The sequence below is a fragment of the Methylocystis sp. Uni0008 genome (assembly GCF_056838045.1).
Genome location: NZ_JBXEJH010000003.1, coordinates 57,672 through 114,708, shown reverse-complemented (window position 1 = coordinate 114,708; position 57,037 = coordinate 57,672). Strand labels below are relative to the sequence as shown.

At 59.3% G+C, this 57,037-nt stretch carries 51 protein-coding genes, 7 pseudogenes and 1 riboswitch (1 of these 59 running past the window's edge); of the genes and pseudogenes, 27 read left to right on the top strand and 31 right to left on the bottom strand.

Going from position 1 to position 57,037, the window contains the following annotated elements; genetic code table 11:
• The 3 genes in view from tnpC (AC0X69_RS22350) to AC0X69_RS22340 are tightly spaced (at most 49 nt apart) and all read left to right on the top strand, a layout consistent with a single transcriptional unit that may run on beyond the window.
• Positions 1-524, top strand: the 3' portion of a protein-coding gene (gene tnpC / locus AC0X69_RS22350; protein WP_482613883.1) for an IS66 family transposase. It extends 1,087 nt beyond the left edge of the window; 524 of the gene's 1,611 nt are visible here — the last part of the coding sequence; the start codon falls outside the window, past its left edge; the stop codon is at positions 522-524.
• Between the two features lie 2 nt (positions 525-526).
• Positions 527-760: a hypothetical protein gene (locus AC0X69_RS22345; protein WP_292529016.1), complete on the top strand. Its 234-nt coding sequence runs from the start codon at positions 527-529 to the stop codon at positions 758-760.
• A gap of 49 nt (positions 761-809) precedes the next feature.
• Entirely contained in the window at positions 810-1,028 is a 219-nt protein-coding gene (locus tag AC0X69_RS22340) for a hypothetical protein (protein WP_482613881.1), read from the top strand.
• Positions 1,029-1,042: 14 nt separating this feature from the next.
• Here AC0X69_RS22340 and AC0X69_RS22335 read toward each other — a convergent pair whose 3' ends face one another.
• A complete protein-coding gene (locus tag AC0X69_RS22335) occupies positions 1,043-1,414 on the bottom strand; it encodes a CsbD family protein (protein WP_482613880.1) in 372 nt (123 codons plus the stop codon).
• 330 nt (positions 1,415-1,744) lie between these two features.
• Here AC0X69_RS22335 and AC0X69_RS22330 point away from each other — a divergent pair, with 330 nt between their 5' ends.
• A complete protein-coding gene (locus AC0X69_RS22330) occupies positions 1,745-2,131 on the top strand; it encodes a hypothetical protein (protein WP_482613879.1) in 387 nt (128 codons plus the stop codon).
• A 915-nt stretch (positions 2,132-3,046) separates the two neighbouring features.
• Positions 3,047-3,309, top strand: a pseudogene (locus AC0X69_RS22325) (transposase); the annotation flags it as partial.
• A 235-nt stretch (positions 3,310-3,544) separates the two neighbouring features.
• Here the strand turns inward: AC0X69_RS22325 and AC0X69_RS22320 are convergent.
• The gene (locus AC0X69_RS22320) at positions 3,545-4,597 is read right to left on the bottom strand and encodes an IS110 family RNA-guided transposase (RefSeq protein ID WP_482613878.1); all 1,053 of its coding nucleotides are present in this window, start codon (positions 4,595-4,597) and stop codon (positions 3,545-3,547) included.
• 65 nt (positions 4,598-4,662) lie between these two features.
• Here AC0X69_RS22320 and AC0X69_RS22315 point away from each other — a divergent pair.
• Both AC0X69_RS22315 and smbP read left to right on the top strand, forming a co-directional pair.
• Positions 4,663-5,556 (top strand): annotated as a pseudogene (locus AC0X69_RS22315) (IS3 family transposase); the annotation flags it as partial.
• Between the two features lie 1,059 nt (positions 5,557-6,615).
• Positions 6,616-6,954: a small metal-binding protein SmbP gene (gene smbP / locus AC0X69_RS22310; protein ID WP_482613877.1), complete on the top strand. Its 339-nt coding sequence runs from the start codon at positions 6,616-6,618 to the stop codon at positions 6,952-6,954.
• 315 nt (positions 6,955-7,269) lie between these two features.
• Here smbP and AC0X69_RS22305 read toward each other — a convergent pair whose 3' ends face one another.
• Positions 7,270-8,964 (bottom strand): ABC transporter ATP-binding protein/permease, encoded by a 1,695-nt coding sequence (locus tag AC0X69_RS22305; RefSeq protein WP_482613876.1) that lies wholly within the window; start codon positions 8,962-8,964, stop codon positions 7,270-7,272.
• 307 nt (positions 8,965-9,271) lie between these two features.
• Positions 9,272-9,405 (bottom strand): annotated as a pseudogene (locus tag AC0X69_RS22300) (response regulator); the annotation flags it as partial.
• Positions 9,406-10,415: 1,010 nt separating this feature from the next.
• Between AC0X69_RS22300 and AC0X69_RS22295 the strand changes: the two are divergent.
• From AC0X69_RS22295 to AC0X69_RS22270, 6 genes are all read left to right on the top strand, one after another.
• Complete coding sequence (locus tag AC0X69_RS22295) at positions 10,416-10,853, top strand: PA2169 family four-helix-bundle protein (RefSeq protein ID WP_482613875.1); 438 nt, start codon at positions 10,416-10,418, stop codon at positions 10,851-10,853.
• A gap of 78 nt (positions 10,854-10,931) precedes the next feature.
• Positions 10,932-11,285, top strand: a complete 354-nt coding sequence (locus tag AC0X69_RS22290; RefSeq protein ID WP_482613874.1) for a CsbD family protein — start codon at positions 10,932-10,934, stop codon at positions 11,283-11,285.
• Positions 11,286-11,715: 430 nt separating this feature from the next.
• Positions 11,716-13,212, top strand: coding sequence for a TnsB C-terminal domain-containing protein (locus AC0X69_RS22285; protein ID WP_482613873.1), 1,497 nt, complete (start codon positions 11,716-11,718; stop codon positions 13,210-13,212).
• Between the two features lie 12 nt (positions 13,213-13,224).
• Entirely contained in the window at positions 13,225-14,106 is an 882-nt protein-coding gene (locus tag AC0X69_RS22280) for a TniB family NTP-binding protein (RefSeq protein WP_482613872.1), read from the top strand.
• Positions 14,103-14,972 carry a TniQ family protein gene (locus AC0X69_RS22275; RefSeq protein WP_482613871.1) on the top strand — a complete coding sequence of 290 codons (870 nt, stop codon included), beginning with the start codon at positions 14,103-14,105 and terminating at the stop codon, positions 14,970-14,972. The genes AC0X69_RS22280 and AC0X69_RS22275 overlap by 4 nt, the downstream gene beginning before the upstream one ends.
• 1,698 nt (positions 14,973-16,670) lie before the next feature.
• Entirely contained in the window at positions 16,671-17,348 is a 678-nt protein-coding gene (locus AC0X69_RS22270) for a hypothetical protein (protein ID WP_482614046.1), read from the top strand.
• A 287-nt stretch (positions 17,349-17,635) separates the two neighbouring features.
• Here AC0X69_RS22270 and AC0X69_RS22265 read toward each other — a convergent pair whose 3' ends face one another.
• The 6 genes and pseudogenes from AC0X69_RS22265 to AC0X69_RS22240 all read right to left on the bottom strand — a co-directional run bounded on the left by AC0X69_RS22265 (position 17,636) and on the right by AC0X69_RS22240 (position 22,580).
• A complete protein-coding gene (locus AC0X69_RS22265) occupies positions 17,636-18,796 on the bottom strand; it encodes a cation:proton antiporter domain-containing protein (RefSeq protein WP_482614045.1) in 1,161 nt (386 codons plus the stop codon).
• 280 nt (positions 18,797-19,076) lie between these two features.
• A pseudogene (locus AC0X69_RS22260) lies at positions 19,077-19,253 on the bottom strand (transposase); the annotation flags it as partial.
• Between the two features lie 224 nt (positions 19,254-19,477).
• Positions 19,478-20,056 carry an NADH dehydrogenase ubiquinone Fe-S protein 4 gene (locus tag AC0X69_RS22255; RefSeq protein WP_482614062.1) on the bottom strand — a complete coding sequence of 193 codons (579 nt, stop codon included), beginning with the start codon at positions 20,054-20,056 and terminating at the stop codon, positions 19,478-19,480.
• 439 nt (positions 20,057-20,495) lie between these two features.
• Complete coding sequence (locus AC0X69_RS22250; RefSeq protein ID WP_482614044.1) at positions 20,496-20,642, bottom strand: hypothetical protein; 147 nt, start codon at positions 20,640-20,642, stop codon at positions 20,496-20,498.
• Positions 20,643-20,875: 233 nt separating this feature from the next.
• Positions 20,876-21,748, bottom strand: a complete 873-nt coding sequence (locus tag AC0X69_RS22245; RefSeq protein ID WP_482614043.1) for a YfdX family protein — start codon at positions 21,746-21,748, stop codon at positions 20,876-20,878.
• 76 nt (positions 21,749-21,824) lie between these two features.
• The gene (locus tag AC0X69_RS22240) at positions 21,825-22,580 is read right to left on the bottom strand and encodes a YfdX family protein (protein WP_482614041.1); all 756 of its coding nucleotides are present in this window, start codon (positions 22,578-22,580) and stop codon (positions 21,825-21,827) included.
• Positions 22,581-22,644: 64 nt separating this feature from the next.
• On the opposite strand from AC0X69_RS22240, the gene istA reads away from it, so the two are divergent.
• Positions 22,645-23,910 carry an IS21 family transposase gene (istA, locus tag AC0X69_RS22235; RefSeq protein ID WP_482609828.1) on the top strand — a complete coding sequence of 422 codons (1,266 nt, stop codon included), beginning with the start codon at positions 22,645-22,647 and terminating at the stop codon, positions 23,908-23,910.
• Positions 23,907-24,773, top strand: a complete 867-nt coding sequence (gene istB, locus AC0X69_RS22230; RefSeq protein ID WP_482607322.1) for an IS21-like element helper ATPase IstB — start codon at positions 23,907-23,909, stop codon at positions 24,771-24,773. The genes istA and istB overlap by 4 nt, the downstream gene beginning before the upstream one ends.
• 62 nt (positions 24,774-24,835) lie before the next feature.
• On the opposite strand, the gene AC0X69_RS22225 is transcribed toward istB, so the two are convergent.
• Both AC0X69_RS22225 and AC0X69_RS22220 read right to left on the bottom strand, forming a co-directional pair.
• On the bottom strand, positions 24,836-25,075 hold the full coding sequence (locus AC0X69_RS22225; protein ID WP_482614040.1) for a hypothetical protein: 240 nt from the start codon (positions 25,073-25,075) through the stop codon (positions 24,836-24,838).
• Positions 25,076-25,626: 551 nt separating this feature from the next.
• A complete protein-coding gene (locus AC0X69_RS22220) occupies positions 25,627-25,950 on the bottom strand; it encodes a hypothetical protein (RefSeq protein ID WP_482614039.1) in 324 nt (107 codons plus the stop codon).
• A gap of 221 nt (positions 25,951-26,171) precedes the next feature.
• Here AC0X69_RS22220 and AC0X69_RS22215 point away from each other — a divergent pair, with 221 nt between their 5' ends.
• Complete coding sequence (locus tag AC0X69_RS22215) at positions 26,172-27,260, top strand: LuxR C-terminal-related transcriptional regulator (RefSeq protein WP_482614038.1); 1,089 nt, start codon at positions 26,172-26,174, stop codon at positions 27,258-27,260.
• Between the two features lie 412 nt (positions 27,261-27,672).
• Positions 27,673-28,248 carry a helix-turn-helix domain-containing protein gene (locus AC0X69_RS22210; protein WP_482614036.1) on the top strand — a complete coding sequence of 192 codons (576 nt, stop codon included), beginning with the start codon at positions 27,673-27,675 and terminating at the stop codon, positions 28,246-28,248.
• Between the two features lie 46 nt (positions 28,249-28,294).
• On the opposite strand, the gene AC0X69_RS22205 is transcribed toward AC0X69_RS22210, so the two are convergent.
• From AC0X69_RS22205 to AC0X69_RS23475, 6 genes are all read right to left on the bottom strand, one after another.
• Complete coding sequence (locus AC0X69_RS22205; RefSeq protein ID WP_292529016.1) at positions 28,295-28,528, bottom strand: hypothetical protein; 234 nt, start codon at positions 28,526-28,528, stop codon at positions 28,295-28,297.
• A gap of 2 nt (positions 28,529-28,530) precedes the next feature.
• A complete protein-coding gene (gene tnpC / locus AC0X69_RS22200; protein ID WP_482613883.1) occupies positions 28,531-30,141 on the bottom strand; it encodes an IS66 family transposase in 1,611 nt (536 codons plus the stop codon).
• 95 nt (positions 30,142-30,236) lie between these two features.
• Positions 30,237-30,584, bottom strand: a complete 348-nt coding sequence (gene tnpB, locus AC0X69_RS22195; RefSeq protein ID WP_434500965.1) for an IS66 family insertion sequence element accessory protein TnpB — start codon at positions 30,582-30,584, stop codon at positions 30,237-30,239.
• The gene (tnpA, locus tag AC0X69_RS22190) at positions 30,581-30,958 is read right to left on the bottom strand and encodes an IS66-like element accessory protein TnpA (protein ID WP_482613884.1); all 378 of its coding nucleotides are present in this window, start codon (positions 30,956-30,958) and stop codon (positions 30,581-30,583) included. Before tnpA ends, tnpB begins: the two co-directional genes overlap by 4 nt.
• A 567-nt stretch (positions 30,959-31,525) precedes the next feature.
• Positions 31,526-32,179, bottom strand: coding sequence for a BON domain-containing protein (locus tag AC0X69_RS22185; RefSeq protein ID WP_482614034.1), 654 nt, complete (start codon positions 32,177-32,179; stop codon positions 31,526-31,528).
• Between the two features lie 596 nt (positions 32,180-32,775).
• Positions 32,776-33,162: a DUF5372 family protein gene (locus AC0X69_RS23475; RefSeq protein ID WP_510175251.1), complete on the bottom strand. Its 387-nt coding sequence runs from the start codon at positions 33,160-33,162 to the stop codon at positions 32,776-32,778.
• Here AC0X69_RS23475 and AC0X69_RS22180 point away from each other — a divergent pair.
• Positions 33,070-33,510 (top strand): annotated as a pseudogene (locus tag AC0X69_RS22180) (ATP-binding protein); the annotation flags it as partial. The gene AC0X69_RS23475 and the pseudogene AC0X69_RS22180 sit on opposite strands and share 93 nt — an antisense overlap.
• Positions 33,511-33,764: 254 nt before the next feature.
• On the opposite strand, the gene AC0X69_RS22175 reads toward AC0X69_RS22180, so the two are convergent.
• Complete coding sequence (locus tag AC0X69_RS22175; protein ID WP_482614033.1) at positions 33,765-34,208, bottom strand: MarR family winged helix-turn-helix transcriptional regulator; 444 nt, start codon at positions 34,206-34,208, stop codon at positions 33,765-33,767.
• 272 nt (positions 34,209-34,480) lie between these two features.
• On the opposite strand from AC0X69_RS22175, the gene AC0X69_RS22170 reads away from it, so the two are divergent.
• The 7 genes from AC0X69_RS22170 to AC0X69_RS22140 all read left to right on the top strand — a co-directional run bounded on the left by AC0X69_RS22170 (position 34,481) and on the right by AC0X69_RS22140 (position 40,255).
• The gene (locus AC0X69_RS22170; protein ID WP_482614031.1) at positions 34,481-34,909 is read left to right on the top strand and encodes an Hsp20/alpha crystallin family protein; all 429 of its coding nucleotides are present in this window, start codon (positions 34,481-34,483) and stop codon (positions 34,907-34,909) included.
• Between the two features lie 16 nt (positions 34,910-34,925).
• Positions 34,926-35,324, top strand: coding sequence for an Hsp20/alpha crystallin family protein (locus tag AC0X69_RS22165; protein ID WP_482614030.1), 399 nt, complete (start codon positions 34,926-34,928; stop codon positions 35,322-35,324).
• 17 nt (positions 35,325-35,341) lie between these two features.
• Positions 35,342-35,833: an Hsp20/alpha crystallin family protein gene (locus AC0X69_RS22160; protein WP_482614029.1), complete on the top strand. Its 492-nt coding sequence runs from the start codon at positions 35,342-35,344 to the stop codon at positions 35,831-35,833.
• 192 nt (positions 35,834-36,025) lie between these two features.
• Positions 36,026-36,469 (top strand): phosphate-starvation-inducible PsiE family protein, encoded by a 444-nt coding sequence (locus tag AC0X69_RS22155; protein WP_482614028.1) that lies wholly within the window; start codon positions 36,026-36,028, stop codon positions 36,467-36,469.
• 393 nt (positions 36,470-36,862) lie between these two features.
• Positions 36,863-38,521, top strand: coding sequence for a transposase (locus AC0X69_RS23470; protein ID WP_510175250.1), 1,659 nt, complete (start codon positions 36,863-36,865; stop codon positions 38,519-38,521).
• Complete coding sequence (locus AC0X69_RS22145; protein WP_482614026.1) at positions 38,490-39,371, top strand: TniB family NTP-binding protein; 882 nt, start codon at positions 38,490-38,492, stop codon at positions 39,369-39,371. The genes AC0X69_RS23470 and AC0X69_RS22145 overlap by 32 nt, the downstream gene beginning before the upstream one ends.
• Positions 39,368-40,255: a TniQ family protein gene (locus AC0X69_RS22140; RefSeq protein ID WP_482614025.1), complete on the top strand. Its 888-nt coding sequence runs from the start codon at positions 39,368-39,370 to the stop codon at positions 40,253-40,255. Before AC0X69_RS22145 ends, AC0X69_RS22140 begins: the two co-directional genes overlap by 4 nt.
• Before the next feature lie 87 nt (positions 40,256-40,342).
• Here AC0X69_RS22140 and AC0X69_RS22135 read toward each other — a convergent pair.
• From AC0X69_RS22135 to AC0X69_RS22110, 6 genes and pseudogenes are all read right to left on the bottom strand, one after another.
• Positions 40,343-40,432 (bottom strand): annotated as a pseudogene (locus AC0X69_RS22135) (chemotaxis protein CheB); the annotation flags it as partial.
• Positions 40,433-40,476: 44 nt separating this feature from the next.
• A complete protein-coding gene (locus AC0X69_RS22130; RefSeq protein WP_482614024.1) occupies positions 40,477-42,042 on the bottom strand; it encodes a DHA2 family efflux MFS transporter permease subunit in 1,566 nt (521 codons plus the stop codon).
• 115 nt (positions 42,043-42,157) lie between these two features.
• Positions 42,158-42,217, bottom strand: a riboswitch (Fluoride riboswitch).
• 299 nt (positions 42,218-42,516) lie between these two features.
• Positions 42,517-43,748 (bottom strand): annotated as a pseudogene (locus tag AC0X69_RS22125) (IS701 family transposase); the annotation flags it as partial.
• Entirely contained in the window at positions 43,708-44,475 is a 768-nt protein-coding gene (locus AC0X69_RS22120) for a hypothetical protein (protein WP_482614060.1), read from the bottom strand. The gene AC0X69_RS22120 and the pseudogene AC0X69_RS22125, both read right to left, overlap by 41 nt.
• Positions 44,476-44,619: 144 nt before the next feature.
• On the bottom strand, positions 44,620-45,480 hold the full coding sequence (locus AC0X69_RS22115; RefSeq protein ID WP_482614023.1) for a universal stress protein: 861 nt from the start codon (positions 45,478-45,480) through the stop codon (positions 44,620-44,622).
• 844 nt (positions 45,481-46,324) lie between these two features.
• Complete coding sequence (locus AC0X69_RS22110) at positions 46,325-47,251, bottom strand: LysR family transcriptional regulator (RefSeq protein ID WP_482614058.1); 927 nt, start codon at positions 47,249-47,251, stop codon at positions 46,325-46,327.
• Between the two features lie 266 nt (positions 47,252-47,517).
• On the opposite strand from AC0X69_RS22110, the gene AC0X69_RS22105 reads away from it, so the two are divergent.
• Positions 47,518-49,044 carry an efflux transporter outer membrane subunit gene (locus AC0X69_RS22105; protein ID WP_482614022.1) on the top strand — a complete coding sequence of 509 codons (1,527 nt, stop codon included), beginning with the start codon at positions 47,518-47,520 and terminating at the stop codon, positions 49,042-49,044.
• Positions 49,045-49,072: 28 nt separating this feature from the next.
• Positions 49,073-50,263 carry an HlyD family secretion protein gene (locus tag AC0X69_RS22100; protein ID WP_482614021.1) on the top strand — a complete coding sequence of 397 codons (1,191 nt, stop codon included), beginning with the start codon at positions 49,073-49,075 and terminating at the stop codon, positions 50,261-50,263.
• 374 nt (positions 50,264-50,637) lie between these two features.
• On the opposite strand, the gene folE is transcribed toward AC0X69_RS22100, so the two are convergent.
• The 6 genes from folE to AC0X69_RS22070 form a co-directional block, all read right to left on the bottom strand.
• On the bottom strand, positions 50,638-51,243 hold the full coding sequence (gene folE / locus AC0X69_RS22095) for a GTP cyclohydrolase I FolE (RefSeq protein WP_482614057.1): 606 nt from the start codon (positions 51,241-51,243) through the stop codon (positions 50,638-50,640).
• Positions 51,244-51,434: 191 nt separating this feature from the next.
• A complete protein-coding gene (locus AC0X69_RS22090) occupies positions 51,435-53,276 on the bottom strand; it encodes a hypothetical protein (protein WP_482614020.1) in 1,842 nt (613 codons plus the stop codon).
• A gap of 28 nt (positions 53,277-53,304) precedes the next feature.
• Positions 53,305-54,282, bottom strand: a complete 978-nt coding sequence (locus tag AC0X69_RS22085; protein ID WP_482614018.1) for a multicopper oxidase domain-containing protein — start codon at positions 54,280-54,282, stop codon at positions 53,305-53,307.
• 112 nt (positions 54,283-54,394) lie between these two features.
• Positions 54,395-54,640, bottom strand: a complete 246-nt coding sequence (locus AC0X69_RS22080; protein ID WP_109026897.1) for an anti-sigma factor — start codon at positions 54,638-54,640, stop codon at positions 54,395-54,397.
• A gap of 21 nt (positions 54,641-54,661) precedes the next feature.
• Positions 54,662-55,360: an RNA polymerase sigma factor gene (locus AC0X69_RS22075; RefSeq protein ID WP_482614016.1), complete on the bottom strand. Its 699-nt coding sequence runs from the start codon at positions 55,358-55,360 to the stop codon at positions 54,662-54,664.
• Between the two features lie 287 nt (positions 55,361-55,647).
• Entirely contained in the window at positions 55,648-56,790 is a 1,143-nt protein-coding gene (locus AC0X69_RS22070) for a YVTN family beta-propeller repeat protein (protein ID WP_482614015.1), read from the bottom strand.
• Positions 56,791-57,037: the final 247 nt, after the last annotated feature.

Below are 57,037 nucleotides of genomic sequence, written 5' to 3'. Positions count from 1 at the left end.
TCTCGCCGATCGCGATCGAGGTCGTTCGCCGCATCGACGCGCTGTTTGCAATCGAACGCTCAATCAACGGCAAGAGCCCGGAGGAGCGCGTTGCGGTTCGACATGCCTCGAGCCGGCCTCTGGTCGACGATCTCCATGTCTACATGCGAGAGCAGGCGGCCAAGTTGTCGCGCGGGCATGACCTGGCTAAGGCGATCCAGTACATGCTGAAGCGCTGGGCGGCCTTCACGCTGTTCCTTAATGACGGACGTGTGTGCATGTCCAACAATGCCGCCGAGCGCGGCCTGCGCGGCATCGCTTTGGGAAGAAAATCGTGGTTGTTCTGCGGATCCGATCGCGGGGGGCAGCGCGCTGCGGCCATGTACGGCCTCATCGTGACGGCGAAAATGAACGGCGTTGATCCGCAGGCTTGGTTGGCCGACGTCCTGGCTCGCATCGCCGGGCATCCCGCGCACCGGCTTGATGAACTGCTTCCGTGGAACTGGCGCCGAGCAGCAGCGGCAGACCCGGCGATCGCGGCCTGACCATGCACGTCAACAAAGTTCACCGTGTGACAACCATCGATCGCGTCGCCGACGATCTCGGCGAGAGCATCGACTGGCTGTACGACGTCGCTATGGAAATGGATGCCGAGGACGGCGTGATCTGGGTCTACGGACTTGGCGACGAACAGCTCATGGCGTTCACGAACTTCGGCATCGAGACGCTCGTCGACCTGATCAAAATCCACAAAGACGACCCCACGCTTCTGAAGCGTTGAGAGAGCCAAACCCTTCATCCCAGCGGCCTACGCCGGATGGCTACCTTTTATGCGCCGCACCACAGGTAGGTGGAACACGCCAACGCTGCTGATCCGGATTCGAGATGTGGGCGTCGGCATGACCCCATTTTCCAGTGCCCGGATCAACGGCCAACAACTGGTGCCCTCTGCCGCTGCGCACACGCTGTCGCGGCGCAAGCGCAACGCCCGCAGTGAGCCGGACGAGAATTCCTTCGAGCGCCGGAGCGAGGGAGCCCAACCCCGCTGAGTGCCAATGATTGCCTATTCCTCAGAATCGGCCGCTGATTTCGCTTTGCCGACGAATTTCTGCATTTCGCCGATCGCTTGTTGCGCGATGCCCGCAACAAGGAGTTCGGGGGACTGGGTAGCCAGAGCAACGGCCAGCTTTGTCTTGCCAACGGCCTCGTTCGCATAACCACGCATCTGATCTGCTGAGCCGCTTTGAACGAACGTGCCGACTGCAGACACCACAGCGTCTTTCACCTGAACGACGGCGCTTTGCGCATTTTCTTGCAGATCGAGAGCGGCGGACTGAACCGGGGCCATCGCAGAGTCGGCAAGGTCCTCGATTTCTTGCTTGATTTCTTCGATCGTTGGACCAACGCCGCTTGTGGCAATTACTTCATTAGGCATTGCGCTCGTCTCCACTGTGACGCGCCAGCAATGAGAAGCGAGGGCGCGCCAATGCCCAACCCAAAAGGCGTCGGTGAGTTCCCGAGCGCGAACGCGGAAAAGCCGCCAGTTCATCCGTGGTCGGGACGTTCTCCTGAAAAAGCTCGGTCGGCGTCCGCCATCTGCGCCAGGCGCGCCCCACTTTGCGTGGCCGCGGTGGCGAGCCTATGTCAACCCTATCGCCCGATGCTGACCGAGCACAAGCGAATTTGACCGCATGATCATCGGCTCCAGATTAAGCTTTAGCGGTTCCCTTTGGAATCGGTCGACCGCTCTAAACGGGAGGCGGATATGTCGAAGTTCTTACTGTCTATTGTTGCGGCGCTTGCAGCTATGGGAAGCCCGGCCTTAGCAATAAGTCAAAACTGGAATGTCACCGAAGAAAACGTGTCCGGCGTTAAAGGCGCTCAGGGAACGTGGTCGGTGAACACTGACGCCGATAGCAAGATCACCGGCGTCGCGAATTTGCAGTTGGATAACGGCAAGTTGCTCACCTATGCGATCTCTGGCTTCGGCAAAGACTCGGTTTATAAGATTGAGATGTCGGAGCGCAGCGACGGGAAAAAGGGCTGTGTCTGGAATGGACACGTCCCCGCCGGCGCGGACAAGTCTCACGGACTTATCGGCGAGGCCATCTGCGACGGCGGCGTGAAGCTGATCATACGTGCGGGATTCTGATTTGCTCTGAGCTACTTTCTGGCGCAAAAACCCCGCCGTTACATGCCCGGTCGGGGCGCTCCTCGCGCCGGGACGAATTCCGGCGCTCGGGATGATGCAGCACTCAAAAACTATGCTTCAAATCGAGAATTGTGTCTTTCGCTGATAGAACCAGCAGCATTCAGTCCGGATCGTCAGGCTTATGCAGGCACCCTATGCACATGCACGTCGTGGCCTCCATTGTTATGCATGGCGTCCATGGCGGCGCGTTCATGTTCTTCCGTCCGGGTTCGCGCCCACAGTTAAGTGCAACGTGACAACGGGAAATCAGGGGTTTAAATCCGGATGATCTGCTGATTTTCAGCCTGCCAATCACCTTAAAGTACGATTTTGGGAAGATTCTGTGCGGACCCCTAAAAGGCGGAGTGAGCCTGGTGATCGTGATCTTCGAGTTTTTTTGCAGAGCGAGGTGCGAGAATGACCCTGTCATTATCGCAACCGAGAGGAGACATTTCGAAACGGTAGACGTGGCAATTCTCTATGCTCAAGGCGCCCTGAATAATGTGGTCTTTGAGGGCATGGCGGCAGATGGGTGCGTGGTTAAGACGCGGCACGGAGCACTCATTTGTGAGATTGTGCGGCAAAAGACTGGTCATTAGGCGGCCTCTGGCTTCGCACTCTATCGGCGCCGCGCGACCCCGCCGAGCCGATACCCGGCGGGGCCAAATTTTTGGGTGTTGAAAACGCGACTGGTCTAGCGCCGGCCAGCAACGATTTTTTGACGCGGGGTCATGTCGGACGGCCTGCAGCAAACGGTGTCACGTTGCACTTAAATACAAGAATGCGCTGGTTCATGCATGTTGTGACCTGCCTGACCTGCCCCTGAAAAACTCCTCCATCCTCGATTAGAGTCCGGCCTATTGCAGGACGGACAAGATGAAGAAGAAGCGGTTCACGGAAGAGCAGATCATCGGGATTTTGCGGAGCAGGAAGCCGGCGCGAAGGTCGGCGATCTGGCGCGCAAATATGCGGTTTCGGAGGCCACGCTCTACAATTGGAAAGCCAAATTCGGCGGCATGGACGTTTCGGAAGCCAAGCGTCTGAAGGCGCTCGAGGACGAGAACGCGAAGCTGAAGAAGCTTCTGGCGGATCAGATGCTCGAGGCGGCGGCGCTCCGGGAGCTTCTGGCAAAAAATGTATGGTCCGCCCCGTCCGTGCAAGGGTCGCGTTCGTTCTAACGTTCCAGTCTGCATAAATGTATCCGGCCTCTCGCGAGCGAGCTGCTGTTGCAGCCAGGCCATGATGAGATGCGCACACGCCGTTCTCGAATAATGGTGCGGGCTCGAAGCCCGGTTTTTTGCACAGAGCTTACGGCGCGCCGATCAACTGTTTCGTCATCACTCTCCCGAACCTCGCAGTCTGTCGAAAAGGCAATCAGGCTGCTGCCGGACCGCGCTTCTCATAGGTTGCGCCGGGCGTCGTCATGACCACCCAGGCGATGCGTGCGACCTTGGCGGCAAGCGCCACAACCGCTTTGTTGTTGTGCATTCGGCTCTGAAGCCGCCCGAGCCAGCCACCAAGCCGATCCCGCGATCGGTCCAAGTGTAGCAGGCATGACCGGGATCCGTGGATCAGAAGCCGGCGCAGATAGGCGTTTCCTCGCTTGCTGATCCCGAGCAATGTCGTCTTGCCCCCGGTTGAATATTCGCGCGGCGTAAGTCCGAGCCAAGCCGCCATATCTCGAGCTTTTTTAAACTGCGCGCCTCTGCCTGCCGCTGCGAGCAGCGCCGTCGCCGCCAGCGGTCCAATACCCGGGATCGTCATTAAACGCCGGGCGGTGTCGTCAGCCGCCGCTGTCGCTTCAATCTCGCGCGAGGTCTCGGAGATTCGCGTTTCGAGCTGTCGCACGTCTTCGAATAGGCTGGCGAGCAGTCTGCGCATCGCTGGCGAGAGATCATTCTCTTCATTCGCCAGGACCTTTGGCAGGTCTGCCTTGAATCTGCCGACGCCCTGATGCATCGCTATGCCATATTCCAGGCAAAAGGCGCGCATTTGACAGACGAGGCGTGTCCGCTGGGCCACCATCCGGTCACGGACGCGATGCAGCGCCTGGAGATCGATCTGCTCCGGCGAGCGCACTTCGACGAAGCGCATTGTTGGCCGCGAGACCGCCTCGGCGATTGCTTCCGCGTCGATGATATCGTTCTTGTTGGACTTGACGTAAGGTTTGACGAACCTCGCGGGGACGATCCGGACCCTGTGTCCGAAGGCCATAATCTTTCGCGCCAGCCATTGGGAGCCTGGACAGGCTTCCATGCCAATGACCGTCGGCTTCGCGCGCTCAAAAAATTGCAGCAGCGTATCCCGCCGAAAGCTGGCTCGCTGGATCGGCGCGCCGGATGCGTCGATCCCGACCACGTGGAAAACATTCTTACCGATATCGACGCCGAACACGGCTGCGTCCTTTGGTTTGTTACGTTCCGCCATAGCCAATCCTCCTGTGCCAAGGGGCCGCATTCTGCGGCGGGAGGACGGGGCGGACCATCCCATTAATGGTAGGGCCCGGCGCCAAGCGCGAAGCCGTCGCGCACCTTCGGGCCGTCATGGGCCTTTCGGAACGTCGGGCCTGCAGCATCGCCGCCATCGACCGCGCGACGGTCCGCTACACGCCAAAGCGGCCGGCGGACACGCAATTGCGCGAGAGACTTCGGGAGCTAGCCCACGCGCGCCGCCGCTTTGGCTATCGGAAGCTGTTCGTCTTGCTGCGTCAGGAAGGCGAGCGTTCCGGCAAGAACCGCATCTACCGGCTTTACCGCGAGGAAGGGCTTACGGTGCGCAAGCGCCGCGCCCGCCGCCGCGCGGTCGGAACAAGGGCGCCGATCCTTATAGAGCCAAGGCCGAACGCACGCTGGTCGCTGGACTTCGTGCATGACCAGTTCGCCTGTGGGCGTCGGTTCCGCATCCTCAACATCGTCGACGACGTGACGCGCGAATGCCTCGCGGCGATCCCCGACACGTCGATCTCGGGCAAGCGCGTCGCCCGGGAGCTGACAACGCTGATCCGCCGACGCGGCAAGCCGGGCATGATCGTTTCCGATCACGGGACAGAGTTCACCTCGAACGCCATCCTGTCCTGGGCGACCGAAGGCAAGATCGAGTGGCATTACATCGCGCCCGGCAAGCCGATGCAGAATGGCTTCTGTGAAAGTTTCAACGGCCGCATGCGCGATGAGCTTTTGAACGAAACGCTGTTCTTCGGCCTCGATCACGCGCGCGCGAAGATCTGCGCTTGGGTCAGCGACTACAATCATCGACGCCCGCATTCTTCGCTCGGCTACGCGACGCCGGCAGAATATGCCGCCAATCTCACCGCAACAGGCGATCGGCTGCGCAACCCCGACCAGCTCCGCCGATCGCCTGTTGCTACATCCGCGCCCTCGGGCGTATCAAGCCGGGACTCTAATTGTCGCTGGATGAAAGTTCAGGAGCAGGTCATCGCGAGGAAACCGCTTCGTGCGCAGCTGGCGATTTGTGTGATTTGCGCAGAAAAGCACTGAGCATCTTCACGTGGATCAGCCGAATCAGACGGGCCTCGTGCTCGCAAGCGAACGCCATCTGGCCCCAGTAGCGGCTGGTCGCGCGGGCTTCCGTCGCGGCGGCGCACGGCGCGTGCGCCTAGAGAGTTTGCTCCAGTTCAAACGGGACACCGTCCGATTCAATAGAACCGACTCGCCGCGATCCGTGCCACAAACCTCAAAGCTGCGCTTCGCCTAATCGATGGCCAACATGCCTGCCCCTTCACAATGCGCCTTCTCGGCGCTGCTCCAGCACTTACGACGCTGGGCAGAGGGCATCCACCCACCAGTTCAGATGGCCGCGTAACCCTAAAACATTCCAACGGTTGCGACCTAAAACGCCCTTTCATTTGCAACGCGCTCCTCGCGCTCAATAGCGGCTAGTTCTGCACCCGCCACGCTTGCCTCGAAGGGCCTTAGAGCTAATTGGTCGATGTCGCTCAAGAAAGGCGGTGGAGCGATTCCTGTTGGTCCAGCTTACCCGCGGCCTCGCGGTCGCGGGTCTTTTTATGGTTCATCTGCATTCCGCGCCGATTCCATAAGGCGCGCAATCTGCTTCTTCAAATGGGACCCCTGGATCTGACGCCCGTCGTGCCTCCGCGGTAAAGGCTTGAGACGATGTCGTCGACCAAGTTTGAACTCCGGAGCGAGCCAAGTCGTAGGCACGCTCGATTAGTATCTTATCGGCATCTATCGCAGTTTGCTACTAAGTGCCGTTTATGTGAGCGTCGATAGATCCTCGCCCGCCCGCTTGCGCGGCCTCTCCCGCGCGCCATCTATCCATCAACTGCGCTAGGCACCCGCCAAAGCGCGGCTAGATTGAGCCCCTACCCAATCTTGTCCCCCGGTTGGCGACAGGCTTCTAGAATTCATGCGCCAGTCATCAGGAGTATGAATCCTTTTCCGGAAGGCTCAAAGGAGACATTTCTAATGAACCGCAAGATTTTCGCACTCGCGTTGGGCGTTGGCGTGGCGGCATTCTTCGCGCCCTCCGTCGCGCACGCCGAGAATCATTTGGCCGAGGCGATCAGACATACGGAGGAAGCGATCGAACACGGTAAACGAGGTCATGTAGATGAGCTAATGACGCACGCCGAAGCCGCGCTCAAGCATGCTGAAGCTGCCGAAACGGCGACGAACAATCCGCACATTAAGGAAGGAATAACGCAGTTGATGGCATCAATTGTGGAAGGCAAGAAAGAGAACGCCACCACTGCGATCGGGCATTCCATAGAGGCGTTGACCCATCTGGAAGCGGCGCAGAACTGAACCGAACAAGTATGCTGCCTCCACGTACTGGGTGTTTGGCGACTTTATCGGGATAAGACCTTCCGGTTTTCCTGCCGTTCGTGGAGTCAGACTTGAAGCAGAGCCTCCTTCGCGATCTGAACGAGGTCGGCGGAGAAGCGCATCTCTTCGGGAACCGCAGGCTTCTTTTATCCGCCACTCGTTTCGGCGAGGCGGCGGCTTTGCAGGTAGGCGGAACTCTTCCTTGAACTTCAGATGAGCCGTCGTGATCGTCATTGCTGCTCTTGCCTTCGAAGTCCCTCTTGCACAGTGACCGCCATGGTTCCTTCTTCAGATTCAATAAAGCGCGGCGTCGTCGAACAGATGCCACAACGACTTCTGCAGCTTGCGGCTTGTGATATGCGCGCCGGCGGCGCGGCGCTCGAGAACGAGTTTCTTGTCGTGGAAATCTTCAAGGCCGACGCGATGACCGACGCTGATCGCAGTCGCGCCTGCGAGATCTTCATTGAATAGGCGCAGCATCGAAACCTGACTCTCTTCGTCAAGCGCCGAAGTCGCCTCATCCATGATGATGATCTGCGGCCTCTGCAGCAACAGCCGAACGAAGGCTATTCGTTGCCGCTCGCCGCCGGAAAGCGTTTGGTCCCATCTTTGTTCTTCGTCGAGATGCCTGACGAGATAACTCAGGCCGCAGCGGCGCAGCGCGCCTTCGATCATTGCGTCGGTGATTTCCTTATCGGAGATCGAATAGAGCATCGCCTGGCGGAGCGTTCCCAAGGGAATGTACGGCTTCTGGGGCACAAAGGCGATGTGGACGTCTTTCGGCAAGAGGATGCGCCCCGAGCCCCACGGCCAAAGTCCGGCGAGCGCGCGAACCAGCGTGCTCTTTCCCGTGCCGCTGGGGCCGGCCACAAGCAGCTTCTCGCCAGCAGGGATGACGACATTCGCGCCGGCGATCACAATTCGCCCGTTGCGGTGCGCGACCGCAAGATCCTGAAGGTGAATCTTATCGTCGTCGCTGACGCCGAACTCGATAAACTCCTTTTCTTCCATGATGACGCCGACGTCGAGGCTCTCGAGCGCTTCGACGAGTTCGTCGACGCGGTTGGCTGACGCCATCCATTCTGCGACGCGCACGGAATTGTCGATGAACCAGTTGAAGGCGACCTGCACAGTCATGAATGCGGAGGCGAGCTGCATGACCGCGCCGAGAGATAGCGAGCCCGAAAGGTATTTGGGCGCGACGAGCACAAGCGGAATAAGCGGCGTCAGCGCGCCATTGGCGCTTTGCACCGTGGCGATCACCCCGTTGCAATGAATCTGGCGAATCCACGCGGCGACGACGCGTCGATAATTTTGGAGAATGGAGCCCAATTCGTCGGCGTCGCCGCGAATGAGCGCGATGCTTTCCGCATTCTCCTTCAGTCGCGTAAGTTCCGAGAGCAACTGAGCTTCGGCTTCGTTCTTGCGCGCAACCGCTGGAACGAGCGGACGTCCGGCGACATAGGCCACCGCGCCGGCGACGGTTGCGTAGATCACGGCGGCGAAGCCGAGATAGCCCGGCAAGACGACGCGGAATCCGAACAGATCGAACTCCAGCGCGCCGCCGACAGCCCACAGAACGCCAATGAAGGCCGACGCCGTCGCCAGCGCCGTCAAAAACCCTACTGCGAATTCGACCAGAGGATCGACGGCAAGCTGCACGTCCTTGGCGATCCTGTATTCCGGAGAGGTCTGCTCAGCAGCGGCGATTTCGAGACGATAATAACGCTGGTCGTCGAGCCACCAGCCGGCGAGTTTCTCGGTGAGCCATTCTCGCCAGCGCATCTGCAAGGTCATGCGCGCGACGAGCGCGCCGCTGACGGCGGCGCCGCTGAACGCGACGAGCGCGGGCAATAAGAGCGTCGCCCAGCTCAGCGACTCGACATTTCTGCTTTCGAGCGCGTCAAAAAACTTCCGATTCCATTCGTTGACGCTTAACTGCGCCCCAAGCTGTAGGGCGATGCAAAGGGCGACCAAGCCCGTGAGCATCCACGCGCGCCGCCTGGTCTCACCGGTCCAGAACTCCAGCGCGAGCGCGCAAAACTCCCGCCAACGCGCTCGATCGGGCTGCTTGACCTCTGCAGCCGCCCCACCGGCTGTAGCCTGACGGCTCAATGTCAAAGCGCCTCCCCTTGCTCGCGCGCCCGACGATCAGCGAAGGAGCTGTCGAGCGGCCCGGCGCGTCGCGCCTGCTGCGCAGCTTTCATATGGCGCGAAGGAACAGCTAGACTATAGCGTCCGGGCGCCCATTTCGTGAATGGAGCGGCGCACAAGGAACTGCGCTGGGGCGCTGCCGCTAAGCGGCGAGAGACGCCTTGCGTTCGCAGAACAGCGCCTGGCCGATCGTCGTTCTGACGTGTCGACCTTGTAAGGCTTGCTGATCAGAAATGCCGGCTCGGGCCGCTCGCCGGTGAGCAGGCGCTCGGAAAACGTCAGTTCGGTTTCGAACCCCGTCCCAATGAACTTGAAATACGTTTCGGTGACCTTATAGCTCGCTTATCGCTGTCGCCCTATGTAACGCAAACACCATATGGTTCTCTCCATCATTTACCGTTCTCGATCTTTCCCAGCATTTCCCGAGTGTGAAGCTTCGCGATCGCAAACCTTCGCCTCTTCAATTAGGACAGCTAACTGCTTTCTGAGGACGCGTTCATAAATTTTGCGCCCGTCATAACCTTCGTGGTCAAGGCGCATGACAAGCTCCATGACTGTGTTACACGATCCAGAGCGAGCCAGGTCGAACGCTCGCTCGATTGCTGTCTTGTTGGGATGCATGATTCGTCTACGGAACGCCCTTCATCAGGCCAGTTGCGCGTTCCTCACATACTTGTCGCCGAAAATGGACGAAGTAGAGGCCGATCCCCCCGTAGACACGTCGTTGACGCCGCCTTTCTCGCGCTACGTAGGAACTATTTGCAAACGCGCTGGAACATCGCGGGAGAGAAAGTCTGGAAGGATACAATCGCTCGGGTGAGATGCAACACGCCAAACGTACGAAAACCTTGCTTGACAAAAAAGACTACGGCTCCATTTCCCGTTCCTGGTTAGGAACCTTTTGGAGGAAAGACATGCGAAGGACTTGTCTGCATTTCGCAGCGGCAATGCTTATAGCCATGGCGTCATCTACTGCACGAGCGGAAGAGCCTGTGCAAGATTCAGGTGTTACCTCGGGACCGGCTGCAGGAAAGCCGATTGAGCCGTCTGGCTCCGTTCAAAAGGAAAATACGGATGTAGACCCGAGCGTCCCTCCCGGGCCGAGCGGAGTTTCCGCAGGCGTTCCGGGGGTCGAGGGCAAGCAGGGCACCCAAAGCGGCAAAAGCGATTAACGCTTCCCGCCTACGCCACTACGGACTGGGGCGGCATTGATTGTCACTTACACGGACTGAAACAATTCATCGCCCGAAGCGTTGCTGTTCATTAGCTTAAGTAGGAGATGACTGATGATGTCGAACGCCGAGTCAGTAATGAAGAATTTGGCCGATGTGAGTCGCGAAGGCGAAAACGTTTTCGCCACCGCAGCACAAGTGGTCAAAGATGAAAAGCTGCGCGGCATTCTGGAGCGAGCGTCAAAACGCTGCGCCATTGGCGTTCGGGAATTGGAAGAGGCGATTGTCAATTCGGGCGGGACAGTGAACGACGAAGGCACGATCTCGGCCACGCTTCATCGCGCTTGGACAAATCTGAAGGCAGCTGTAGCCCGCAGCGACGACAAAGCGGTCCTAGATGAGTGCGAGCGGGGGGAAGACTTGGCGAAGGCTGCCTATCAGCAGGCGCTAAAAGAGGATCTGCCTTTATATGTTCGGGACCTTGTTGATAGGCAATACAAGGGCGTTGTCGAAAATCATGACCTGATCAAGCGGCTGCGTGACGCCGCCTAAAGGATCCACAACACAACGTTTCGCGCCGATCGTCGGACGGGTCGCGATCGACGCTCTTTGCTCAGGAGGAACCGTAAAATGAAATGTCGTCCGAATTTTATCGTGGCGATCGCCACGGGCGCTGCAATGCTCTCGCTTTCGACTGCAGCGGGTGCGGAAACTTGGGCGCCGCCCAACGTTCCGGGCATGCCAGAATACCACGAGCCCACCACAAAACCGCAATCACGACCGATAGTGAATTGGGACACGATAGCTGGCAATTGGAAACAGTTTGCCGGTAAAGTGAAGGAGAAATGGGGTAAGCTGACGGACGATGACATCACCCGGATTGCAGGAAGGCGTGAACAACTCGAAGGGACGCTGCAGGAACGGTATGGTTATACGAAAGATGAAGTCAGGCGCGAAGTGGACAGGTGGGTAGCACCCGACTGATCAACATTTAGCATCGCGAACCCCTTGCGAAGAATGGGCTTAAAGAAGCTCATTCTTCGATTTTCTTGGACTAAATGTTAGCGTCGCTTCTTGGACTAAATGTCAGTGCCCGCAAGCGCATCACGAATTGATTGAAGATTGTAAGGCTTTGTCGCGCTGTATTTAAATGGCAGAATCAGGAATCATATTTTTCAATAGCTTATCTTTGCGCTTAATTTGATAATTTGTATGATATTTGATAATATGGCGGCGCTTGCTGCACCTTATTTGATAATTGGACAGCCTCACATGCGCCGGTCTGGTGAGCCCAATGCCTGATCCGTTTCCTGACGAAGCGGCGCCGCAGGACTGGGAAGAAGCGCGCCGCCGCGCGGACGCGATACGCGAATTTGTGCGCCGGCGACCAGATCGATCGACAATCGACGAGATTTTGGAGCTCGCGACCGTGCTCGGCGTGAGCCAGGCCACGGCCTATCGATTAGTCCGGCTGTTTCGAAAGGGAGGAACCGTCTCCGCGCTGGTCGATCGCAAGCGCGGACGGCGGAAAGATCATCACACGCTGGACAAGGAGCGGGATGAAATTATCCGCGCGACAATCTCGCGCTTCTATCTAAAGCCAACACGGCCGCCCTTCTCGCGACTGGTTCGTGAAGTGCAAACCAAATGCCTCGCTGCCGGCTTTAAGGCGCCGAATTGGCGCACAATCAAAAATCGTTTGGAAAGCATCGACCTTCAACGGCGAGCACAGCGACGTGGAGAAACGACGATCGTAAAGGCGACAACGCCGACGCCCGGGGAACTGCGTGCGTCACAGCCATTGGAAATTGTCCAGGTTGATCACACCAGAGCGGACATTATCGTCGTCGATGAAGAAACGCGCGAACCAATCGGCCGTCCCTGGCTGACGCTGGCGATTGACGTGTTCAGCCGCATGGTGACCGGCTTCTATCTTACAATGGACGCGCCGTCCCGTTTGTCCGTGAGTCTTTGTCTGCTTCACTCGGTCTTCGACAAATCCGCTTGGCTGAAGGATCGGGACATCGACGAGCTCTGGCCGGTCGCGGGACTGCCGGCAATGCTGCATGTCGATAACGGCCCCGAATTTCGTAGCCGCGCCTTTATCCGAGGCTGCGAAGACGCCGGCACAAAGATTCAGTGGAGGCCACGGCGCACGCCGCACTATGGCGGACATATCGAACGTCTGATCGGAACGCAGATGGGCACCGTTCACCTCCTGCCCGGCTCCACATCTAGCAACATTGCAGAGCGTGGCGAATATGATCCAAAGGCAAGCTCGGCACTAACGTTACGTGAAGTCGAGCGGTATATTGCTCTGGAAATCGTCGGATCATACCATCAATCGATTCATAGCGGTTTGTGTCGTCCGCCAATCGCCGTCTGGCGAGAGCACGAGGGAGACATTCCGCTCCGCTTGCCGCACGATCGGATGCGCTTCTGGTTGACGTTTCTGCCTGAAGAGGAACGTACATTGCGCCCGGACGGCATCCATCTGTTCAATTTGCGATACTGGTCCCCGGCGCTCAGCGCCGATGTCGGCAGAACTAAACGACGGCTCTTGGTAAAGTATGATCCACGAGACATGTCGCGAATCTTTATTCGGCGCCCCTCCGGGAATTTTGTCGAAGCGCGTTACGCCGACGTGACCTTGCCGTCGGTGACCCTGCGCGAAGCGTTGACGGCGCGCCGCACCCTGCTCGCGCAAGGGCGCCGCGAGGTCGATATGCGCTCGATCATCCGCACCGCGATGGCTCAACGAGAACTTGTTGACACCGCGACAAGGAAAACAAAAGCGGCTCGACGCGGAAAGGCCCCCGGTTCAAAATCCAAGGGAGATCGCAACGGCTGGGGCTCGCTGCGCGGCGTCGATTCCCGGGAGCCTGTGCCCTTTGTTGAAGACACGGACTGAACGGATGCTCACATGAATGATGTAAGCTCCCATCTGACGCCGGCCGCCGCAGCGCTTCTTTCGGAAACCGACGAACGTCGCATCCGCGCAATCAAATCGCGCCGGTGGGTGCTGTATCCGCGGGCGAAACAGGCGCTCGATCGGTTGGGGCTCCTACTCGATCACCCTCGGGGAACGAGGATGCCGTCCGTTGCGATTTATGGCGACAGCGGCATGGGCAAAACCATGATCATGAAGCGATTCCGTGACGAACACCCGCCGGGCTTCAATGCGGTCACAGGAGCGCTCCGAACGCCTGTGCTCGCGATGGAGATGACCAGTCGACCTGGAGAACGCCGCTTCTATGCTGAACTGCTCACGCTTCTCGGCGCGCCACAGCGCCCCCGCGCAGACATTGCGCAGATGGAGCAGTCTGCATTGCGGATCATGGAGGCGATCGGCGTCCAGGTGCTCGTTATCGACGAAGTCCACAATATTCTCGCTGGCTCCTATCGCGAACAGAGGGTCGTGCTGAACACCCTTCGATTCTTGAGCAATCGCCTTCAAATCTCGCTTGTTTGCTTTGGCGTCAACGAAGCGCGCGAAGCCATCAGCGGTGACGTTCAACTCGCCCGCCGGTTTGAACAGTTCACGCTGAACCGTTGGGCGGCGGATGAACAATTTGAATCGCTCGTCGCGTCCATTCTGCGCAACACGCCGCTACGTAATCCTTCCGTGCTCAGCCCGAAATCATTGCGTTGGATGCTGCAGGTGACCGAAGGCATCACGGCAAACGTCTTCCATTTGATCAACAGTCTCGCCGTCGAGGCGGTTGAAACTGGAAGAGAGCAAATCTGCGACGAGGCCGTTGAGAGTTGGCGGCCGGAACTCGATATGGAAGCGGCGTTCGCATGACGCCGAAACTTCCTCGTTGCGGCCAACTGCCGGTCGTGCTTCCACCCCTGACGGATGAGCTTTTGTCGTCATGGATCTGTCGGCACGCCGTCTTTTATGGCGTTCCGCCTGTCACCATGCTTCGGCATTGTCTGGCTGACGCTTCGGCGATGCGCGCGATCGATCTCCGCCTGACCGCCGAACAAGCCGCTCGCATAGCTCACGTGTTCAGAACGGACGCGACCGTCGTTCGGCAAATGAGTTTTGCAAAATTGTCCCCAGAGTCGCATCGATGGATCGCTGCAAAGTCAATGCAGTTCTGTGCGAATTGCTCGTGTCAAGCGAATTCGAATGGGCCAGAGCCTGTGCGACGAAGTCAACTTATCGGATGGCGTCTCACTTGCGTACAGTGTGGTTCGCCGCTTATCGATAGCGACAAGCGATCAACCCCCTCCCCCTTCGCGGCCTATTGGACTGACGCGTTCGAAGGCCAACGTCTGATCGACGATGAAGTAGAACGCGGCGTTCGAACCTGGGCGTCGTCAACGGAGCTGGCGCGCCTCCTATTGATGCGACGCAATCCACGAACAACGCATTTGAAACGCAGCGGTAACATCCGGCTGCTTGGCGCCATCGTTCCGGAAATCGACGCCGTCGTGGACGGTGAGATCTCACTGCCTTCCCCGGCAAACCCGATCCTACCACTTTGGCTGCGCCCGGCGCTGCTCGCGGGAGTATCGATCGTCGAACGCCAGGGACCGGCCATGCTGGTATGGCTCCAATGCAACACCATTGGTCAAAACCGCACACGCTTTAGCGAACTCGCCGCGACCATGCTCGGCAGTCCACCCGAGACCACGACATTATCATTATTGCAGCATAATTGATAATATCTCGCCAAAAAATTCTCAAATAAGCTGCAGTAACGTGCGCGAACCAGCGCATTCTTGCAATTTAGTGCAACGCGACACCCGACACCCGGCGCGAACTGAAGCATCAAAGATCACCCAGCGCAGACAACACGCGGCGCAGTGCTTCCGTGTCCACATCTGCGTCGAGCGACAAGCGCGCGCCATTCGGCAGGCTAACTTCCATCACACCGCGCCGCAGGCTCTTGCGCGCCCCCCGCGCTGGCGTGGCGGCCCATCTTCGCGACCGGTAACGACGACGGCGCCAGAGCCGAGAGCCGAGCTCACCAGAGTTGGCTTCAACTCCAGCACCTCAACGGCAACGAAGGTCTGTGCGGCCGCGGTCTCTTTCGCCGGCGCGCGCCGACGATCCAGCCAGCCTTCGCGCGAACGCCGTAGCCATTGAAAATCAGATTGGCGTTCAATCCGCGCTAGACGACGGAGCCCTTTTTCCATGGCCATGTCTCGGCCTTCGCTTTTTTCGGCGGCGTTCCGCTTTCGATTCTCTACGACAATCTGAAGCTCCCGTGGCGAAGATACTGGGCGACGGCAAGCGAGGCTCGCCGTCACATCCGAACCGATCCGCAGCACAATGTCCGCTATGACGATCTCGCAGGACGCGCCGGCCGTCGAAGGAGCTGGCGCGCTCGCCGTTGTCGGCGCGAGTTCAACAAAAGACCGCCCGGGTCGGCACCTCCGCCTTGCTCGGCGCGTCGCGCCGCCACCTGAAATGCCGCTGCGGCGTCTCGCCTCCGCCGCCGACGCCTCCGCAACGATACGATCCTTCGCTGTAGCGACCATAGCGGTCCGCGCGGGACTCGCTTCAAAAACTCGGAACGTTCAGTGTCCAGACATATGTTCAGACTGCAATCGATCCTCCCAGCGGAGATATCGATCTTCACACGTCGTAGCCGCCGTCGCTACACGGCGTCCGGTGGACGCTTACGATAATGTCGCGGCTGGAGATTCCCCAATAAGCTGCAGCAACGCGCGCGAACCGGCGCATTCTTGCAGTTAAGCGCAAAGACAACCTTGTCTTCCTCTTATGCCACGCATTGCTCACATTCGGTGCCTCGCCTGCCGCGCGACAATCAGCATGAGAGTCCGTATTGCCTCACGTACATTGTCGCGCCATACCTCGCCCGGCGAACAACTGACACCGCGCCTACTGAGACGGACCAGGAACAGATTCGCGCAACCGGCATCGAGACCTCACGGTCAAGCCGGGACCGCGGGAGCGACGGACTGGCTGTGCATGGCTTCCCGGTGACCCCTCATGAGGGGCGTATCGTCGCCGCCCTCGCCGATGGTCTTGTCGAACGCTGCGCCTAGCGCCAGCAAGGACGTAAGAGACGGCGACCGCTGTTCGACAATGGCGCTCCTTGAACAGCAGGAGTTTAGTCACTCCGTATGCGTAATTGCTGCCCGACGCGACGCGCTTTCGTTCTCCTGTGCCATCGATGCAATTCATTTCTTGCGTCGCATCGAATTGATCCCTTGGCGAGCGGTTTGCGTGTAGCTTGTGGGCGCGCAAACCTCGGATTATTTTGGAATGCATCACAACCCCGCATGCGGACGCTTCATCGACCGAGTTAGGTCGCTAGACGCCGCCCGGTGAATTAAAAACTTCGGATCGGCTAAGCGCCATAGCCAGGTAGAGTCAGCGGAGGCCCCGAAATGACGAACGTTCAGAACCCTGCCGAACAACAGAATAAGACCGTCGTCACGAAGGAAGACGAAAACGGCCTGATGACGATGCTCGAACACGGATTGAAAGAAATCGCCACAGAACCCCCGGAGGTGTTGCTTCTCGATGTCGTTAAGCTAGAGTTGCCCTACATTCTCATGCTGGTCATGGCGGCGCTCGGAATCGGAATCACTATCTTCACGGGAAAGCCATCGCTCTTTTTATGGGAAATCGTAACGCCCCTTTATTGCGCGATCTGCATCAACGTCGGCTGGCGCCGCGCCGAAACTCGAGAGAAGCGCGTCGAACTTGTCTGGACCCAGATACTACACTGGTTCGCCGTTCTGGTCGCGATGGGGCTCGTTCACTCCGATTTGGTGCGTGGCGTGGTAGACAATAACGCCATCGGCCTCAATCTGATGACCATTCTTGCGCTAGCCACTTTTGTCGCTGGCGTTCACGCAAAAGCGTGGCAAATTTGTCTCGTCGGAGCGGCTCTCGCGCTTTGCGTTCCCGTTATGGCCTTTCTCCATCGATCCGCCTTCTTGTTTACAATGATCGCGATCAGTGGCCTCATCATCGCGGGCGTGATGATCGGCGCAACGACCTATGTCCAGAGACGCAAGGCCGAGCAATTGTCAGGCGCGAGCGACGTAAAGGTCGCTTAATCGCCCACACTTGAACGTGGCGAGGCGACGCTCGATGAGGGGCGACCGCGCTCACGCTCAGTACCACGACACTCCGCCGCTTCATAGCGAGGGCACCCCTTCCGGCGGCGCAGGCATGCAAAGGCGCGCCCTGGATCATTCGAGGAGCCCCCACCTCGAACGAGAGGAGACGCCTCTCGAAAAAGGGTATGGAGTTGTCGGCGCGGCTTACTTCGTCACACAAACCCAGGCTCCAACGCCGACCTGTAGTTCCATCACAATCGTTTGATACGTGACCTTTGCGCAACCTATTCAGTACCGGCCCATTTTACCAAAAGGCTCGCTCCAAGCATGCTGATCCCTAGTGCAAGCAAGAGGGGGCCTCCAAAACCAGACGTAATAAAGCCGGAGGCCATCGAGGCCGACAGGAGCAACAGTCCAAACTCGCCGCCGTGCGCGAGGATGGCGCCGGTCCGCATCGCCGTTCCTACCTGTTCACCGAACAAATACAGAATAGCTGTTACGATCAAGAACTTTCCGATTATGAGGGCGCAAAGCCAGATCAGAACGGTAGGCCAAACCGCAGGGAGGGTCGAGAGCTGTAACTGCGTTCCGATGCCTATGAAGAAAATGCCAACAAACAGATCTCGAAACGGTCGAATTTCCCTCTCCACCACATGGCGCGCATCGCCTTCGCTGATGGTCATCCCAGCCGCGAAAGCGGCTATTGCAGGCGAGAGCTTAACCGCGACTGCGGCGATAGCCGCGCCGAGCGCGACAGCCAGGGCAAGAAGTTGTGCCAGTTCCGAGTCGCCGCAGTCTGCGATCCACCTCGCTAACCATTGCAGCGGTCCTCGTGCCGCGAAAAGCACGGCGACCAGAGCGCCAGCGCCTCCGAAGAACGCCAACAACCCATGTCCATCGCTACCTGTTACAGCATCCTGGAAGAGGAGGAACGCCACCGCACCTAGATCTTGAAATAGGAGGATGGCAATCGCGATTCGACCGTGAGGGGAGCCTAGCGAGCCCGCTTTGGTGAGCACCTTGAGGCAGAGAGCCGTTGAGGACATCGACACAGCACCGCCTACAAGTATCGAAGGGATGAGATGAAGGCCCGTAAAAACATCCGCAATTCCTGCGACGAAGATTGTGGTGAGCAAGACCTGCGCTGCGCCTACTCCGAATATTAGCCGCCTGAGCGAAACGAGCTTCTCCAACGAAAACTCAAGGCCAAGCGTGAACAGAAGCAGGATAACCCCGATCTCTCCGATGGCATTAAGCGCGCCACTTTCGGCGATCAACCCTAAGCCGGTCGGCCCCATCAGGAGCCCTGTCAGAACATAACCGCTAATGCTCGGCGCGCCGAGCCGGGAGCATAGGGTAACCAGTGCGAACGCGCCGCAGACGAGCAGCGTTGCAGTTTCCAAAAAGCCGGTTAATCCCTGCATCGCCTTGTTCCTTCGGATCATGGCTACGTGAACCGCCAACTGACCCGAAATTCGAAGGACAGGCGATTCCGGCGGAGACGCCCTGCCGGAGCGAGCTAGATGTTTGATCCTGGGCTTCGATGGCACAATCGCCTTCCAGCACCGAAGGATACGCTCTGGCCCAGATTCTCCACGGAGCGCCCGCACGACAGAGGCCGTGCATCGCTAGTCGTGTCTGGGCAGCGCTCGCTGATCAAGGGGCGAAGGATGCCATTCCGGATGCGGCCGGTCTTCGGCCTTCGCGCGCAACTTGTGTAGCAATATTGCCCTGCTTTGATATCCTGCCAAGTCGATCTTTCCCCACTTGAGTTCTTTCGCGGGACTAAAGGCCAAGCCAGGCCCCAAACTGCCGCCCTGATCGAAACGACTTGGCGGCGCCCATGCTTGCAGCCATACCGCTTGCCTTTATTGGACCTGTACTCGGAATAGTTTCAACTCGTCCTGTCGTGGCGGTTCGAGAGACCTTGCAGCGTTTCGCCGTCGAGATATTTCCGTTCGACCCGACGTTTGAATTCGACGCTATAGTAGCGGTGCTTCATCGGCCTTCGTTCTTCGAATGGCCGGCAAATCAGTCAATGTTACGTGGGCCCCTATCCGCCTCGAAGGACCCGCTCAAAACACCTATCATGATTTATCCCGGTGAGGCCCTACAGAATCAAGAAATCATCTCTCCGACCGCTTGCCCGCCGCAGTAACAACCGTCCATGCCGGAGGATCCGAAACCGGAAAGGACTCTCGGTCTGCCTGGAGAACTGGGTCGAGACCAGCGTCTTCCCGCGAGGAGCAAAAATGCCGGGTGTCCTCGGCATTGACCCTGCGGTGCAGCCGACGGTCCAATGTCGAGCGGTCATCCGTTGGGATGCGGTGCGCGACGTCTGCACCCCTGTATAGCCGATGCGCTTCATGCCCGCGCCATGGGTTGTGGTGACGATGCATTGGCGGGTCTTCGCGTACGAAATAACGCCAATCCTGGCGTTCCGCGAACTCAACTGCGCTATCCCGATCCGGAAATAAGAGTCGGATCACCCGGTAAGGGTCGTCGCTCGCCGTCCAGCCCATCAGAGGCTCGATCTGCAGCGGTCGTGTCGGCTCGAATTCCAGCACCCAACGACGGGGCCGTGGCGCCGATGTCATCGCTGAACGTGCCGGACGGTAGATGGTTGCACTCGGCACATCGTGCGATCGCGTATTCGTTCCGGGCATCTTTGGTGGAAAGTGCTGCCGGTTATGACCGCGCATCATTGTCGCTCTCCCTTCGAGTTCTTCGCACCCGTCCGGCGTTTTCAATGTCATCAAGTCGTTCCATGCGCCGAGTTGCGCTGAATTGCAGAAAGGGCTTCGCTTTCCTCCTGCAAGCCGATTGCCTGATAGGCTATAGATTTCTCTTTTCTCCTTTAGCAGGCCTTTAGCGGGGGAACCCGTCCTCCTTGCGAAGCTCGAGCCGGTCTCTCGGTTCAGCAAGGTTACCGTCAGATAAATGTGACCACGGCGCCGAGAAAGACCAAGTTTATCTTCTGGGGTGAAAGGAACGGCCTGGCCTCGAGCCAAACTGACCCCTTGGGCGGCGCGCGGCAGACTCGATCGTGTCGATCGCGAGTTTTGGCAGCCATTCGCGGCCGAGAATTCAGCGCCTTGGTTTTAAATTTATCAAGCCTCCTTGAGAATGGCGGCGTCGACGAGATCACGAATGCTGAGTGCGCCCGCCGGCGCCGTCCCGCAGGTCAGTTCGCGCCACATGGTTGTAGACGGCATCGAGATAGTCCTTGATCAGGTCGAAATTGAGCGCGCGCTGTTTACGCACTGCATCGTCCGTCGCGGGCGGAAGCAAGGCGTCGATCCGCTGTGGCCGCTTCAACCGGTGTTGGTGGCGCAGTCTCGACAATTCGCGGCCAACCCTTCTCGAGTGCCAGCGCCTTGCTGGAGGCGGCACCAACACGGACATCGAGCCGCGCGAGATCCATTTTAGTTGATTCTCGACTTGCATCTTTCTTTAAAGGCTGGGTGCCGGAGCACAAAACGCAGGCGGGAGGAAGGGCGGTCCCGCGCTGCATCGATGGTGCGTCAGAACAGTTCTGTGATCTGTTCCTTGATCTTGTGGAACCAGCCTTTGCCGCTCTTGCCACTGCCAGATTTCTGCTCGATCTCTTTGATCTGCTCATAGATTGGCCGGAAGTCGCCCTTTTTGCCGTAACCCAGCAACTCCGCCATTTGCAGTTGATTGCGGACTTCGCCGAGTAGCTGGGCCAGCCGCTGCTCTTCCTGCTCCGAGCGCTTGTCGGTTTCCGCCAAGGGCTCTGCCTGCGTGAGCAACAGCCGCGCGCGCAGCACCGGCAGGGAGATAATGTCGCTGGTTTCGACCAAGGTACCGAGCACGGCCTGCAGCGCCGCCCTGGCCTCGTCGATCTCATCGCTGTCGATCAACGGCGCCACCGCCTTGATGGCCTGCGGATAGGTGACCAGGGGAATGTTCGTCGTGGTGATCACGATCTCGCTCGCTAGGCCGGCGAGCAAGCGGCGCGCCGTTTGCACCTCGTCGTTCTTGAGAGCGCGTAGCGCCTCATCGATCAGGTCTTCGATGACCGCCGTGCTGGCGAAAAGGTCGTGCACAACGGTATGAACCTCAACGGGGGCAAGCGCCAACTCCGGGTCGCGGGCTAAGATCAGCTCGAGCTTACCGGTCACCTCGGCAAGCGCTTGCAGGGCACGATCCGTATCTTTTCTGTCCAGCGCCGCGAGCGCTTCTTTGGTTTGCTTCAGCGCTGCGACAGCTTCTTCGAGAGTTTTCTTACGTTTGTCAGCGGTCTTCTGCTCCACCTCTTTCTGCACCTCCGGTTGTACCGCCGTGGTGACTTCCGACTTGGGCTCGGGGACGGCGGGCAGTGTGACGGACGGCCGCTCTTGCGTCGCCGTGGTTTGGGGTTGATCGCTCATCATCCATCCTCCTCACGCCATGTTTGGCTTCATGCTGAGATCCACGAGCCCGTGATCGGCTCGTGAATCCGACGCTGCGTCAGAACAGTCCAGAGACCTGCTTTTTAATCTTGTCGAACCAGCCTTTGCCGCTCTTACCGCTGCCGGATTTCTGCTCGATCTCTTTGATCTGCTCATATATCGGCTGGAAGTCGCCTTTTTTGCCGTAGCCCAATACTTCGGCCATTTGGACCTGCGTGCGGACTTCCGCCAACAGCTTGGAAAGCGCCTCGTTATCCTTTTCGGTACGCTTGTCATTTTCCACGAGCTTTTCAGCATCTTTCAACAGAACGTTTGCGCGCAGGACGGGCAAAGGCAATGCCAGCTCGGTAACCACCAACGTGTTCAGCGCCGCTCGTAGCGCGACCTTGGCTTCGTCCACCTTGTCCGTGTCGATCAGACGCGCGGCAGACTTGATAGCTGCCGGGTAGCTCGACAGCGGAAGATTGCTGGTCACGAGCACGACCTCGCTGGCTAGATTGGCCACCACCGGCCGGGCTTTCTGCACTTCGCCGTCGCCCAATTGCTTGCGTGCTTCTTGGATGGCCCTTTTGACGGCCTCGGGTTCCACATAGAGATCATGGATCACGATGTGCGTGTCCACTGGCGCCAGCGCCAGTTTCGGTTCGCGCGCCACAAGCAGTTCGAGCTTGCCGGTGGCCAACTCGAGCGCCGCCAGTGCTTCCTTGGTCTTGTTCTCATCGAGCAGCGCCAGCTGTGAGTGCCGGTCGTAAACTCCCCAAATGTGCCGATTGAAAAATCCCCAGTTTTCGTGACGCCCGGCCTTCCAGGGCATGCCCTGGAAGGCCGGGCGGCGCCGACTCGCCGATGCTGCTCCCCTTGGCGGAAGGGAGGGCTCGGTGATCAAACTCGGGGAAATTGTCATGATCCTGGAATTACATCGTCAGGGCGTCTCTGTGTCCGCGATCGCGCGCCAGCTCGGAATCGACCGGAAGACCGTCCGCAAGCACATCGCCGCGGGGCTGACGGCGCCCAGCTACAAGGCGCGGCCGCCGCGCGAACGCGCGATCGCAACTTTCGAGGCCTATCTGCGGGAGCGCCTCGTCGCCTATCCGGCGCTGAGCGGCCGCCGGCTATGGCGAGAGATCAAGGATCGCGGATATGCCGGCGGCTACACTGCGGTCACCGACTTCCTGCGCGAACTTCGGCCGCCGCGCTCGAAAGGCTTCGAGGTGCGCTTCGAGACGCCGCCTGGCGAACAGGCTCAGGTCGACTTCGCCCGCTTCGATGTCGAGTTCCTCGACGAGCTCGGCGTCAAGCGGATCGTCTGGCTCTTTTCCATGGTCCTGGGGCATTCCCGCTTCATCTGGGCGCGCTTCGTCCTGCACCAGGATATGCAAAGCGTCCTACGCTGCCATATGGCCGCCTTCGAGGCGCTCGGCGGCGTCCCGCGCGAGATCCTCTACGATCGCATGAAGACGGCCGTTATCGGGGAAGACCCGGATGGCCTCGTTGTCTACAATCGCGCGCTACTGGATCTGGCGCGCCATTACGGCTTTCAGCCGCGCGCCTGCAAACCCTACCGCGCCAAAACGAAGGGCAAGGTTGAGCGGCCCTTCCGCTACATCCGGGAAGACTTTTTCCTCGGCGGCGCCTTCCGCAATCTTGATGACCTGAACGCCCAGCTCCGAATCTGGCTCGATACGATCGCCAATCCGAGGGTCCACGCCACGACCAGGCGCGTCGTCGATGAGGCTTTCGCCGAAGAGAAGGCGTCGCTCAAGCCGGTGCCGTCGACGCCCTATCAGGCGGTGCTTCGGCTCGAGCGGCGCGCGTCGCATGAAGGCATGGTCAGCGTCGGCGGCAATCTCTACAGCGTCCCGGACACGACCCGGCGACGCGTCCTTGATGTCCATGTCTTCGCCGACGCCATCCGCATCTTCGAGGACGGCGAATTGATCGCCGCCCATGCGCCGCTCGAAGGCCGCGGCGAAAAACGTCTCGATCCGGCGCATCGCAGAATGCCGTTGCAAGCGTATCGTCGCCGGCCGCCCGACGCATTGCCGTCCCTCATGCTGCGCGCCGGCGATCACGCCGCGAGACGCCCGCTGGCCTTCTATGACGCGGTGGGGCGCCGGCTGGCGATGCAGGGAGGCTCACGATGAATGCAACGCCCTCCGCCGTCATCGACCGCGTCAAACGCAATCTCGTCGGCCTGAGAATGCCGCGCGCCCTCGAAATCCTCGACATCACCCTGCGCGGCATCGAGCGTGGCGAGACTACGGCGCTCGACGCGCTCGACATTCTGCTCACCGAAGAACTGACGCTACGCGAGAACCGCCGCGTCCGGATGGCGCTCCAGATGGCGCGCCTGTCCGCCGTCAAGACGCTCGCCGGCTTCGACTTCGCCTTCCAGCCGTCGCTCGACAAGAGCCGCGTCATGGCGCTCGCCGAATTGCAGTTCATCGATCGCGCCGAAGCGGTTCATCTCATCGGACCGCCCGGCACAGGCAAAACCCATCTCAGCCTGGCGCTCGGCGTCGAGGCGGTTAAAGCCGGCCGCAGCGTCTACTTCGCCTGCCTCGCCGACATCATCACAACATTGGCCAAGGCCGAACGCGAAGGGGCGCTGCGGGAGAAGATCCGTTACTTCTGCCGCTTCTCGCTGCTGATCGTCGACGAGATCGGCTATCTGCCGGTTACGCCCGGCGGCGGCAATCTGTTCTTCCAGCTCGTCAACGCCCGCTATGAAAGGGGCGCCATGATCCTCACCTCGAACCGCGGCTTCGCGGAATGGGGCGAGATCTTTGGCGATCCAGTCGTCGCCACGGCGCTCCTCGACCGTCTCCTGCATCACGCCGTCGTCTTCCAGATCGAAGGCTCGAGCTATCGCCTGCGCGAGCACGCCGACCTCTTGCCCGAACATGTTCGGACGAAAGCCAGCATCCAACCCGCGCCAATCCCGCCGACCCTGCGTCGTCGCGGACGCCCGCCAAAAAACGGAGGCGCCGATCAAGACCTCGGCTGATCGCCACGCCCGCCAACTGGGGAATTTTACTCCGGCGCTTCTGGGGAAATTAACATCGGCATTTACACCAGCGCCTTCTTCGTCTCCTGCAGCGCTGTCTCGGCGTCAGCTAGTATCTTCTTACGTTGTTCTTCTGCCTTCTTGGCTACGTCCGAATCGACCTCCGGCTGCGCCGACTTCGCGGTGGCCGACTGCTCCTGCGGCTGGGGCTGCTTCTGCGCCGGCGCGGGAACCGCATGCGCGACCATCAGGCTCAGCGCCACGGCAGAAAACAGGGGCCTTTCCAATTTGATGCGCGTCATCGATTTCTCCTTTGTTGCGGTATAGTCAATTGAAGCTCGTTCATTTCGGTATCGATCGGCATTGCGTAGCCGACACGCTAGCTCGCTGCTAGCCGACCTCATCCGACAGTATGCTGATTTGATCGGCTATTACCCTGGCCGGCTGTTTTGTGCGCTCGCCCGACGCGCTCGATTCCTACAGCCTTGGAACGGGCAGCACGCAATATCACCCATGGGCCATATCCGGCTGCATAAGCCGCATTTGAGAAAACGGATTAACCGGCGCCTCCCATTTCGCTGGCAGCGCGCACTGGCGAACTCCGTTGCTTAGATTGCAGAGAGCACGATGACAGCTCACCAGCGGACTAGCACTGATGGCCGTCAGTTATTCCGAAAAAGGGGGAACCGCTCGAATCCGAGCCGTCAAGCGCCCTCTCCGGTTCTCTAGTCAACCGGCGACTGGATGAGATTGAGGAATTAAAAGCCTCGCCCAGGTCGACGACGCCATCGGCCCGAGCACAAAAGATGCTTGTGCGCCTTGCGCCTCGTCCTGATTCGTTGCTGACAGGGCTTCAACAACGAACGAGAACACCCCATGCCGGATCCCAAAGATCTTCGTGCTCAAGCACGATCACGATCTTCTGAAATCCGTAGCGCTGCAGGAGGTGTCGGGCCTGAGCAAGCGCGAGGCCCACTTCGACCTCCTCACTTTCGTCCGGTCCGATTTCAGCGCCTTTCTGGGCGTGGGCCACCCACCCGACAGTGGCCCGGACAGGAGCGCTTCCTTGCCAATCGAAGATGGTGACGATGAGATCATTTCCGACAGCCGATGCGGGGTCATCAAGAAGGACATAGGTCGGCTGCTCGTTCACAGTCACGGTCGTACCCAACCTCATGATCGCACTCTCCGGTTCGAGACTCTCGCCCGCTTTTGGTAGTTGCCATACCCTTCAGTAATTTTAATCTGCGTCTCCATTCTGGCAACTGCCCATAGTGTCTGCTACGCCTGGCGACATGGAGCGCACAATCTGGGTCGCTGAAAGACTGATCCTGTTTCTCGCTAACGGGCGGCCCGAATCCCAGGATCTGCCAGACTGCCTGATCGGTGGAGACCCAAATGCCTGAAGTGGAAAATGAAAAGCTGGTGCGTGCGCTCGACGACCTCTTCCGCCTCTCCGCTCTGCAGTCGGACTGGAAGGACCTCGACGAGGATGCCGTCGCCGAAAGCCTCGCATCGGTCCTTGTAAAGACTCTCCATGCCGACTTCGCATATGTGACGATATCAACGCTGCATGTCATGGTGGAGCTCGCTTGCAGTCCCAAGGGGCGTCTTTCGCCGGCATTCGTTCCCACCATCCGCAATTCCGTCCTCGGCGCCGCCGCCGACGGCGGCAAGATCGTCAGTCCCGTCAGCGGAAATCATGTCACTGTTCATGCCACACCTATTGGCTGTCACGCTGAGGCGATCCTCATCGTCGCATCGGAACGTGCCGATTTCCCCACAGAGGTTGAGACACTACTTCAGCGCATGGCTGCAAGCCAAGCCATGGTGGAACTGCGAAGGCGCGAGCGGACCGCTCCCAACGCATACCTCGCGAAGCTCATCGAGACCTCCACCGACTTCATCGGTATCGTGACCCTTCAGGGCCGGCCGCTGTTCGTAAATCCCGCCGGCTTACAACACGTCGGCTTGGCTGACATGCGCGAGGCCTCAGAACTCCATATCGCCGATTTTCTGACGATCGGCGATCGCGATCAGTTGCGCTATGGCGTGTGGCATCGAATTCTATCCGACGGGCGATGGACCGGCGTGCTCCGGCTTCTCGATACTAAATCGAAAGAGGCAAGGCCCCTCCTCTTCGATTGCTATCGCCTCGATCTTCCTCCGACAGGCCCAGTCGCGATCGGCGTCATAGGCAGGGACGTCTCCAGTGGCTCGAAGACATTCGACCTTAAGGATAGTGCATCCCCTGCGGTTGCCGATGAGCGGGAGGAGGCGGCTGCGCGTTTGCAGAGTCTCAGCGACCGGGAACGCCAAGTACTTGTCAGGCTTGCGGCCGGCCAGCCTCACAAGGAAATAGCCCACGACCTTGGCATTAGTGTCCGGACTGTCGAGGTCCATCGCTCGCGAATGTTGCGACGCCTCGGCGTGAAGACCATCGCTGAGGCGATCAAGCTCGTGGTTCTCGCGGGCCTGAAAGAATAGTGCCAGCAGCCGCCCTAGCGTTTGCGAGCGACCTCCGGGCAATCCCATAAAGGGGGCGGCCCAGCGCTCGCCGGCGCAAGTGGGACATCGTCCAGTCGAGAAGCAGCATCCCTTTTGGCATCGCTCCAACAAAAATCGGCATAATTCCTGACGTTCTGTTGGCGCGAAGCGCGCCCGATCGGATCTCTACTATCAACAGACGATTTGTCCGTTACGGAAAAGCCCCGTAAGGGGATTCCACAAATTGCTCTTTATCCGACGCTTTCTCATACTCCTTGTCATGGACATCTCCCCTTGAGGCGGTGCCACTTTCGGCCAGACGTCTATGTTTAACTCTCCCAGATGTAACAACTCAGATTTGGATCCATGCGCTACTGGAGACGCAAAGCGCGTTCTTCGCTCAATTGGCATTGTGCGCACATTTCGCCGCAACCAACACATCTTCGAATGCCAACATCGCTGCGATTGGTGGTATCGCATTGTCTCTGGCGCTGCTCGCAAATATCAAGTTCAGGCCGACGGGCGACGGCAGATCGTGGATATTTACCTATCCAGCGACTTCTTTGGCTTCTCTTCCACGGAGGAGCACAAGTTCTCTGTCCAGTCGATAGTGGAAGGCACCACGGTCGTTTGCTATCCGCGAACTATGATGGAGGCTCTCGCGGATTCTGATCCGTCAGTCGCACGGCTCATCCGGGTCGGTACCTGCACGGCAATTGAGAGGCTCGAGCAGCAGATGCTGTTTGTCAGAACAACCTCGGCGGCCGAGCGAGTGCGAGAATTCCTGTTGCACTTCCGAGATAGACTCGGCCAATTTGGCGAAAGTGATCTGGTTTTGCCCATTACGCGCTATGACATTGCCGATCTGCTCGGTCTCTCACCTGAAACGGTTTCTCGGGCTTTTACTGACCTTCGCGAGCGTGGCGAAATTTCCCTATGGGGCCCCCGACATATCGCCATTCTTCGGCGGGGCCGTGGGTCAGATTGACCGTAGCCATCCGGCGTAGGCCGCTGGGATGAAGGGTTTGGCTCTCTCAACGCTTCAGAAGCGTGGGGTCGTCTTTGTGGATTTTGATCAGGTCGACGAGCGTCTCGATGCCGAAGTTCGTGAACGCCATGAGCTGTTCGTCGCCAAGTCCGTAGACCCAGATCACGCCGTCCTCGGCATCCATTTCCATAGCGACGTCGTACAGCCAGTCGATGCTCTCGCCGAGATCGTCGGCGACGCGATCGATGGTTGTCACACGGTGAACTTTGTTGACGTGCATGGTCAGGCCGCGATCGCCGGGTCTGCCGCTGCTGCTCGGCGCCAGTTCCACGGAAGCAGTTCATCAAGCCGGTGCGCGGGATGCCCGGCGATGCGAGCCAGGACGTCGGCCAACCAAGCCTGCGGATCAACGCCGTTCATTTTCGCCGTCACGATGAGGCCGTACATGGCCGCAGCGCGCTGCCCCCCGCGATCGGATCCGCAGAACAACCACGATTTTCTTCCCAAAGCGATGCCGCGCAGGCCGCGCTCGGCGGCATTGTTGGACATGCACACACGTCCGTCATTAAGGAACAGCGTGAAGGCCGCCCAGCGCTTCAGCATGTACTGGATCGCCTTAGCCAGGTCATGCCCGCGCGACAACTTGGCCGCCTGCTCTCGCATGTAGACATGGAGATCGTCGACCAGAGGCCGGCTCGAGGCATGTCGAACCGCAACGCGCTCCTCCGGGCTCTTGCCGTTGATTGAGCGTTCGATTGCAAACAGCGCGTCGATGCGGCGAACGACCTCGATCGCGATCGGCGAGAGAGGTATCTCCTTCTTGCCCGCAGCCTTGCGACGCGCGTTCTCCTCAAGATCGGCCATGGCGAAGAACGGTCGGCGAGCGTGCACCCAACACGCGGCCTCGCGAACAGGTCCCGGTTTTCGGTCCGCCAGATAGAGCTTGTTGTAGCCGTCGTAGGCGTCGGCCTGCAGGATGCCGGCGTATCCCGCCAGATGGGTTTGTGGATGCTCGCCCTTCCGATCGCGCGAGTAGTAGAACATCGCCGCGGGCGGTCCGGCGCCGCCGAACGGTTTGTCATCGCGAACATACACCCAGCACCGACCGGTGTCGGTCTTGCCTTTCGCCAGAACCGGCACCGTCGTATCGTCGCCATGCAGGCGTTCGGCCGCCATCACATGAGATTCCACCAGCCGGAGGAGCGGATCGAGCGCCGTGCAGACCGAGCCCACCGCGTCGGCCATCGTCGACAGCGCGATCGGCGCGCCTTCCAATGCGTAACGCTCGGCTTGGCGGTTCAGCGGCTGGTGCTGTCCGAACTTCTCGAACACGATCATCGCCAGCAGGCTCGGACCCGCCCATGCGCGTGGTATTGAATGGAACGGCGCCGGCGCCTGGCTGATCTTTTCGCAGTCCCGGCAGGTGAACTTCTCCCGCACCGTCTCGACCACTTTCCACTGACGCGGCTGCGTCTCCAGCGTGCGCGTGACATCTTCGCCGAGCTTGCGCAGGCGCGTGCCTCCACAACATTCGCACGCTGTCGGCGGATCAATCACCACGCGCTCACGAGGCAAGTGATCGGGGAACGTATCGCGCTCGGCGCGCCGGCGCGTAAATCCGCGGACATTGGTCGCCCTGGCGACTGCCTGTTCCGCCGCCAATTCGTCTTCTGTCGCGCTCGCTTCCAGCTCTTCGAACACGAGCGCCAGTTGATCGATCAACCGCGCCGAGCGTTCCGATTTCTGGCCGTAAACCTGACGCTCCAGTTTCGCGATCCGCAGCGTCTGCTGCGCGATCAGCGCCGCATCTTCCGAAGCCTTCGCGCGCGCCACCGCCAGCTCCGCTTTCAGGGCGGCGTTTTCTCGGGCAAGAGCGGCGCGAGCGGCATCCATGAGACGAAGTGAATCATAATTTTAGCGATTTGTGGCGCCCCAAAATGCACGCGCCCCGCATTTTTCACCAGCGCGTGCCGATTATCCGGCGCAGATTATCCGGCGCTCTTGGGTCGCCATGTCAGTTGTGGATTCCGCCAGTCTATCCCTTCGAGCATGTACGCCATCTGCGCCGCCGAGATCGACACCGTGCCGCCTGACGCCGACGGCCAGATGAACTTTCCGCGGTCCAGTCGTTTGGCGTAGAGAGACAGCCCGATGCCGTCGTGCCAGAGGATCTTCGCCAGATCGCCGCGCCGGCCCCTGAAGATATAGAGATCGCCGACATAAGGATCGCGCTTCAGACTCTCCTGAACTTGCAGCGCAAGCCCCTGCATGCCGCGCCGCATGTCAGTGTGGCCCGTTGCAATCCATACCCGAACGCCGCTCGGTATCGGGATCATCGCCGCGACAGCGCCTTCAAGACACGCGTCAACGCCGCCGTCTCGACGTCCGACCACACAAGGATCCGTTCGCCCTCGGCGAGCACGATCTCAATCTGGCCGCTTGATCCCAGCCCGGATTCTTCCGCCGCTGCCGCAGGAGCAATCGTCACCGGTAGGATCGGCGCGAGCTTCTTCGGCTCGGCGGGCTCCAAGCCGCACTGCCGACGCCAGGTGAAGAGCTGGTTGGCGTTAAGATCGTGCCGTCGCGCGACCTCGGCGATCGAAGCGCCATCTTCCAGGCTCTCGTCGATGATCCGGCGCTTCTCATCAAGGGTCCAGGATCGACGCCTGCGCCCGGGCGCCGCTCCACCATCGTCCTTGCCGTCCGACATCCGCGATAGTGTCCGCTTGTATTAGAAATGGACACGATCACCGCGCCATTCATGCGCAATCTATCCAAGCGCAGCGCGCTCAGCGCCAGACGGTTCTCGCCGGAGGCTTACGATTGACCTAGCGCGCCACGTGCGCGCCTCGAGGCGATAGGCGGCACCGCCCAACTTCTTGTCCCTATCAATAGGAAGACGCCGTCATCGAAGCCTATCGCCGACCCACAGGTCAGCCGAACAGGGAGATGGCTGAGCATTATGGCGCCCCGCCGTTTTGCCAGCGCGGCCGAGAAGACCAAGGGACGACGCAGGAGCAGGCTGTCCTCTTCATCGAAATGGCTTCTCCGGCGGCTGCGCCTCCGGACCTGGCAAAACTGTTAATTCATCCAATCGAGGAGCGGCCATTGGCCGAGTCTGCGCAACGCATCGGATTTCTAGAAGGGAACGATCGCCTAGCGAAGAAGGCCTTGCCGACCGGGACTTATGAGTTCATTGAATGGCGGACGTGCCTGGCGCCGCGGAAGAGCGGACCATTGATACTCCGCTCTTCCGTTCTTTAAGTATGCGCGCACTTTACGGAGCGATAGTAACGCGGTTATCGACCTTGATGACCCCGGGCGCCCGCCACGCGGCTCGCTCGGCCTCCTGACGCTCGGCCCAAGAGCGCACTGAGCCGGTGAGCGTCACCTCGCCGCCGCTGGTCGTTACAGTGATGCGGTTGGCATCGACCTCGGCACTGCGCTTGAACGCGTCTTCGATCTTCGCCTTGATCTCGGATGGGGCTACATGCGGCTTCAGCGTGATCAGGTTAAAGATTCCCCTTATCCCTTTCAGCCCACGCACCGCCCGTTCGGCCCGTGTGCGTTGATAATCCCACTCGACGCTGCCTTCCAGCGTCGCCCAGCCGCTCCTGACAATCACCTTGATGCTCTCGTACGCATATGGAAGCTCAGTCTTGATTGCGGCGACGGCCTCACGCGCTAGTTCGGGATCTGGACGCTGGTTCTCAGAAGGTAGTCGCACCTCAATATCATTCGCCACGCCAAGCACGCCTAATACACGCTTTGCTGCCCGCTCCGCCTCATATTTTTGCGCATAGCTGCGCACGAAGCCCGTAAGCGTAACGACGCCCGACTTCACGGCCACGCCGATGTCGGCAGCGTCGATGTCAGGGTCCCAGTTCAGCTCGCTTTCCACATCGCGCTTGATGTCGCTGTCGGATCTCATTGTTGTCCTTCCTTCTTTTAATAGAACATGGCCGCGTCACGAGGCCGATGATCGGCCTTCCGCAACATGGAGCGAACGCTACTCTCTACTAGGTGGGAGCGCGCTGACGTGCGTCAGTATTGATTGAGAGGTACGTGTTCACTTAAGACTGCATTCGAATAAAAACGCGAACGATAGCGAAGATAGCGGTTGAGCTACGACGAGACATGAATACGAAAGAGCAGACAGACACCGTCCGGCCAAATGTCTGCAAAATCACTCGGTGGCCTGACGATGCCTGGCGCATCAGATCCAGGAACAGCTGAAGCGATCCTCACGTGAGCGATCTTTCATCTTCCCCGGACGTGGCGTCGACTCGCAAAGATTGCTTCGCACCGACGGCGTCGGGCTGTCGTTCTTGTTATCGGCAGAGTGATCCTTGCCGCCAGGGCGGAGGTACAGGGAATTCCAATATATAAAAAGGGCCCTTTTTATATTGGCGGCGAAACAAGTTTTTGCCGCTACGCCGAGAATTTCAGGTTTGCTCGACAGGCTGAAGATCGACCGATGCTCTTTCCGACTTCGCACGCGGACAATCCAGACGGCTTATGGCTCATTCAACAGCGAGTGGTCCATGCCACCGAGAGATTGTCGATGCGAAAGATCCGCGATGTCTTGCGTTTGAGATTTGAGAACGGCCTGAGCGAGCGCGCGCATGATCCCCTTGCTGCGCTGGCGGAGCCGATTGCCCGCGGGAACAGGCTAGAAGCGCATCGACGCGCTTGCGCAGCTCGAGAAGGTGGTCGACAGAAAGACGCGGGGAGTGGGGTGAGGACGGATGAACCGGCCGTCTCATCGGCCATCCCCGCGGGGATCAGGGCGAGCGTGCCATCCGGCTGGACGACGACCAGATGATCGACTCCAGCGAACCTGCGTCGAAACATGATCGAAACCAGTTGGCCGCAGCGCGGATGAAAAGGATAGTGGATCCGGACACCCGGCATTGTGGCGCTGCCTCGCTCGGCAGCGGCAAAACTTGGATTCCTTGCGCGCTCGGCCAGAACGGCTGTCGTGAGGGGAAAAGCGTTTGTATCATTGCGCGCCGCGCCTCTTCGAAGCGCTGGCTCTCGCTTGCGGCGATGGACGCTATTCCCTCTCTTGAAAATGCGCGCGCGCGCATGCAGCTCCTGATTCTGGACGATTGCGGTCTGTCGGCGCTCCAGCGTTGCGATCTTCTCGAAATCCTCGAAGATCGTCACCAACGCGTCTCGACTGTCGTCACCAGTCAGGTTCCGGTCGAGCAATGGCACGAGATCATCGGCAATCCGACGCTCGCAGACGCCATTCTCGATCAGATCGATCATAACGCTCATTGGCTTCCGCTGACAGGAGAAAGCATGCGCAAGCTCTCAGCCAAAAAGCGTCTCCTTGACGCCGACGCCAAGGCCTGGATCGATGTCGCCGTGCGCGACGCGCCAGCACGATCGCGTGGAACGTGGTACGCGCACCTTACGGCCAACTTGCGTGAAACCGTCCTGCAAGTCGAGCGAGGCCCTCTGTGGCATCCCCATGGCGTGTCCTTGTCTAATCGCCCCTGGAGTTCGGTTCAGCGGTCAATGCGCTTATTCGAAAGCCGCAGCCTGATGCGCTCCATCAGACTGAAAAGAAGATTACGCTCGTCATGCGTCAGATCTTGCAGGATGCTTCGCTGCAGACGGTCCCGTCGAGGCGCGAGCCTACGCAGCGCCTTCTGAGCTTTCTTGGTCGTCGTGATGACCTGAGTGCGACGATCCGTAGGCGAGGGTGTTCGGTAAACCCAGCCATTCGCGACCATTCGATCCACCAGTTGACCGGTCGTCGCATTGGCAAGCTCCAGTCTGCTCGCTAGGTCCGTAATAGACATTCCTGGAGTTTCGCCTAGATGTCCGGCCGCAATCCATGACAGGCGCGTGAGGCCGCTATCGGCGATCTCCTCGTCTATGCGCTGCTGGACAAGTTGGGCGACCCGGTGGATCGTCGATCCGATCAGCATGTCTTCCACGGAACTCACCTCGCTCCCCTCGCGGCTCTGCGTATGTGTTCGGACCGGGACGGTCCGACGCTGCGAGCGTTTCACCTACAGCGATCCCCTCAGTCAGGGAAATTGCATCGTTCGTGGTTTTATGCTAGCATAAATTATGCTTGCTCAACATCTTATTTGGCATAAGATCGTGCGCCGCCCGACATCCGCTGCCGGATCCGCAAGGAGCCTAGAGACTGGAAAGCGGGAGCAATCGGCAAAAAAATGTTGGGGCTTTGCTGAATACTCTCAGGAGGCGACCAATGCTCTATCCGACATACACGCGCCGCAGCGATCCCTTCGTGCAGATGAGCGCAATGATCGGTGACTTCGACCGCAGGTTCTGGCCAATTGCAACCCAGCCCGTATTTCCGGCCATCAATATATGGCGAGGCGCCGAGGCGATTGCGATCACCGCTGAACTCCCGGGTGTCGAGCCCAGCGACGTTGACATTACTGTGAAAGACAACGTGCTCACGCTCTCAGGCGAACGGAAAGCTCCGCAAGCGCCTGAAGGCGCTCGTTGGCATCGCAATGAGCGCGGTTACGGCAAGTTCACCCGCGTCATTGGCCTGCCGTTCGCGGCTTCCGACGCCAAGGTCGAGGCGCGGATGACGAATGGCGTGCTGCGGATCATCGTCGGCCGACCCGAGGAGGACAAGCCGAAGAAGATCGAAATTAAGGCGGCCTAGGAGGAGGACCGGAGAAATGAGCGTCGAAGTTACCGAGACACCCGACAAGACTCCGACCGAGGCGCCCGAGACCACCAGCGGCCGTCGGATCTATCGGCCCCTTACCGACATCGTGGAAACCGATCAAGGAGTGTCGATGATGCTGGAGATGCCCGGCGTAGCGCCGGAGGACGTCGAGATCACCCTTGAAAAACGGGTTCTGACCATTCGCGGCAAGGTTGCGCCGACTCGGCCGAAGAGTTTCGAACTCGCCTATGCTGAATATGGCGAAGGTGATTTCGAGCGGGCCTTCACCATGTCAGAGGATTTTGACCCTGACAGGATCGAGGCGCAGATGCAGGGCGGCGTCCTCACCTTGACGCTGCCCCGCACGGCCGAAGCTCAGCCCAAGAAGATCGCCGTTAAAGGCGCCTGACAAAAGGAGACGAAAGCATGCAGATCAAGGATCTAATCCCCTGGGCGCGCAAGGATCAAGCGTCTGAACCGAGATCCGGCGAGGATAACCCGATCGCCACGCTTCAGCACGACATGAACAGCGTGTTCGAAAGCTTCTGGAATCGCGTCGGGCGTTTCGATTGGCCTTGGGGCGGCGGCGAAGCCAAATCGGACGTGGTGGAAACTGACAAAGCTATCGAAGTATCGATCGAACTGCCCGGCATGGAGATGAAGGATATCGAAGTCACCGTGTCTGACGAGATGCTCACGGTGAAGGGCGAGAAGAAAATCGAACGGCAGGAAGAGAAGAAGGGTTATTATCTTTCCGAACGCAGCTATGGCGCGATCTACCGCACGATCCCGCTGCCTCCGGGCGTCGATGGCGATAAGGCCCAGGCCAGCTTCAAAAACGGCGTGCTGACCATAAAACTACCGCAGACCCCCGAAGCGCAGGCGAAGGTCAAGCGTATCGAGGTCAAGAACGGCTGATATGTCAGGCGGATGCACCGTCCCTCTGTCGGCGATGATGATCTTCTGCGACCTGACGCGTCTCCGCTGGGAGCGCACAACATTGAACAAAAAACAAGGCCCCGGGGTGACGCCTGGGGCGCCTGCTCGGAGAAGACGATGCGCACAACCCAAGAGAAAGGCCTCAGAGGGACCGGGGAAGAATGGTCAGCGATGTCGCTTTACGAGAAGTTCGAGCATGGTGTGATTTTTCTCCTCAGCGGGATCATCGCTGTCATCATTGTCGCCGCGATCTGGTCGCTCCTACGCGAGGTTGTGATCCGTCTAGTACTGGCCGCCCGCGGCCCGCTCGACTACGCCACGTTTCAGGTGGTGTTCGGGATGATCTTCGCTGTGGTGATCGCGCTCGAGTTTAAGCGCTCGCTGCTTGTCGTCGCAAAACGCAGCGTTGGTATCCTCCAGGTGCGCACGATCGTGCTCATCGCTCTTCTGGCGATCGTGCGCAAGCTCATCATCATCGACCTAAGCGAGACTGATCCAGCCAAGATCGCGGCCCTCGCCGGGGCGGCGCTGGCGCTCGGTGCGGTGTTCTGGCTCGTACGTGATCAAGACCGCCGCGAGCAGGAGAGCGATCTGCCAACGGGCGATGGCGGCTAAGCGATGCGATCCTTTTCAATGACGAGTTCGATCTCGTTCTCCGAACACCGGACGTGTGTCTGGATCCGGCTTCTTCCGTGACCAGCGAGGCCGTGTTTGAGCGCGTTGATCGTCCCTTACCGACGACAACGAGCCCCCCGATACACTTGGCGCGCGCAGTCAATCTCAACATCGCCGTCAAAAGCCGAATGCAGGATTTCAGCGACAAGCCTAACGAATGCGCCGATGTCAGGAGCCATTTTGGCCTGACAATGCGCTTATAGGAAAATCAATGATTTAATCGAAGCCATCATGGCTGGGAATATCCATTTAATTTGACAATATGGCTTGCAAAAGCCGCTTAATTTGAGAATTTGAAGCCGTAACCTTTTTCGAAAAATCCGACAGGCGGCGATGGGCGGCGAAGACGACTTTCCTGACGATGAGGAGGCTTCTCGGCGCCGGGAAGAAGGCTGTCGGCGCGAAGAGGCAATTCGTGACCTACTGAAGCGGCACGATGACAAGAGGCTCTCGATCGGCGCCGTCGATGAAGTCGCGCAGGAATTGGGCGTCAGTCGATCAACGATGTACCGCTTGATCACCGCCTACCGAGCCAAGGGCACGGTGTCGTCAGTCGAACCGCGCGCGCTAGGGCGACGCAGAGATACCCTCGTGTTGGACGACAAGCGAGAGAAGCTCATTGCTGCGACAATCCGCGAAATTTATATGAAGCCCGAGCGCCCGACCATGACATATCTGATCGAGCAAGTGCGGGCGCGGTGCGCGCAAAAAGGCTTGCCGCTTCCAGACCGCCGGACAATCAAGGCGCGCGTCGATCGAATTGATCGACGAACTGTTGCTCTAAAGCGCAAGGACCTAAGAGGCGCCAAAGCCACAAAGGCCGTGCTGGGCCAGTATGTGGCGTCGCGACCGCTTGAGGTCGTGCAGATCGATCACACTGAAGTCGATGTTTTCCTGGTCGATGAAAAGACAAGGGAAACAACGAAAAAGCGACCTTGGTTGACGCTCGCTATCGACGTGTTCACGCGCATGGTCGTTGGATTTCATTTGTCGATGGACAAGCCGTCGCGCGTCTCACTCGGCCTCTGCATGTTGAACGCGGTTTACGATAAGAGCGCGTGGCTGAAGGAGCGCGAGATCGACGCGTCGTGGCCGGCCGCCGGATTACCTGAGGCCGTGCACGCGGACAATGGCGCTGATTTTCGCAGCCGTGCTTTTGCATGGGCCTGCCGCGAAGAGGGCATCAAGCTCATCTTTCGGCCCCCAGGCGCTCCTCATTATGGCGGGCACATTGAGCGCCTTATTGGAACGATGATGGGGCGCGTGCATTTTTATCCAGGATCGACTTTCGCCAATCCAATCGCCCGCCAAGGCAACAAACCGGGGCGCTTCGCGGCGATGACATTCCGCGAATTCGAATGCGCGTTGGGATGGGAGATCGCGGGGCGCTACAACGAGGAAATTCACAGCGCCCTGCTCCGCCCGCCCATCGCTGTATGGCGCGAACATGAGGCTTCGCTGGCGTTGCGCATGCCGAAAGACCGAATGGCGTTTTGGGTTTCGTTCCTGCCTGACGCCCATCGTACGCTCAGGCCAGACGGAATCTGGCTCCATGATATTCCCTATTGGTCGAATGCGCTCTCTGGCCTGGTCGGACGCGCGAAAGACGAGCTTCTCGTCAAATTCGATCCGCGGGACGTTTCCCGAATATTCGTTCAACACCCCGATGGGCGCTTTTTAGAAGCCCGCGCGCGACCTCTTGGCTTCCCTGTCATCAGCCTGCGGGAGTGGAAACAAGGTCGGAAAGCGCTGGGTGGGAAAGGCCGTAGGGAGCGGAACGACGAGCAGATCACCAAGACCGCGCTGACGCAACGCAAACTGATCGACGAAGCCATCGCTAAGACCGCCGCCGCACGACGGGCGCCGATCAAAACAAAAAATGGGGATGGCGTGGATTTCGGCTCGATGAGCGGCATCGACTCGCGCATACCAACTGTGTTGGAACTCGTGGAGCGGCAACGTGACCGGAACACCCGACCATCTGACGGATGACGCCGGCGCCGTTTTGGCCGAGGGCATTGACGAACGCATTTATTTTATCCGTTCGAAGCGATGGATCGCTTATCCGAAAGCGCTTGAAATACTTGGACATCTGAACGCGCTGCTCAAACATCCGCGGACAACGCGGATGCCGTCTTTGGCTGTTTTTGGCGACAGCGGCATGGGCAAATCCATGCTGGTGGAAAAGTTCAAAGACGACTACGTGCTCAGCGCCCGCGAAAAGCCACACGGACCAAAGGCGAAAGTGGTGGTTGTCGAACTGGCGGGGCGACCAAACGAACGCCGGCTCTTCGCGCAAATTCTCGCGGTGCTCGGCGCGCCCCTGAACGCACGCGCTACAATCGTCGAACTCGAAAGGACCACGGTCCGTCTGCTGGATGACCTCGGGGTCCAGGTGTTGGTTTTGGACGAGATCCACAACGTTCTCGCCGCCTCCTGGCGTGACCAGCGCGTCGTTTTCAACACGCTTCGCTATTTGAGCAATGAACTGAAACTGTCTCTGGTTTGTTTTGGGATCATGGAAGCACGCCAGGCGATCAATGGCGACGTTCAATTGGCGCGACGCTTCGACTCCATCTCCTTACCGCGATGGATAGCTGACAAAGAGTTCGAGCAGCTCATTCTCGCCATCGTGCGAAACCTGCCACTGAAAGAACCTAGCGTCCTGACGGTGAAAGGCTTGCGGCGCATTCTCTTGGTCAGCGGTGGAGTCAGCGCACGGATATTCCGCATGCTGAATGACGTGGCGATCGAAGCCATCGAAACTGGCGCCGAACGGATCACCGACGAAGCGCTGGAACGCTACAAACCCGTGGGGGAGGACGAGGCGGCTTTCCAATGATCGACGACGAGGACGACGCTCATAGGCCGTTGCCAGTGGTGCTGAGGCCGGTCGACGACGAGCTGCTCTCGTCGTGGTTGGCGAGGCACGCGGCCTACTATGGGGTGTCCAAGCCGTTTTTCGCCAAATGGCTGATGCCCGGCACACGCAATCTCTCGCTTCTCGACTATCGGCTGGGGTTAGCGCAGGTCGCGCGATTATCTGAAAAACTCCGATGCGATCCGATCGCGCTGATCGAGATGACGTTCATTGAAACGCCAGCAGGTTCCGCCGAATTAATTTGCCGCAACAGAGCGCCGCAGATTTGCCGACCCTGCGCAGACCGGCACGCGCGAGACGGAGCGTCCGGCGCGGTCCCGAAGCATTGGCGAAAAGCCTGGCGCATCACCTGCCCCGCTTGCGGCGCGCCTTTATCGGATACGAGCGAGCGCCCCGATACTGGCGAAACATTGCAGGACACGAGCCCCTTCGCTGATGTGTGGAAAGAAGCTGTTGCCGGCGAGGCAATCGTCGAGCGCTTCCTTCGTGGCGATAACTCGTTCGATTATTCGCCGATCGCGCTCATGCGCGCGCTGCTCGTGCATACGTGGCGGCCATGCGGCGCTAATGGCCGTGAACCTGCAGCCGGATGGGCGCTCGGCACGATCTTTCCCGAATTCGACAATCTTGCGCGGCCAATCAAACGCAGGATCAATCATGCGGCTGTTGCGGCTCTTCCTATCTCGTTCCGCCCGGCGCTTTTGGCTGGCATCTCGCAAGCGATCGCCAATCCCGCCATCGTCAACGCGGTTCGAGATGAGACGACCCTGCGAGGGCGAAGTGCATTCGAGCGCCTATGCGAGACAGCTCGTCTCGAAGCTCAAGCCGCGAAGGAAAGCCATTAAACGTGAGAATATTAAAGGTCGATATTCTCAAGTTTAATGGCTTTTCCGATTCGAAATTGGATATCTCAAGCCAAGATGGCTCCCGACAGCGGTATAAGAATGTCCGACCTGACAACGGAATCGTAGCGACGGCCGCCGGTCGATTTCCGACATGACTCCCCCACACGTCGGACATGAGAATCACGCCCCTATCTCCGTCGCAATCATTCTCAAACGGTCTCTCAGGGCTGCTCCATCAGCTCCTCGGCCGAAAGCCGCGAGAGCGACTGTTTGCGCTTCTTGGACGCGTAGCTTGGATAGGCGAGCCAGACGACTCCCGAGAGCAGGACGAAAGCCATCGCGCCGAACAGAAAGACGTCGTTGAGCGCCAGGATCGCCGCCTGCTGTCGAATGAGCTGCGCCGCGCGGCTCTGCGCGGCGGTGGGCGACATGCCCATCGCCTGCATGCGATCCAGAAACGAGGCGAGCAGATCGAGCGAGGCGAAGCGCCGTCCGCCGAAATGATCGGCGAGATCGAGCTGATGGAACGGCGTTCGGCGGAAGAAGAGAACGCCGAGCAGCGAGATGCCCAGGGCGCCGGCCACGGTGCGCAGCATGGCGAGTTCTTCCGCAGCGCGGATCAGTCGCTCGCCGGCGAGCCCGGTCATGGCGAGCGTCGCAAGCGGCGCAAAGAACATGGCGAGCGAGAAACCGAAAAAGAACATCGGCGTCTTCACGTCGTCGAAATAGGCGTTCTTGTCGTATTGGCCGAGCCAGACAAAGGTCACCGCCAGACCGACGAAGTTGAGGAACACGATCAGTCGCGCGTCGACGTTCCTCGTGATTTCATGCACCACGGCCGCGGCCGCCATCGCCAGAAAGATCATGATCAGATAGACCATGCCGGCAAGCGAGGAGGTGTAGCCGAGCAGCACCTGCAGTTGCACGATGAACACCGAGAGCAGGCCCTGAATCACCAGAAAGCCGACGATCGAACAGAATGTCGCGATGGCGAAGTTGCGATGCAGAAACAGACGCAGGTCTAGCGCGGGCCGCCGCTCTCCGAACTCCCAAAAGACGAACATCGGCAGGGCCAGCAGCACGACGAGCAGCAACCATCCGAGGAGAGGCTCCGCGAACCAGTCGAAATCATTTCCCATGTTGAGGATCGTCTGCACGCCGAGCAGGACCGTGGCGAGCAAAATGAAGCCGATCGTATCGAAGCGCGTCATGCGGCGCTGAAAGCCGCGTCTGTAGAACAGCGCCGAAATGATCGCCGCCACCGGCAATACGACCAGGACGTTGGAATAAAACAGCCAGCGCCAGTCGAAATATTCCGCCCAGAAGCCGCCCATGAACACGCCGATGGTGAAGGGCGCCATGCTCATGACGCCCCAGAAGCCGACGCCGAGCGTGCGTCGGTCATCCGGATATTGCGCAAGCGTCACCGATTGAGCGAGCGGAAGGGCGACGCCGCCGGCAAGACCAAGGAGAAAGCGCATCGGCGCGAAAAACCAGATCGTTTCGCTCGCCGCGCACATCACCGAGAAGATGGCGTAGAAAATGAGCGCGCCGACCAGCACGCGATAGTCGCCAAAGCGTCCGGAGAACCACCGCGACAATGGCAGCCCGAGCGCGATTCCCACCATGTGGTCGGTGGTCGCCCAGGTGCCGAAGCTCGGCGTCACGCCCTGCAGACTGCCGGCGGCATAGGGCGCGAGCACCGTGTAGCCCGGAACGTTCGAGAGCATGACGACATTCGCCGTCCCCGCCGCGCCATTCAGCAGCAGGAATCGCCAGCCTATCATTCGGGCCGGCCTATCCATGATCGCCACCCTCGCTCCGTTCTATAATCGCTACTGGGCGGTATTACGCGACATCAACCGCGGTTGTCGACTAGAGCAACGACGGAGTCCGACACAATGTAGAGCAGGGGTCATCAGCCGCAGGCGGTTGAGCGCGAACTCTATCGCCGGGACAAGGATAACTGAATCGGACCTAAGCCTGTCAATGGTGAAAGTAGCAGGAAGAACATCAGACGGGACGCCATCCTTGGCGAAAGACAGAAAATTGCTCACCGATCACGCAAGCTGCATCTTTGCCGTCTTCATCGGCTAATTGCGTGCCTGTTGTTGGATTCAAAATTGGCGGGTTGATACAGAGGCTTGGCAAAATGGTAACGTGGCTGTTTGCTATTAGTATCAGCCTCAGTCATCTTCGTCCCCGCCATCGTCATCTGCTATTTCATGGTCGGCAAGTCGTTCTGGATCGTATTCCTAGCACTACTTTGGCAGTTTATGTTCGAGGGCTTTGTCGATGAGTCTCTCACAATACGGACATGCCGGGCGAAGAGGTCGAGAATGGCCTGACGAATGGCCGGCATGCTCGGTTGTGGCGGCGGTCCCCCGACTCTTTTTTTTCCGCCCCGCAGCTTTGAGGCGGCGAGACTGGAGGAAGGCGTAGGCGATCATTGTCATTAAGGCGTGTCGATGCAACCCGGTCCAGGACCGACCTTCGAAGTGATCGAGGCCGAGTTCCTCCTTGAGCTGCTGATGCGCCTGTTCACAAACCCACCGGGCCTTGATTGTCGCAGCGAGCTTTTTCAGGCTCACATCGCCCGGCAAGTTCGACACATAGTATTTTTGTTCGCCGGTCGACCGGCGTTCGCCAACGAGCCAGACCTCGTCGCCCGGCGTGCACTGCATACGATTGTCGCGCATGCGGTGTTTATGCCCATCCGCAACGCGAACACGACGTGCAGCGAAGAGACATGTCAGCCGGCCTTTCGTGCCCCGCCGCCAACTGACCTTTTGCCATTTGACGTTGGCCAACGCCGCTTCAGCCGAGACCGGCGGTTGATCAGGGATATGGTATTTGCGGCGCTTCCCTGCTTTTGCGACAGGGAAAACCAAGGCGACGTCAGCCGGGTAGACGTTCTGGCGTCGCGACAGCCCCACCGCCCACAGCAGACCACGCGCGCTCAGCGCCTGACGGAAAGGCCCGCTGGAGCCGTAACCTGAATCAGCAAGGATGCAGCCTCGCGCGCTTGCACCATGCGCTCGGGATCGCTTGCCCAGCTTTCGGGCAGGAAGAGCCGCAGGCCCACCATCACCGGAACCTCGCGCGACGCCAAAGTGAGCGACACCAATGACTGGCAATTGGCGGTCTTTCCAAGGGACGAGGCGTATTGCGGCGCAACGCCGACCGAGTGCGCGCCTTTTTTCGGCAACGCCGTATCGTCGACGATCAACCACGCGTCGGCGCCGCCGACCATCCTATCGGCTTCGGCGAGCAGCGCCTTCTCCAGCGGCGCGGCGTCCCATACGCCGCTGGCGATGAAGTGATGAAGCTGATCGTATCCGACGCCGCCGTCGCGCGCCGCCATCGGCTGCATGCTCTTGCGATCCCCTGCGCCGATCAACCCCGCGACATAAGCCGGGCACATCCGCGCCCGCGTCTTGTGTCGAAGAGCGCTAATAAAAGGCGCCAGCCACCGTTCGAGATCGGACTTCCAGCTCCCCTCCATGGTCGGCCCTCCAAATCGCCGACCTCCTATGAATCACGCAAAACGAACCGACGGAATCTGGAGGGTTGAACGCAGACCAGATGAAGGTGGTTGCAGGCGGGCGGTTGTCGACCAGCGGCTCGCTCGGCCAGTTGTTGGTGTAGGTGACGCGGCTTCCCGGCCGATCCGTGGTCGCGGCCCAAGCGGTCCACCAGAAGAAGGCGCCTAGCGCCCGCCGATTAGCGGCGTCGGCGACAGTGCCGTTCTTCATTGCGTAGTTCTCGCGAAGTTCCGCACTGCGCGGATCGTCGCCGAACAGGCTCTCATAGTGGCTCGAGACGAGGACGATCGCCTGAGCGCGCTCGTCAGAAACAGTGATTGCCCCAGTTGTCGGATCGAACGTGTTTCGCCTCATCATCGGGCGCAGCCGTCCCCGCAGAGAACTCTGCTGCTCCTCGCTGAGATCAGCGTAGCGGCCGGCCGCGAACTCGCGGCGAGCCCAGGCGTCCAGGATGGCGACGAGCTCTCGGTGCTGCCAGTCGGCGGTCCAGTCCGGCGCGACGTAGCCGCCATGGCCCCAGACGGAGCCGAGTTGCATGCCGCCGATCGACTGCCATACCTGCCGGCCGCGCTGGATGTCGTCGATTGTATAGACCGTTCGGCCGCTTTCCGTAACAACGCGCTCCGGCAATGGCGGCGCCTTGACGCTGATTTCACGGCCAATGAGCAAAAGCACGGCGAAGGAAAGCGCCAACAGGGCAACGAGCGAGATCCAGAGTTTACGCGCGCTTTCCACGACGCCCTCCTAGAACTCAACAGCGAAACGGCCGGCGCGGCGCATCTTAAAGGAAAGCGCCCGGCGCGAGTTCAAGAGTCGCCGCTATCTTCCAAACAGGCGCTCTCGGTTCACGTCATCTAGGGAGTTTCTCGGAATCGCCAATACGGGACAAGGCGCTTCGTGTATGACGCGCTCGGTTGTGCTCCCGATGATCGAGTCCAAAGCGCTATCGTGACCATCGGTCTGCATAACGATCAAGTCAGCGCGCATTTCTCCCGCACAAGCAACTATCGTCTCGACGACCTCACCGTCACGGATCTTGAGATTGGGATAATTCGCATCCTGAGTCGGGCGCTCTCGCCCAACGTGCAAAGAGGTGATTTGTGGTTCGCTCCCGAGAGACCGCGCCAAATGTGTTGACAGCTCCAAAGCGCGGCTGACAGGGGTTCTTCCGTCTACCGGCAGCAAGATGCGCGTGAGTGACGCCTCTCCGGTGTTTCGATGCACAAAACCGCTATGGCTCTCGCGCAGAAACAAGGTAGGCGCACGCGTCGATCGCGCCGCCGCCTCGCTCACAGAGCCGCCGAATAAGCGACGAAGCCCTGATTTGCCATGCGTCGTCATCACCAGCAGATCGCAGCTATGCTCGCCGGCGTATGACGATATGCCGTCGGCTGCGTCGGAAGATATCAAGACAGTCTTTTTCGTCGATACGCCCGTAAGCTTCTCGAATTCATCCGACTGAACTCCCGATGGAGCCATTTTCCATTCAGCGGCTAACTCGCGAACCCGCGGAAAATGCGCATCGTCGCGACGTCTGCCGGGAACTTCGACATGCAGCAGATGTAGCGAACTCCTGTTGGCGACGGCGATGCGCAAGGCGTGACAAAACGAAACTATGCTTCCGGAGGTAAAATCGGTTGGATAGAGAATGCTGCGTATCTTGAAGTCCTTGGCTGACATTTAAGACTCTCCTCGTGGGAGCGGCATACGGGATTCTTCTTCCTAGAGATGCAGTAGTGCCGGGGAAAATCATCCTAAAGGACCAGCACGAGAAAAACCGATGAGACCGTTCAAACGGCGGGAAATCGACGGCAAGCTGGGCAAAAGTCGTAGACTGATCAATTAGGCGAGTAAGCTCTTCCTCTTAGGAAAATCAACGGATGGGCGGACCGATTTATCCTCCGAGAAGTAAGGCTTTTGAGCCTATGAGGAGGATCACTTTTCAGGGGTAGACCAGGTGAATGTTCCCAGTCCAATGGCGCGCATGTCCAATTTCGCAGGGGCGGCAATGTGACGAGCTCTCCGCTCGGCTTAATTTCTATTAGTGGCCTGCGCGCACCTTCGTGCCCCTCGCGCCCGTCATCCTGGATGAGCTCAGCAAAAGCCACGAAATGGGGTCAATGGTCAGGTCGAGCGAATCAGCAAACGTGATTTCTACGGAATTCATGCGGAGCTGCGCACGCTTCTTGCGATTCGTCCTACGGCTGAAGAGGCCTGAAGGCTCACGCCCTACAAGTTCATCTGCAAGCTCTCGACAAAAAAGTCGCATGGATTCATGCTTGATCCAGTCAGTGAGTATGAAAGTTCTCGCAGACCGAGAACATGTTTCCGCAGCCCCGGTTGCGCCAGCGCTAGTCGAGCGAGCGCCTGATGCTATCCGGCGTTCGGCCACTGCAGGTCATGCCGTAATATCACAAGTGCGAACGCTCTATAACGCCGAACCTACCAAGGGATATCCTGTTAGGCCGACCATCATAATCAGCGCGGCGCATGGCAACCATCACGTCCTTGATGGTATTATGATTCATTTCCGCTTTCTTGCCTGAAAACGATTGGATGTGTTGTATGATATCGTCCGAGCGCCAATAGTAGGTTCTATTCCCGGCCTCTCGTGCCCTGCGGCTACCAGCCGTAATCCTTTACGGGCGCGTTCGATACCGTCGCCGTCGTTTCCTGTCGAATAGACGACATAAACGGAATACGAAAACTCGGGCGCGCGAGTTACGCGATGCAGACTACCATTAGCAAGGAACGGCTGCACCGTGCCAACGCGGAAATATCCCGAACCGCCGACAGTCAAAATATAGGTGAGGGCGAGCGGGCCCAAGGAAATCGACAAAGGCGGATTGCTCAGGTTTGGGAAAACCGCCTGATGATTGATGGCGAAAGTCGGACCCCAATCAACGAAGACATAATGATTTGGATAGACACGCCCGCGATTGTCCGTGGTGACTTGGATCAGCTTCTCTTCGATCAGAAGCTCACATACGAGATCTGGCCTTTGCGGTGGGTTATACAGAACTGCGAGATCGAGCGAACCTTCTTGGACGCGCTCGAGCAACCGCGCGGGCGTATCGACTTCAGCTCTTATTGCAATCTCTCGACATTCGGAGCGCATCCATATGAGCCAATCAGCTAGGAGCGGATACCACAAGCTGAGTTCGCCACCCACGCTGACGCCGCTCTTACGCCCTGAAGGGAGAGTCACATGCCGGCGCGCGCCCTCCCATACTTGAATCATTGTCGTGGCGTAGCGAAGGAAACGTTCACCGGCCGGCGTCAGTCGTGCACCGGCCTTGTTCCGAACAAAGAGAGTGCGATTGAGTAGATTCTCCAGAGTTCGAATTCTAGCGCTTACAGCCGTTTGTGTTAGATTCAGGCGCTCTGCCGTAGCAACGAAACTGCCACTGGCAACCACATCTAGAAAGGTCTTGGCCAGATTGATATCCATGTTTTTTCCATAAAAAGATTTGATGTTATTTTCAATGAAAATGCGTTTGTGATGAAATACCGGACCTGTCACTTTCAAAAAAGGAAGTTGCAAGCAAGCTTGTGGGCAGCGTTTGGTGCGAAAATGAGCGGCTGACAGCCCGCAGTTCATCCCGCTCGCCGCGATGTCCGGCGCGCACATTCGCGCTTCCTCAGCAATGGAAAGAGGTCGCATCAACTGTCAGCCGAAGATGTCATGGGGCAGGCATGACTCAGCAAAGCGTGCCTATGGCTCTCTTTCTTTTTTTGCTTCTCGTCGCCGGCTGCGCGCCAACTGCTCAGCTGGAGCGCGCGCAATTTCTCGGCCCGCCGGCCATGGAGCGCACGCTCGCGAGATCCGGTCTCAAGCCCGCAGACGAAACCAGCTGGCCTCATGAGGAATGGTGGCGCGCCTTCTGCAGCGCCGAACTCGACGCCGTCATCGACAAGGCGCTGCACGACAATCAGAGCCTCAGAAAAGCCGAAGACTCGCTGCGCGCAGCCGACGCGCTCGTGCAGGTCGCCGGCGCAAGGCTTCTGCCGGAGGTGCAGGCGACCTTCGGCATGCGGCAGTCGCGCAATCCGCTGCATGGCGTCGTCGCCTCCTACAATCCGGCGCAAGGCGGATTGCAGAAGACCATGGCCTTCATCAATCCGCTCGTCCTGACCTATGAGCTCGATTTCTGGGAAAAGAACCGCGCGATACTCGACGCGGCGATTGGCGAGTCCGCCGCCCAGGAGGCCGAGTTGGAGCAGGCGCGCCTGCTGCTGACCGCTTCGGTCGCGCGCGCCTATCTGCGCGGCTACGCCGCGGCGCGCCAGCTCGAGGTCGCCAAGGCCCTGACGCGCATGCGCCGCGACCTGGTTTCGCTTGCCGACGCCCGCTATCGCGCCGGGCTCGACTCGCTCGATGGGGTGCAGATCGCCCGCGCCGAATACGAGAATGCCGTGCGCCGCGAAGCCGCCGTCCAGGCGTTTCTCACGCTGCAGAAGGATGCGCTCGCCCGTCTCATGGGCGAGGGCCCCGACGCGGCGCAGGATCTTTACACGGCGCGACGAGCCCCGACGCCCGCCTCGCCGCCGCTGCCGCGCAGCCTGCCCATCGAACTCCTCGCCCACCGGCCGGATCTCGCCTCGGCCCTGCGCCGCGCCGAAGCGGCGGCGGCGCGCGTTCACGTCGCCAAGACGCTTTTTCTGCCCTCGATCGATCTTGCGATCACCGGCGGTTTCGAGGGTTCGGTGACCTCGACGAAAATCAGCAAGCTCGCCGGCTACCTCTTCACGCCCTCGGCGATCGGCTATGCGGTGTCCCCCACACTGCGGCTGCCGGTGTTTCAGGGCGGAAGGCTCAGCGGCAATCTGGAGTTTCAGCGGGCCGACTATGATCAGGCGGTCGACTCCTATAACGAAACGCTGCTGCAGGCCGCCCAGCAGGTCGCTGACGCCGTCGCCAATTATAAGCGGGCGCGCGCCGAATATGAGGCGCAGAGCGGTTTCCTGCGCGCCGCGCGCGCCCAATACGATCTCGCGCAGTCGCGACTACGGGATGGTCTGAAAGATCGCCGCGAGATCCTCGCGGAGCGGGCTGATCTTCTCGAGGCCGGCTTTGGACAGCGCGCGCTCGAAGGCGACAGGCTCGTCGCCGCCGTGGATCTTTACCAGGCCCTCGGCGGCGGCTATGCCGGCGGTCCGCCGCCGGCGGCGCCGAAGCCCGCGCCTGAAAACGATCCGCTGACGCCCGCCGTCGACGTGATTCAGTCGCTTGGCGGCGGCTGAGCGGCCATAGAAGAACGCGAAACGATCGATGGCGCTTTCCCGAAAGAGCATCCGCTCCCGCAGAGAGTTTCTGCTCAAGATCGTCATTGCGGCGGTCATAGTCGGCGCGCTGATCGCCCTCTCGCGATGGTATTTTCATGAGCGCGACTGGGTGACGACCGACAACGCCTTCGTCACCGGCAACATCATTCCGGTCAAGGCGGACGCGACCGGCGTGGTCGCCGCCGTGCTCACCGAAGAAACGCAGCAGGTGAAGAAAGGCGAAGTGCTCGTTCGCCTTGACGGACAGCGGGCGAGAGCGGCGCTCGCGCAGGCCGAAGCCGAACTCGGTCGCGCCGTCCGCGCCGTGGGGGCGCTTTACGCACAGCGCCGCCAGGTCTGCCAAAAGGTCATCTCCCGCGCCGCGGTCCGGGACAGGACGCGTCATGACCTCGCAAGGTACAGGCAGGCGGCGGCGAGCGGCGCGTCGTCGCGACAGGTGCTGCAGAACGCCGAGGATCAGCTCGCCGCGCAGGAAGCCGATCTGCGCGAGGCGCAGTCGGAATATCAGGCGATCGAGGCGCGGGTGGTCGGCGTCACGCGTCTGAATCATCCCGACATCGAGGCCGCCAAGGCGAGATACACCGACGCCTATATCGAATACGTGCGCCAGAATATCCGGGCGCCCGCGAGCGGCTATGTCGCGAAGCGCCGCGTGCAAGTCGGCGATCGTGTGCGCCCCGGCGATTCGATTCTCAACATCGTGCCGCTCGATCATCTCTGGGTCGAAGCCAATCTCTGGGAAAACAGAATGGCCAGGGTCCGTCCGGGACAGGCGGCGATCATCAAGGTCGATCTTTATGGATCGAGCCAGATCTATCACGGCGAAGTGGCGGGACTCGTTCCGGGCTCGGGCGCCGTCTTCGCGACGCTTCCGCCCGATAACGCCACCGGCAACTTCATCCGAATCGTTCAGCGCATTCCGGTGCGCATCGCCTTGCTCGCCGACGAACTCGAGCAGCAGCCTCTGCGGCCTGGCCTGTCGACGGTCGCCTCGATCGACGTATCGGGCCCGCTGCAATCTCCCAATCGCTCGATCGTCAAGACGACGACGAATGAATATCTCACCGACGTCTATGACAAGGATCTCGCAGACGCGAAGGCGCGGGCCGACAAGATCGTCAAGGACAATGCGCTCGGCGCATCTGATGACGGCGTCGCCTGCACAGCCGCAGAATAAATGATCCGCCACTTCGACGCCACAGTCGGCGACGTTATCACGCCGCTCTCATCTGCTGGTTACGACAGGCGGCGGCGATCACTTCTTCCCGCTCGTCAACGCCCGAGAAAAGACACCCACGATTCTCACCGCAAACCGCGGCTCTGCCGCATTGGACGATACTTCCGCGACCCCGTTGTCGCCACGGCGCTTCTCGATTCGCTGCTGCATCGCGCCGTCCGTCTTCCAGATTCAAGGCTGGGGCTATTAGCGGCGAGAACGCTCGTGCAACGGTCCCCATCTAGAACCGATCCCTCGGCCTAAGGGCAAATTACAAGGGGGGAGAACTTCCATGGCGACCCGAACGCTGCTTTCGTCAGCCGCTGGTCCAAATTCTAAGCCCCGCGCACCATGCCGAGGAATTCCTCACGCGAGCGGGCGTCGTCGCGGATTACGCCGCGCAAACGGCTAGTGGTCAATGTGGATCCGAGCGTGTTCACTCCGCGCAATGTCATGCAACTGTGTTCGGCCTCGACGACCACTCCTACCCCTTGCGGCTCGAGAATTTCCTGGATGGCTTCGGCGATCTCAGCGGTAAGCTTCTCCTGAATCTGTAATCGGCGCGCGAATCCGTGCACCACCCGTGCCAGTTTGGAGATTCCCACAACCCGGTTTGTCGGCAGGTAACCGACATGCGCCCGTCCGATCACCGGCAGCATGTGATGTTCGCAAAAAGTAACGACGCGAATGTCCTTCAATACGACCAGCTCGTCATAACCGCCCACTTCTTCGAACGTGCGCTTGAGATATTCGCGAGGATCGGCGGCGTAGCCAGCGAACAATTCGCGATAAGAACGCGCCACCCGCTCAGGCGTATCGATCAAGCCTTCGCGGTTCGGATCGTCGCCTGCCCATTCGATGAGAACCCGCACAGCCGCTTCAGCTTCAGCCTGGGTACGCTTCGACCTTCGGACGCTTCTAGAGCTGTTGTCCAAACCCATTAAACGAACAGGGCCGTCACGAAATCGATCTGCATAGGCCGAAACTAGATTTTCTGTCTTGTTGGCTGGACGCTCGATCATTCGCGTTTCTCCTAACATTGTTCGGCGAGTGCTGCGTCTGTTGCGGCAACAACTGGCCACCCCGATGGAAGCCCTGCTTGGGGCGATCCATCGGAGCTGAATGCAATGGCTCAGTTGCCGCGTTGCTCCTTGGTCAGAAGCTTGAGCCATCCCTCTACTTCGGCGCTCAACTTGCCCGTTCCCGCGAATTTTAGCGTGGGCGCCAGCATGCCACGCTCGACGATCGGCAAGGGCAGCACGCCCTGTCCGCCCATGCCGTTATGCGCGGTGATCTGACCGTCCTTCGAATCCGCGAGCAGAATGCGGCCTACGACTTCGAGCTTATCCATGTCGATAACGATCAAGTCATTGGCGAATTTGCTCGCCACATAGGCGTAATAGCCGCCCCCCTTCTTATGTCCGAAGTTAACGCCGTGGCAGCCTGCTTCGCAGGGCAGGCTTTTCACCACCTTGTCGGTCTTCACGTCGACAATCGTGACTGTGGCGCTCAATGTGTTCGCCGTTACGACGTATTTGCCGTCCGGGCTGACCGGGGTCTGGATCGGAAGCAGGCCATAAGCCTCGCCCTTGTGTACGCCGCTGATCGGATCGTAATCGGCAGCGAGGTCGATGTCCTTGACCTTCTTCTTGTTGTCAATGTCGATAACCGTCAATGAGGAGAGCATGGCGGGGGGCGTGCCGAGCAGATTGGCGGCATAGCCCTTATGGTTCATGTCGCTCCAGATCGCGATCGGGATAACGCCGCCGGTCGGAATTTCCGTCGCTTTCTCGGTCGCGAGATCGACGACGGTAACGCTTCCCGCCAGCGCGTTCGGCGTCATCATATATTTACCGTCGTCGGTGAGGTGATGGCCGTGCGGGCCGGAATGCGGGCCGACATTAATGTTGCCCATCGCCGAAGGGAATTCGCCAGGCGACAGTTTCGCCACGCGGTCCTCGCCATTGATGGCGACATAGAGCATGCCGTTTACCGGGCTCGTCATCACATGAGATGGATTTTGTCCAACGACCTGCGTGTTAAGAAGCTTGCCGCTCTCGCGGTCGAAGGTGGTCAGCCGTTTGTCGAACCATTCCGTCTGATAAATGTATTTATATGTCGGATCGGGCCACATATTGTGAGGGTTGTTCATATTCTGCTCGACGCCCTTGACTTTTTTCTTGAGCGTCCAGTCGGTCGCGTCGATTTGCGTCGCCGTTCCGAACTTCGTCTTGCCGCTCACCCCTTCAAACTGCGTGTTGACCCAGACCTCGCCGACGCCGGGCGTCTTGGGCGTCAGCAGCGTGTTCGGCGCCGAGAGGCTGAGCGCGCTCAGATTGATCTGCGCGCCGCCGAGATTGAGTCCGAGATCGGGAAGCTTCACCTCCCACTTCGGCTGCCGATAGTCGCGCCATAGCGCCGGCGTCGTGGCGACGAAGAAGGTGCGGAGCAGCTTCTTGGCGATGTCGCTTGTCGTCGGAACTTTGGCGCCGGTCACCAGCTGCAATTCGCCGCCGATGTCCAGTCCTTCCGTCTTCGGATCGTCGACGACGACGGCGCCGAACATGTAGGGATGGACCTTGCAGGTAAAGACATAGAGCCCCGGCTTGTCGAAGGTCTGCGTGACGCTGGCGTTCGACGGCTTCTCCTGATCGACCGGGAATTTGTCCGCGCCCGGCTGCCAGGCAAGACTGGTGATAGTGTGATCCGTATTGGTGTCCGTCATCTTGATGAGCACCGCCTCGCCAGGCTTCACCACAACGAGCGAGCCGCCGCTCTTGGGATCCTTGAACCATTTGCCGGGCTCATCGGTCATCTCCAGCACGGCCGACGGTAGGACGCCGGGGCGGCTGATGATGACGTCGTCAGATTTCACGGCGTCTTTCGCCTGCGCCGACAGCGGCGCAGCGAGCGAGGTCGTCGCCACGGCCACCGTCAGAAAGGATACGCGGTTCATGATTGTTGCGTGGTTCATACCTTTAACTCCCCCGTTCTGTCATTGATCATTCGATGACGCGGAAATCACCCATCATCCCAGACTGCATGTGTTGGATAACGTGACAGTGGTAGTGCCAGTCGCCGGGGCCAACACCCTCGCCGGCCTTCACGATGAACGAGGTGCGGCTGATTGGACCAATGTTGACGGTGTCAACGCCGGCGGTTGCTCCGGGCTCGATCCAGCGATGCGCATGGAGATGGAAAGTATGGAACGCGGTGCCAATCCCCATGACGTGGAAGCGAACCTTTTCGCCCAGGCGCGCGCCGACGGTCGGATTAGTCCATAGCGGAATCTCCTTGCCGCCCTCGATGATATGATTGAGCTCCTGGCCCCAAAAGGTCGTTTCATGCATCCAAATGATGAATTCGCGTTTCACATCCGCAAGATCAACCTCGACGATCTTGCCGTCGATGAGCGCAGGAACCTTCCCGCTCGCCGGATTGATGATGAGCGTACCGAACAGCCCCTTGTCCTCGGCTCCGAGCATCGGATTGCCGAATGCATGATCGTGATAGGCCCACGTGCCTGCCGTTCCAGGCGCGGCCGTCCATTTGTATGTGTAAGGTTTGTCTGGGAACGCAGCTTCGTCGGCGACGCCATTCAAAACCTTCATGGTGCCATCGCTGTCGATCTTAAAGTGCACGCCGTGGACATGGATGCTGACCGGCAACGCCGAGTCGGCGATGCCATGTTGAAGAGTCACCTCGGCGACGTCCCCCTCTTTCATGACGAGCGTGGGGCCAGGGATGGTAGGGCCGCTCGCATACCGCTCCGTAAGGTCGCTTTCCTTTCCCGTGGAAGATTTGACCTTGTGACTGACCATCTCATAGGCCAGCTGACCCGAAGGCATTGCGCTTGCTTTGAGCGTGATCAAATGTTGGTCGGCGGCAGAGGCTGCGCTAGCGGCGAGAAGAGCGCCTGGCCACATGAGCAAAAACGCGAACGAACGTGAAATCCCCAACTGCGCCCAGGTTCTTAGCATCGCATCACACTCCTTCGAGCGGAGAACCGGGGACAACGCCGGCGATCGATTCGATCGCGCGCGCAAACCAGTTCGATCCGATACGACTTAGATGCGACGGAACGCTGAGGTCTTACCTCGAAGGAAAAGTTTTTTCTGCGTTCACGAGTCTCAGAAGGGCGAGATAAACCTCTTCGCACTCGGGGCACTGATGCATATGGTGTTTAACCTCGGGCAATAAGGCACCGGCGTCCTGACCGGATGCCTCAATGTCGACGTAACGTGGAAGTTCATCAAAATATTCCGTGCACAGCATCTCCTCTCCGCTCTTAGCGGCGAAGACGGTGTCAATGAGGCGGGTAAAGTCTTTGTGTTTCATGTCGGGTTCCGGCGCGACTGATTATAAGATGCGTTGAACGGAGGAAGTCTTACCCTCCGAATGGAGATGGGTTCCCGACTTTGGCTCGTCAAACACGGCAATAAGATCTTTGTGCGTCACGCCTTCTTCGAGCAAAGCCTGCTTGAGCCGTTTACGCGCATCGTGGATGAGTTTGTAAAGATTATTCCGATTAGAACCCAACCATTCGGCAACCTCGTCCAAGGGCATCCCCTGAAAAGCGTGGGCGACAAGTGCAGTCCGTTGCAAGGGAGTAAGCTTGGCGCCGATAAGTCGCGCCAGTAGAGTCCACGCTTCGCGCTGCTGTAGACTGCGCTCCGGCCCCGGTTCTTGAATCGGCCAAGCCGGCAAAGTCTGTCCAAGCTGAGCGCGCTCGATCGTAGCTTCTCGCCAGCGACGGCGGCGCAGCTCTCCGAGCACGACTCTGATTGCGATTGAATAAGCCCAAGTCATAAAGCGGCTTTCGCCGCGAAAGTCTCCGAGTTTTGATTGTATAATGAGAATGGCCTCTTGTGCGCAGTCTTCAGCAAGGTGCTGCGCTTCATCTGAACGCATTGATTGCGTGGCGTTGCCTTTCGCCAAATAGGCCCGAATTGCTGCAAGCAGTCGCGCTCGAAGGTCCGCAAGCGCCAACTGTTGGTCTCGACCGCCCTCCTGAAGCGCCGTCAGCCACTCTGCATTGGATCGTTGCATAATTTCCATCACGGCTCAGGCGAAATTAACGCGGGTGCGGGACAAACGCGTATCGCAGGCAAATGTAGCAACACTTGAGGGAAATGCCATCCTCATGAACGGCTGGGATTTTTTGCGGCGCAACTAAGTCTCTGATTCGCTGCGGGCAGGAAAAGCTGCTAAACGACGCCCGCGGCACGGACGATAGTCCGTGGAATTTCGAAGCGCCGTTATAGCTAAAGAGAACAAGACTGATTCGGGCAGTCTGGCGCCATTGAATTGCGAGCGTCTCCCCCGTTTCGCAACAAAGATGCTCTTCAACGCCGGACCGCAACGCCTTCAGGCGCTGTCGGAACGGAGATTGTCTTCACAATCTCATCCGTCTGCGTGTCGAAGATCGAGAGGCTGTTGCCTCCCGTATTGGTGATGAGGAGCCAGCGACCGTCGCCGACGAAGCCGACGCCGTGACTGCCCGCGTCCGGCGCTATGGAGAGCGTTTTGACGACTTTGTTCACGGCAAGGTCGATTTTCTGCACCGTGCCCGCCCCGTCATTAGCGACATAAGCGAAGGACTGATTTGGCGCGACCGTAACTTGCACAGGGCCCGCATCGGTCTCGATATCCGCGATCCGCCGCAGGCTTTCGGCGTCGATCACGGCGACGAGATTGGCGTTGTGACAGGCGACATAGACGCGCTTGCCGTCCTTGGTCGCGCCTTGGCCCAGCGGCCCTGTTCCGACAGCGATCGTCGCGAGCGCCTGGCGTTTTGCGCGTGAGAGCACCGTCACGTCGCCGCCGCCGAAATTCGAGACGAAAAGCCTGTCGCCTGAAGCGAGCGCGAAATGCGGCATCGAGCCGACCTTGACGACGCCAAGCGATGCACCCGCCTGCGTGTCAAAAATTTCAACCCGGTCGTCGAACTCGTTCGTAACGTATGCTTCCTTGCCATCGGCGCTGAAAAAGGTGTGTCGCGGACCCTTTCCTGTTGGCAGCGCTTTGATCACGCTATTTGCTTGCGTATCGATGATGGAAAGGGTTCCCGCGTTGTTGTTCGTGACCCACGCTTGCTTCTGATCGGGACGCAGCGTGACGTTATGATTGTGGATGCCGACTGGGATTTTCTTCTTCAGCGCGCCTGATGCGAGATCTATAACGGAAACGACGCCGCCGAACCACGAGGTCACATAGGCGGTCCCCTTGATGGGCGTCGCAGGTTCGGCGCGCAGCTGCGGCGCGCCTATTGCAAGCGCCAGGGCGCTCGTTAAGAGAACAATGCGAATGATCGCGGAACCCAAGGGCTTTCTCCTTTTGATTCTGGATAGATTCGAAGCGCCCGCCGGCATGCGTTCAAGGCGAGGCGCAATGAGAAAGCCGCCGCGTGCTGCGCGCGCAGCTTTGCTGGCGCGACTACAGACGCTCCGGGGCGCGCGCCAAATATAGAGCCGAGCGGTCAAGTCCATAGACAGACGTCGATATAAAGACCGACATGCGGAATCCTTGGCTTTGAAGAGCCGTCCGCGATGCTTGGGCAGACCGCCAGAAAGGGGATCGCCACCCCCGCAGGCGCGATGATCCACCAATTTCCTTCGTTGTCAACGAAAGCTGCGACACGCAAGCCGCAATGAAAGCTGCGACACGCAAGCCGCTCGGTGCAGCAATAGCAACGCCCGCTATGAAAGGGTGACGTGATTTGCGCGTGTGAGTGAA

Coding starts and splice junctions, on each gene's coding strand:
- AC0X69_RS22345 (WP_292529016.1), top strand. CDS start 527: ATGCACGTCAACAAAGTTCACCGTGTGACAACCATCGATCGCGTCGCC.
- AC0X69_RS22340 (WP_482613881.1), top strand. CDS start 810: ATGCGCCGCACCACAGGTAGGTGGAACACGCCAACGCTGCTGATCCGG.
- AC0X69_RS22335 (WP_482613880.1), bottom strand. CDS start 1,414: ATGCCTAATGAAGTAATTGCCACAAGCGGCGTTGGTCCAACGATCGAA.
- AC0X69_RS22330 (WP_482613879.1), top strand. CDS start 1,745: ATGTCGAAGTTCTTACTGTCTATTGTTGCGGCGCTTGCAGCTATGGGA.
- AC0X69_RS22320 (WP_482613878.1), bottom strand. CDS start 4,597: ATGGCGGAACGTAACAAACCAAAGGACGCAGCCGTGTTCGGCGTCGAT.
- smbP (WP_482613877.1), top strand. CDS start 6,616: ATGAACCGCAAGATTTTCGCACTCGCGTTGGGCGTTGGCGTGGCGGCA.
- AC0X69_RS22305 (WP_482613876.1), bottom strand. CDS start 8,964: ATGCTCACGGGCTTGGTCGCCCTTTGCATCGCCCTACAGCTTGGGGCG.
- AC0X69_RS22295 (WP_482613875.1), top strand. CDS start 10,416: ATGATGTCGAACGCCGAGTCAGTAATGAAGAATTTGGCCGATGTGAGT.
- AC0X69_RS22290 (WP_482613874.1), top strand. CDS start 10,932: ATGAAATGTCGTCCGAATTTTATCGTGGCGATCGCCACGGGCGCTGCA.
- AC0X69_RS22280 (WP_482613872.1), top strand. CDS start 13,225: ATGAATGATGTAAGCTCCCATCTGACGCCGGCCGCCGCAGCGCTTCTT.
- AC0X69_RS22275 (WP_482613871.1), top strand. CDS start 14,103: ATGACGCCGAAACTTCCTCGTTGCGGCCAACTGCCGGTCGTGCTTCCA.
- AC0X69_RS22270 (WP_482614046.1), top strand. CDS start 16,671: ATGACGAACGTTCAGAACCCTGCCGAACAACAGAATAAGACCGTCGTC.
- AC0X69_RS22265 (WP_482614045.1), bottom strand. CDS start 18,796: ATGATCCGAAGGAACAAGGCGATGCAGGGATTAACCGGCTTTTTGGAA.
- AC0X69_RS22255 (WP_482614062.1), bottom strand. CDS start 20,056: ATGATGCGCGGTCATAACCGGCAGCACTTTCCACCAAAGATGCCCGGA.
- AC0X69_RS22245 (WP_482614043.1), bottom strand. CDS start 21,748: ATGATGAGCGATCAACCCCAAACCACGGCGACGCAAGAGCGGCCGTCC.
- AC0X69_RS22240 (WP_482614041.1), bottom strand. CDS start 22,580: ATGCCCTGGAAGGCCGGGCGTCACGAAAACTGGGGATTTTTCAATCGG.
- istB (WP_482607322.1), top strand. CDS start 23,907: ATGAATGCAACGCCCTCCGCCGTCATCGACCGCGTCAAACGCAATCTC.
- AC0X69_RS22225 (WP_482614040.1), bottom strand. CDS start 25,075: ATGACGCGCATCAAATTGGAAAGGCCCCTGTTTTCTGCCGTGGCGCTG.
- AC0X69_RS22220 (WP_482614039.1), bottom strand. CDS start 25,950: ATGAGGTTGGGTACGACCGTGACTGTGAACGAGCAGCCGACCTATGTC.
- AC0X69_RS22215 (WP_482614038.1), top strand. CDS start 26,172: ATGCCTGAAGTGGAAAATGAAAAGCTGGTGCGTGCGCTCGACGACCTC.
- AC0X69_RS22205 (WP_292529016.1), bottom strand. CDS start 28,528: ATGCACGTCAACAAAGTTCACCGTGTGACAACCATCGATCGCGTCGCC.
- tnpC (WP_482613883.1), bottom strand. CDS start 30,141: ATGGATGCCGCTCGCGCCGCTCTTGCCCGAGAAAACGCCGCCCTGAAA.
- tnpB (WP_434500965.1), bottom strand. CDS start 30,584: ATGATCCCGATACCGAGCGGCGTTCGGGTATGGATTGCAACGGGCCAC.
- tnpA (WP_482613884.1), bottom strand. CDS start 30,958: ATGTCGGACGGCAAGGACGATGGTGGAGCGGCGCCCGGGCGCAGGCGT.
- AC0X69_RS22185 (WP_482614034.1), bottom strand. CDS start 32,179: ATGAGATCCGACAGCGACATCAAGCGCGATGTGGAAAGCGAGCTGAAC.
- AC0X69_RS23475 (WP_510175251.1), bottom strand. CDS start 33,162: ATGCCGGGTGTCCGGATCCACTATCCTTTTCATCCGCGCTGCGGCCAA.
- AC0X69_RS22170 (WP_482614031.1), top strand. CDS start 34,481: ATGCTCTATCCGACATACACGCGCCGCAGCGATCCCTTCGTGCAGATG.
- AC0X69_RS22165 (WP_482614030.1), top strand. CDS start 34,926: ATGAGCGTCGAAGTTACCGAGACACCCGACAAGACTCCGACCGAGGCG.
- AC0X69_RS22160 (WP_482614029.1), top strand. CDS start 35,342: ATGCAGATCAAGGATCTAATCCCCTGGGCGCGCAAGGATCAAGCGTCT.
- AC0X69_RS22155 (WP_482614028.1), top strand. CDS start 36,026: ATGTCGCTTTACGAGAAGTTCGAGCATGGTGTGATTTTTCTCCTCAGC.
- AC0X69_RS23470 (WP_510175250.1), top strand. CDS start 36,863: ATGGGCGGCGAAGACGACTTTCCTGACGATGAGGAGGCTTCTCGGCGC.
- AC0X69_RS22140 (WP_482614025.1), top strand. CDS start 39,368: ATGATCGACGACGAGGACGACGCTCATAGGCCGTTGCCAGTGGTGCTG.
- AC0X69_RS22130 (WP_482614024.1), bottom strand. CDS start 42,042: ATGATAGGCTGGCGATTCCTGCTGCTGAATGGCGCGGCGGGGACGGCG.
- AC0X69_RS22115 (WP_482614023.1), bottom strand. CDS start 45,480: ATGTCAGCCAAGGACTTCAAGATACGCAGCATTCTCTATCCAACCGAT.
- AC0X69_RS22110 (WP_482614058.1), bottom strand. CDS start 47,251: ATGGATATCAATCTGGCCAAGACCTTTCTAGATGTGGTTGCCAGTGGC.
- AC0X69_RS22105 (WP_482614022.1), top strand. CDS start 47,518: ATGGCTCTCTTTCTTTTTTTGCTTCTCGTCGCCGGCTGCGCGCCAACT.
- AC0X69_RS22100 (WP_482614021.1), top strand. CDS start 49,073: ATGGCGCTTTCCCGAAAGAGCATCCGCTCCCGCAGAGAGTTTCTGCTC.
- folE (WP_482614057.1), bottom strand. CDS start 51,243: ATGGGTTTGGACAACAGCTCTAGAAGCGTCCGAAGGTCGAAGCGTACC.
- AC0X69_RS22090 (WP_482614020.1), bottom strand. CDS start 53,276: ATGAACCACGCAACAATCATGAACCGCGTATCCTTTCTGACGGTGGCC.
- AC0X69_RS22085 (WP_482614018.1), bottom strand. CDS start 54,282: ATGCTAAGAACCTGGGCGCAGTTGGGGATTTCACGTTCGTTCGCGTTT.
- AC0X69_RS22080 (WP_109026897.1), bottom strand. CDS start 54,640: ATGAAACACAAAGACTTTACCCGCCTCATTGACACCGTCTTCGCCGCT.
- AC0X69_RS22075 (WP_482614016.1), bottom strand. CDS start 55,360: ATGGAAATTATGCAACGATCCAATGCAGAGTGGCTGACGGCGCTTCAG.
- AC0X69_RS22070 (WP_482614015.1), bottom strand. CDS start 56,790: ATGGACTTGACCGCTCGGCTCTATATTTGGCGCGCGCCCCGGAGCGTC.